49 protein-coding genes and 2 pseudogenes are annotated in these 57,671 nt (G+C 71.7%); 33 read left to right on the top strand and 18 right to left on the bottom strand.

Annotated elements, in window-relative coordinates:
- Window positions 1-354: 354 nt before the first annotated feature.
- Both ABEA87_RS35000 and ABEA87_RS34995 read left to right on the top strand, forming a co-directional pair.
- Entirely contained in the window at window positions 355-2,145 is a 1,791-nt protein-coding gene (locus ABEA87_RS35000; protein ID WP_345637103.1) for a glycerol-3-phosphate dehydrogenase/oxidase, read from the top strand.
- A 158-nt stretch (window positions 2,146-2,303) separates the two neighbouring features.
- On the top strand, window positions 2,304-3,050 hold the full coding sequence (locus tag ABEA87_RS34995; protein ID WP_345637101.1) for a hypothetical protein: 747 nt from the start codon (window positions 2,304-2,306) through the stop codon (window positions 3,048-3,050).
- 23 nt (window positions 3,051-3,073) lie between these two features.
- Here ABEA87_RS34995 and ABEA87_RS34990 read toward each other — a convergent pair whose 3' ends face one another.
- Window positions 3,074-4,717: a DNA repair helicase XPB gene (locus tag ABEA87_RS34990; RefSeq protein ID WP_345637099.1), complete on the bottom strand. Its 1,644-nt coding sequence runs from the start codon at window positions 4,715-4,717 to the stop codon at window positions 3,074-3,076.
- Window positions 4,718-5,143: 426 nt separating this feature from the next.
- Window positions 5,144-7,606 carry a helicase-associated domain-containing protein gene (locus ABEA87_RS34985; RefSeq protein WP_345637097.1) on the bottom strand — a complete coding sequence of 821 codons (2,463 nt, stop codon included), beginning with the start codon at window positions 7,604-7,606 and terminating at the stop codon, window positions 5,144-5,146.
- 111 nt (window positions 7,607-7,717) lie between these two features.
- Here ABEA87_RS34985 and ABEA87_RS34980 point away from each other — a divergent pair, with 111 nt between their 5' ends.
- The 3 genes from ABEA87_RS34980 to ABEA87_RS34970 all read left to right on the top strand — a co-directional run bounded on the left by ABEA87_RS34980 (window position 7,718) and on the right by ABEA87_RS34970 (window position 9,145).
- The gene (locus ABEA87_RS34980) at window positions 7,718-7,954 is read left to right on the top strand and encodes a hypothetical protein (protein ID WP_345637095.1); all 237 of its coding nucleotides are present in this window, start codon (window positions 7,718-7,720) and stop codon (window positions 7,952-7,954) included.
- A gap of 111 nt (window positions 7,955-8,065) precedes the next feature.
- Window positions 8,066-8,695: an HAD family hydrolase gene (locus ABEA87_RS34975; protein WP_345637093.1), complete on the top strand. Its 630-nt coding sequence runs from the start codon at window positions 8,066-8,068 to the stop codon at window positions 8,693-8,695.
- A gap of 63 nt (window positions 8,696-8,758) precedes the next feature.
- On the top strand, window positions 8,759-9,145 hold the full coding sequence (locus ABEA87_RS34970; RefSeq protein WP_345637091.1) for a cold-shock protein: 387 nt from the start codon (window positions 8,759-8,761) through the stop codon (window positions 9,143-9,145).
- Between the two features lie 5 nt (window positions 9,146-9,150).
- Here the strand turns inward: ABEA87_RS34970 and ABEA87_RS34965 are convergent, their stop codons facing one another.
- From ABEA87_RS34965 to ABEA87_RS34955, 3 genes and pseudogenes are all read right to left on the bottom strand, one after another.
- Window positions 9,151-9,954: a 1,4-dihydroxy-6-naphthoate synthase gene (locus ABEA87_RS34965; protein WP_345637089.1), complete on the bottom strand. Its 804-nt coding sequence runs from the start codon at window positions 9,952-9,954 to the stop codon at window positions 9,151-9,153.
- A complete protein-coding gene (locus tag ABEA87_RS34960) occupies window positions 9,951-10,592 on the bottom strand; it encodes a futalosine hydrolase (RefSeq protein WP_345637087.1) in 642 nt (213 codons plus the stop codon). Before ABEA87_RS34960 ends, ABEA87_RS34965 begins: the two co-directional genes overlap by 4 nt.
- Before the next feature lie 425 nt (window positions 10,593-11,017).
- Window positions 11,018-12,511 (bottom strand): annotated as a pseudogene (locus tag ABEA87_RS34955) (MFS transporter); the annotation flags it as partial.
- A gap of 62 nt (window positions 12,512-12,573) precedes the next feature.
- On the opposite strand from ABEA87_RS34955, the gene ABEA87_RS34950 reads away from it, so the two are divergent.
- Window positions 12,574-13,434 (top strand): DUF3027 domain-containing protein, encoded by an 861-nt coding sequence (locus ABEA87_RS34950; RefSeq protein WP_345637085.1) that lies wholly within the window; start codon window positions 12,574-12,576, stop codon window positions 13,432-13,434.
- A 15-nt stretch (window positions 13,435-13,449) separates the two neighbouring features.
- Here ABEA87_RS34950 and ABEA87_RS34945 read toward each other — a convergent pair whose 3' ends face one another.
- Window positions 13,450-13,665, bottom strand: coding sequence for a DUF2530 domain-containing protein (locus ABEA87_RS34945; RefSeq protein WP_345637197.1), 216 nt, complete (start codon window positions 13,663-13,665; stop codon window positions 13,450-13,452).
- A 279-nt stretch (window positions 13,666-13,944) separates the two neighbouring features.
- Between ABEA87_RS34945 and ABEA87_RS34940 the strand changes: the two genes are divergently transcribed.
- From ABEA87_RS34940 to thpR, 5 genes are all read left to right on the top strand, one after another.
- Window positions 13,945-14,403 carry a MarR family transcriptional regulator gene (locus ABEA87_RS34940; RefSeq protein WP_345637083.1) on the top strand — a complete coding sequence of 153 codons (459 nt, stop codon included), beginning with the start codon at window positions 13,945-13,947 and terminating at the stop codon, window positions 14,401-14,403.
- A 54-nt stretch (window positions 14,404-14,457) separates the two neighbouring features.
- The gene (locus tag ABEA87_RS34935; protein ID WP_425571011.1) at window positions 14,458-15,873 is read left to right on the top strand and encodes an MFS transporter; all 1,416 of its coding nucleotides are present in this window, start codon (window positions 14,458-14,460) and stop codon (window positions 15,871-15,873) included.
- Window positions 15,758-16,507 (top strand): maleylpyruvate isomerase family mycothiol-dependent enzyme, encoded by a 750-nt coding sequence (locus tag ABEA87_RS34930; RefSeq protein ID WP_425571010.1) that lies wholly within the window; start codon window positions 15,758-15,760, stop codon window positions 16,505-16,507. The genes ABEA87_RS34935 and ABEA87_RS34930 overlap by 116 nt, the downstream gene beginning before the upstream one ends.
- A 67-nt stretch (window positions 16,508-16,574) precedes the next feature.
- The gene (locus ABEA87_RS34925; protein WP_345637079.1) at window positions 16,575-17,066 is read left to right on the top strand and encodes a hypothetical protein; all 492 of its coding nucleotides are present in this window, start codon (window positions 16,575-16,577) and stop codon (window positions 17,064-17,066) included.
- Entirely contained in the window at window positions 17,063-17,656 is a 594-nt protein-coding gene (gene thpR, locus ABEA87_RS34920; RefSeq protein WP_345637077.1) for an RNA 2',3'-cyclic phosphodiesterase, read from the top strand. Before ABEA87_RS34925 ends, thpR begins: the two co-directional genes overlap by 4 nt.
- 57 nt (window positions 17,657-17,713) lie before the next feature.
- Here the strand turns inward: thpR and ABEA87_RS34915 are convergent, their stop codons facing one another.
- The 4 genes from ABEA87_RS34915 to ABEA87_RS34900 all read right to left on the bottom strand — a co-directional run bounded on the left by ABEA87_RS34915 (window position 17,714) and on the right by ABEA87_RS34900 (window position 22,257).
- Window positions 17,714-18,700 (bottom strand): aldo/keto reductase, encoded by a 987-nt coding sequence (locus ABEA87_RS34915; protein ID WP_345637075.1) that lies wholly within the window; start codon window positions 18,698-18,700, stop codon window positions 17,714-17,716.
- 44 nt (window positions 18,701-18,744) lie between these two features.
- On the bottom strand, window positions 18,745-19,836 hold the full coding sequence (gene sepH / locus ABEA87_RS34910; protein WP_345637073.1) for a septation protein SepH: 1,092 nt from the start codon (window positions 19,834-19,836) through the stop codon (window positions 18,745-18,747).
- A gap of 96 nt (window positions 19,837-19,932) precedes the next feature.
- Entirely contained in the window at window positions 19,933-21,057 is a 1,125-nt protein-coding gene (serC, locus tag ABEA87_RS34905; protein WP_345637071.1) for a phosphoserine transaminase, read from the bottom strand.
- A gap of 93 nt (window positions 21,058-21,150) precedes the next feature.
- Window positions 21,151-22,257 carry a citrate synthase 2 gene (locus ABEA87_RS34900; protein WP_345637069.1) on the bottom strand — a complete coding sequence of 369 codons (1,107 nt, stop codon included), beginning with the start codon at window positions 22,255-22,257 and terminating at the stop codon, window positions 21,151-21,153.
- A 322-nt stretch (window positions 22,258-22,579) separates the two neighbouring features.
- On the opposite strand from ABEA87_RS34900, the gene pdxH reads away from it, so the two are divergent.
- The 10 genes from pdxH (at window position 22,580) to ABEA87_RS34850 (ending at window position 32,675) form a co-directional block, all read left to right on the top strand.
- Window positions 22,580-23,227 carry a pyridoxamine 5'-phosphate oxidase gene (gene pdxH, locus ABEA87_RS34895; protein ID WP_345637067.1) on the top strand — a complete coding sequence of 216 codons (648 nt, stop codon included), beginning with the start codon at window positions 22,580-22,582 and terminating at the stop codon, window positions 23,225-23,227.
- A 130-nt stretch (window positions 23,228-23,357) separates the two neighbouring features.
- Window positions 23,358-24,566 (top strand): MFS transporter, encoded by a 1,209-nt coding sequence (locus ABEA87_RS34890; RefSeq protein WP_345637195.1) that lies wholly within the window; start codon window positions 23,358-23,360, stop codon window positions 24,564-24,566.
- Window positions 24,567-24,581: 15 nt separating this feature from the next.
- A complete protein-coding gene (locus tag ABEA87_RS34885) occupies window positions 24,582-25,502 on the top strand; it encodes an aldose 1-epimerase family protein (protein ID WP_345637065.1) in 921 nt (306 codons plus the stop codon).
- A 5-nt stretch (window positions 25,503-25,507) separates the two neighbouring features.
- Entirely contained in the window at window positions 25,508-26,128 is a 621-nt protein-coding gene (locus tag ABEA87_RS34880) for a nitroreductase family protein (protein ID WP_345637063.1), read from the top strand.
- Window positions 26,129-26,201: 73 nt separating this feature from the next.
- Window positions 26,202-26,501 (top strand): type II toxin-antitoxin system VapB family antitoxin, encoded by a 300-nt coding sequence (locus ABEA87_RS34875; protein WP_345637061.1) that lies wholly within the window; start codon window positions 26,202-26,204, stop codon window positions 26,499-26,501.
- Window positions 26,502-26,516: 15 nt separating this feature from the next.
- A complete protein-coding gene (locus ABEA87_RS34870) occupies window positions 26,517-27,695 on the top strand; it encodes an acyl-CoA dehydrogenase family protein (RefSeq protein WP_345637059.1) in 1,179 nt (392 codons plus the stop codon).
- A gap of 128 nt (window positions 27,696-27,823) precedes the next feature.
- Window positions 27,824-28,639 (top strand): DUF4230 domain-containing protein, encoded by an 816-nt coding sequence (locus tag ABEA87_RS34865; RefSeq protein WP_345637057.1) that lies wholly within the window; start codon window positions 27,824-27,826, stop codon window positions 28,637-28,639.
- Window positions 28,640-28,822: 183 nt separating this feature from the next.
- On the top strand, window positions 28,823-30,184 hold the full coding sequence (locus ABEA87_RS34860) for an L-serine ammonia-lyase (RefSeq protein ID WP_345637055.1): 1,362 nt from the start codon (window positions 28,823-28,825) through the stop codon (window positions 30,182-30,184).
- Window positions 30,185-30,324: 140 nt separating this feature from the next.
- Window positions 30,325-31,662 carry an ABC transporter ATP-binding protein gene (locus tag ABEA87_RS34855; protein WP_345637053.1) on the top strand — a complete coding sequence of 446 codons (1,338 nt, stop codon included), beginning with the start codon at window positions 30,325-30,327 and terminating at the stop codon, window positions 31,660-31,662.
- Window positions 31,663-31,709: 47 nt separating this feature from the next.
- Window positions 31,710-32,675, top strand: coding sequence for an acyl-CoA dehydrogenase family protein (locus tag ABEA87_RS34850; RefSeq protein WP_345637051.1), 966 nt, complete (start codon window positions 31,710-31,712; stop codon window positions 32,673-32,675).
- 7 nt (window positions 32,676-32,682) lie between these two features.
- On the opposite strand, the gene ABEA87_RS34845 is transcribed toward ABEA87_RS34850, so the two are convergent.
- A complete protein-coding gene (locus tag ABEA87_RS34845; RefSeq protein ID WP_345637049.1) occupies window positions 32,683-33,429 on the bottom strand; it encodes a CAP domain-containing protein in 747 nt (248 codons plus the stop codon).
- A 179-nt stretch (window positions 33,430-33,608) separates the two neighbouring features.
- On the opposite strand from ABEA87_RS34845, the gene ABEA87_RS34840 reads away from it, so the two are divergent.
- From ABEA87_RS34840 to surE, 5 genes are all read left to right on the top strand, one after another.
- Complete coding sequence (locus ABEA87_RS34840) at window positions 33,609-34,580, top strand: magnesium transporter CorA family protein (RefSeq protein WP_345637047.1); 972 nt, start codon at window positions 33,609-33,611, stop codon at window positions 34,578-34,580.
- Window positions 34,581-35,586: 1,006 nt separating this feature from the next.
- A complete protein-coding gene (locus ABEA87_RS34835) occupies window positions 35,587-37,686 on the top strand; it encodes a transglycosylase domain-containing protein (protein WP_345637045.1) in 2,100 nt (699 codons plus the stop codon).
- A gap of 187 nt (window positions 37,687-37,873) precedes the next feature.
- Entirely contained in the window at window positions 37,874-38,596 is a 723-nt protein-coding gene (locus ABEA87_RS34830; RefSeq protein ID WP_345637043.1) for a methyltransferase domain-containing protein, read from the top strand.
- A gap of 263 nt (window positions 38,597-38,859) precedes the next feature.
- A complete protein-coding gene (locus ABEA87_RS34825) occupies window positions 38,860-39,852 on the top strand; it encodes a PfkB family carbohydrate kinase (protein WP_345637040.1) in 993 nt (330 codons plus the stop codon).
- An 82-nt stretch (window positions 39,853-39,934) separates the two neighbouring features.
- A complete protein-coding gene (gene surE / locus ABEA87_RS34820; RefSeq protein WP_345637038.1) occupies window positions 39,935-40,693 on the top strand; it encodes a 5'/3'-nucleotidase SurE in 759 nt (252 codons plus the stop codon).
- A 138-nt stretch (window positions 40,694-40,831) separates the two neighbouring features.
- Here the strand turns inward: surE and ABEA87_RS34815 are convergent, their stop codons facing one another.
- The 4 genes from ABEA87_RS34815 to ABEA87_RS34800 form a co-directional block, all read right to left on the bottom strand.
- On the bottom strand, window positions 40,832-43,252 hold the full coding sequence (locus tag ABEA87_RS34815) for a glycoside hydrolase family 65 protein (RefSeq protein ID WP_345637037.1): 2,421 nt from the start codon (window positions 43,250-43,252) through the stop codon (window positions 40,832-40,834).
- Window positions 43,249-43,989, bottom strand: coding sequence for a beta-phosphoglucomutase family hydrolase (locus ABEA87_RS34810; RefSeq protein WP_345637034.1), 741 nt, complete (start codon window positions 43,987-43,989; stop codon window positions 43,249-43,251). The genes ABEA87_RS34815 and ABEA87_RS34810 overlap by 4 nt, the downstream gene beginning before the upstream one ends.
- A 207-nt stretch (window positions 43,990-44,196) precedes the next feature.
- Window positions 44,197-44,460, bottom strand: a complete 264-nt coding sequence (locus tag ABEA87_RS34805; protein WP_345637032.1) for a hypothetical protein — start codon at window positions 44,458-44,460, stop codon at window positions 44,197-44,199.
- A gap of 18 nt (window positions 44,461-44,478) precedes the next feature.
- A complete protein-coding gene (locus tag ABEA87_RS34800) occupies window positions 44,479-45,501 on the bottom strand; it encodes a GGDEF domain-containing protein (protein ID WP_345637030.1) in 1,023 nt (340 codons plus the stop codon).
- 321 nt (window positions 45,502-45,822) lie between these two features.
- Between ABEA87_RS34800 and ABEA87_RS34795 the strand changes: the two genes are divergently transcribed.
- From ABEA87_RS34795 to ABEA87_RS34770, 6 genes are all read left to right on the top strand, one after another.
- Window positions 45,823-46,059, top strand: coding sequence for a DUF397 domain-containing protein (locus tag ABEA87_RS34795; protein ID WP_345637028.1), 237 nt, complete (start codon window positions 45,823-45,825; stop codon window positions 46,057-46,059).
- Window positions 46,060-46,276: 217 nt separating this feature from the next.
- Window positions 46,277-47,107: a helix-turn-helix domain-containing protein gene (locus tag ABEA87_RS34790; RefSeq protein ID WP_345637193.1), complete on the top strand. Its 831-nt coding sequence runs from the start codon at window positions 46,277-46,279 to the stop codon at window positions 47,105-47,107.
- A gap of 57 nt (window positions 47,108-47,164) precedes the next feature.
- Complete coding sequence (locus tag ABEA87_RS34785) at window positions 47,165-48,607, top strand: magnesium chelatase (RefSeq protein ID WP_345637026.1); 1,443 nt, start codon at window positions 47,165-47,167, stop codon at window positions 48,605-48,607.
- Window positions 48,608-48,661: 54 nt separating this feature from the next.
- Complete coding sequence (locus ABEA87_RS34780; RefSeq protein ID WP_345637024.1) at window positions 48,662-50,635, top strand: vWA domain-containing protein; 1,974 nt, start codon at window positions 48,662-48,664, stop codon at window positions 50,633-50,635.
- A 160-nt stretch (window positions 50,636-50,795) separates the two neighbouring features.
- Entirely contained in the window at window positions 50,796-51,173 is a 378-nt protein-coding gene (locus ABEA87_RS34775; RefSeq protein ID WP_345637022.1) for a DUF2267 domain-containing protein, read from the top strand.
- 158 nt (window positions 51,174-51,331) lie between these two features.
- Window positions 51,332-52,339: a DUF4349 domain-containing protein gene (locus tag ABEA87_RS34770; RefSeq protein WP_345637020.1), complete on the top strand. Its 1,008-nt coding sequence runs from the start codon at window positions 51,332-51,334 to the stop codon at window positions 52,337-52,339.
- 12 nt (window positions 52,340-52,351) lie between these two features.
- Here ABEA87_RS34770 and ABEA87_RS34765 read toward each other — a convergent pair whose 3' ends face one another.
- Entirely contained in the window at window positions 52,352-53,731 is a 1,380-nt protein-coding gene (locus tag ABEA87_RS34765) for an outer membrane protein assembly factor BamB family protein (protein ID WP_345637017.1), read from the bottom strand.
- Between the two features lie 326 nt (window positions 53,732-54,057).
- On the opposite strand from ABEA87_RS34765, the gene ABEA87_RS34760 reads away from it, so the two are divergent.
- Window positions 54,058-56,895 carry a PKD domain-containing protein gene (locus ABEA87_RS34760; RefSeq protein WP_345637015.1) on the top strand — a complete coding sequence of 946 codons (2,838 nt, stop codon included), beginning with the start codon at window positions 54,058-54,060 and terminating at the stop codon, window positions 56,893-56,895.
- A 32-nt stretch (window positions 56,896-56,927) separates the two neighbouring features.
- Here ABEA87_RS34760 and ABEA87_RS34755 read toward each other — a convergent pair whose 3' ends face one another.
- Complete coding sequence (locus ABEA87_RS34755) at window positions 56,928-57,470, bottom strand: SDR family oxidoreductase (RefSeq protein WP_345637013.1); 543 nt, start codon at window positions 57,468-57,470, stop codon at window positions 56,928-56,930.
- Window positions 57,467-57,671 (bottom strand): annotated as a pseudogene (locus tag ABEA87_RS34750) (hypothetical protein); the annotation flags it as partial. The pseudogene ABEA87_RS34750 and the gene ABEA87_RS34755, both read right to left, overlap by 4 nt.

The following is a 57,671-nucleotide window of genomic DNA, read 5'->3' as shown; positions in this document are numbered from 1 at the left end:
GTCCGAGCCGCCGAGCGAACCCCGCGCGCCCGGCCCCCCGGGCCCGCCCGGCCCGCCCGGCCCGCCCGGCCCCCCAGGTCCGCCGGGGCCCCCGAACCCGCCGGCGATGCCGGGTCCGTCGGGGCCACCCGGCACGCCCGGAACGCCCGGCCAACCGGGCCAACCGGGGCCGCCCGGTGCGCCGGGGAAGCCGGGCGCGCCCGGTCCGCTGGGAAGGCCAGGCCCGCCCGGCGTCGCCGACCCGCCCGATGCGGGCGGGAAGCCCGGCTTGTCCTGTCCGTTAGGTCCGGCTCCGCCGGGTCCTGCGAACTGACTCACACCCGCACGGTACGGGCTTCTGGTTACCGTTGACGCATGCGCCGTGATCCGATGATCTCCCGGTTCGCCGCGGGCCAGCTCTCGCCTGCCCGCCGCGCCAGCGACCTCGACCGACTGCGTGGTCGGCGGTATGACGTTCTGATCATCGGCGGGGGCGTCACCGGTGTTGGCGCGGCGCTCGACGCCGCCTCGCGCGGCCTGTCCGTCGCCCTGGTCGAGGCCCGCGACCTCGCCTCCGGGACCTCCAGCCGGTCCAGCAAGCTCATCCATGGCGGCCTGCGCTACCTCGAGCAGTTCGAGTTCGGCCTGGTGCACGAGGCGCTGCGGGAACGAGGGCTGCTGACCACGCGGCTGGCTCCGCACCTGGTCCGCCCGCTGCCCATCCTGGTGCCCCTGACCGCCTCACCGGGCGTTCTCTCGCCGGCCGAGCGGGCCTGGCACCGCGCGTACTACGGTGCCGGCGTCGCGCTCTACGACGCGTTCGCCGGGCTCACGGGTGGCTCCGCCGCGCGCGGCATGCCTCCGCACCGGCACCTGTCCAAGACCGGCGCCCGCCGGCTGTTTCCGTCGCTGCGCGAGGACGTGCTGACCGGGGCCGTCCGCTACTACGACGGCCAGGTCGACGACGCCCGGTACGTGACCACCATGGCCCGCACCGCGGCCAGCCTCGGTGCCGCGATAGTGCCGAGCGTGCGCGTGGTCGACCTGGTACGGGACGCCCGCGAGGTGACCGGCGTGCGGGCCCGCGACGAGGAGTCCGGCACCGAATTCGAGATCGCCGCGCGCACCGTGGTGGCCGCCACCGGCGTGTGGAGCGACGACATCTCCGCCCTGATCGGCGACGCGCGCCCCGGACTGCGGGTACGCGCCTCCAAGGGTGTGCATCTGGTGGTGCCCCGCTCCGCGATCTCCGGCGATGCCGGCCTGATCCTGCGCACCCCCACCTCGGTGCTGTTCGTCCTGCCCTGGGGCGGCCACTGGATAGTCGGTACGACCGACACCGACTGGCAGCTCGACCGGGCCCACCCGGCCGCCTCGGCCCGGGACATCGCCTACCTGCTCGACCAGGTCAACCACTGGCTCGACCGGCCACTGTCCACATCGGACATCGAGGGCGTCTACGCCGGGCTGCGCCCGCTGCTGTCCGGGGAGGACGACCAGACCTCGAAGCTGTCCCGGGAGCACGCGGTCGTCGAGCCGATGCTCGGCCTGATGCTGGTGGCCGGCGGCAAGTACACCACCTACCGGGTGATGGCCGCCGACGTGATCGACCGGGCCGCCCGGCGCATCGGCCCGGACGTGCCGGCCTCGCACACTGATCAGCTGCCGCTGCTCGGCGCCGACGGGTACGGTCCACTGTGGACTCGCCGGGCCGATGTCGCGCGGCGCCACGGGCTGTCCGTGGGCGCGGTGGAGCACCTGCTGGAGCGGTACGGGTCGCTCGCGCTGGAGTTGCTGGCGCTGATCGACGCCGACCCGGTGCTGGGCCAGCCGGTACACGGTGCCCCCGAGTACCTGGCCGTCGAGATCATGTACGCCGCGTCACACGAGGGCGCCATGCACCTGGAGGACGTGCTGACCCGGCGCACCCGGATCTCCATCGAGACCACCCATCGAGGGGTCGACAGCGCGGCGCACGCGGCCCGGCTGATGGGCACGGTCCTGGGCTGGGACGAGGCGACCATCGACCGGGAAGTGGAGAACTACCTGGCCCGGGTGGCGGCCGAGCGGGAGTCGCAGCGGATGCCGGACGACCTGACCGCCGATGCCGCCCGGCTCGGTGCTCCCGAGGTGCGCGGCGGCCTGGCCACGGTACCCGGGGTCTGATCCGGGCCTGGTCGGCTGGGTACAGCTGGCCACCTACCGTCGCCTATGCTTCGCACATGCCTGCGCCCCGATCGCGTCGCTGGCCCATTCGCCCAATCTCAGCCGTTCTCGCGGCGCTCGCCGCACTGACCGTCGCGGCCTGTGGCACCCCCGAAAGCGTGGGAACCCCGACCAACAATCAATGGATCTTCCAGCAGCAGATCATCAGCAGCCGCGGCGCGCTGTTCACCGCGGCGATCTACAGCAGCATTCCGGGCACCACCCGGACCGGCCAGCAGATCGATGTGAGCGTGGAGGTGTGCGGACCCGAAAGCCGATGCCCGGCGGGCCAGGCCGCGCCCGCGCCCGCGACGGGGACGGGCGTGCCAGCGACGGGGACGGGAGCGCCAGCCCCCGGGGCGTCCGCCGCCGGTGAGATGCAGGCTGGAGCGTTGATCGACGCGCGGTTGACCGCCGATCCACCCGGCCACGTCGACAGCACAGCGGTGGTCACCCAGCCCGTGATCGCGAAGACCGATTACGCCGACTGGCAGTGGACCGTGCACGCCGACCGTCCCGGCTCGTTCCGGCTGCGCATCTCCCTGACCCCCGTCCAGGCAGCCACCAGCACGCCGTTGATGCCGGCGACCGTGGTCAGCCAGACGATCACCGTCACCAACCCCGGCAAGAGCTCCGGGCAGGGCACCCTGGACCGCCTCAAGAGCGCGTGGCGCGGAGTGGCCGCGATCGTCGGCGGCGTCGCCGCGCTCGCCGGGGCGGTCGGTGCGGTCATCGCTGTACTGGTCGGGATCCGTTCGCTCCGCTCGCCCCAACGGCCCGAGGATGCCAACGCAGACGAGGGCACCGAACCCCGGCGGAGGGACCGGCGCAAAGCCGGGGAGAAGTCCGGCCGAGGGTCCGGGTAACCGTCACCGAGCCGAACGCACCACTATGCCGAGGCCACGTCGTCCGCGTCGACGATCGTGTACGCGTAGCCCTGCTCGGCCAGGAACCGCTGGCGGTGCGCCGCGTACTCGGTGTCGATCGTGTCCCGGGCCACCACCGTGTAGAAGTGCGCCTGCCGGCCGTCCGCCTTCGGCCGCAGCACCCGGCCCAGCCGCTGCGCCTCCTCCTGCCGCGAGCCGAACGTGCCCGACACCTGCACCGCCACCGCCGCCTCGGGCAGGTCGATGGAGAAGTTGCCGACCCGGGAGATGACCAGTGTGGCGATCTCGCCGGCCCGGAACGCGTCGAACAGCCGCTCCCGCTCCTTCGTCGTGGTCGAGCCCTGGACCACCGGCGCGTCCAGGTACTCCGACAGCGCGTGCAGTTGGTCGATGTACCCGCCGATCACCAGCACCTGGTCGTCCTTGTGCCGGTCGATGAGGGCCCGCACGACGGGAAGCTTGGTGCGGGCCGTGGCCGCCACCCGGTAGCGCTCCTCGGGCTCCGCCGTCGCGTACGCCATCCGCTCCTCGTCGGTGAGCGTCACCCGCACCTCGGTACAGGTGGCCGGCGCGATCCAGCCCTGCGACTCGATGTCCTTCCATGGCGCGTCGTAGCGCTTGGGGCCGATCAGGGAGAACACGTCGCCCTCGCGGCCGTCCTCGCGCACCAGCGTCGCCGTCAGGCCGAGCCGCCGGCGCGCCTGCAGGTCGGCGGTGAACCGGAAGATCGGGGCGGGCAGCAGGTGCACCTCGTCGTAGACGACCAGGCCCCAGTCGCGGGCGCCGAACACGTCGAGGTGCGGGAATGCCCCGCCGCGGCGGGTGGTGAGCACCTGGTACGTGGCGATGGTGACCGGCCGGATCTCCTTGCGCTCGCCCGAGTACTCGCCGATCTCCTCCTCGGTCAGCGAGGTGCGCGCGATCAGCTCCCGCTTCCACTGCCGGCCCGCCACCGTGTTGGTGACCAGGATCAGCGTGGTTGCCGACGCCTCCGCCATCGCGGCGGCGCCGACCAGGGTCTTGCCCGCGCCACAGGGCAGCACCACAACGCCGGAGCCGCCGGCCCAGAACTGCTGGACCGCCTCGCGCTGGTAGGAGCGCAGGGTCCAGCCATCCTCGCGCAGCGAGATCGGGTGCGCCTCGCCGTTCACGTACCCGGCCAGATCCTCGGCCGGCCAGCCCAGCTTGAGCAGGGCCTGCTTGAGTCGGCCGCGTTCCGAGGGGTGCACCGCGATGGTGTCGTCATCCAGCTTCGCGCCCAGCATGCCGGCGAGCTTCTTGGACTTGGCGACCTCGATCAGCACCGTGCGGTCCAGCGCGCGCAGCACCAGCCCGTGCGCGGGATCGTTGGCCAGTTGCAGCCGCCCGTACCGGTCCATGGTCTCGGCGACGTCGACCAGCAGCGCGTGCGGCACCGGGTACCGCGAGAAGCGCAGCAGCGCGTCGACGACCGCCTCGGCGTCGTGGCCGGCGGCCCGGGCGTTCCACAGTCCGAGCGGGGTGAGCCGGTAGGTGTGCACGTGCTCGGGCGAGCGCTCGAGCTCGGCGAAGGGTGCGATCGCCATCCGGCAGGCGAGCGCGTCCGGGTGGTCGACCTCCAACAGGAGCGTCTTGTCGGACTGCACGATCAACGGGCCGGCGGACACGGCGGGAGCACCTCCAACACGGCGGGGCACGGGAACCTCCAGTCTCCCACGCGGAAGCGGCGGGACGCTGGTCAGTGGCGTTGCTCACGAGCCGGCGTGTGAAGAAAATTCGGCTGGACGTGCAACCAATGGTTGGCCGCGAACGTCTATCTGGTGGGCCGGCAATGGCAGCCGGTCCGGTTGCGCCGGGGCGGCTGCGTCCGGGCCGCGGCGGTCCCGGGCGGGCGGAAGCCGTCCGTCAAATCGCGGCAACGGGGGCGGGCGCGTCGCCCAGGCGGTTCGTGCGGCATCGGGTTCGCCGCGATCGATCGGTTGACCGGTCGACCGCGGCGCCTGATCCCGCAGGCGCGACTGCCGGCGCCGCCACGGGCACGCGGTCGGCTGGTCGATCGATGGGGCACCGGGCGCCAGGCGCCCGGACGCCGACTACTCCTCGACAACCGCCGCGGTGATCCGGTGCAGGGCGAAGGTGTGCAGCGTCTCGGTGCGGTCGTCCTCCGCCCGCAGGTAGCCGGCGCCGACCGAAACCGGCCGCACCAGCCGGGCGGCGGTACCGCCGTGGGCGTCCACGTACCCCACCCAGACGCGCTGCTTGTCCCGAACCGCCTGTTGTAGCACCGCCATCGCCTGGATGTGCGCCTGTGCCGGAGTGGCGGTGCCGGTCCGCTCGGCGCGCAGGCCCGCCGGTGGCCGGCGGGCGGTGCGCACGGCCGTGTCGGCCCGGCGCAGTTGCTCCACGATGCTGGCCAGCCGGGGTTGGGTCAGCCGGACCTGGCCGTCGCCGAGGGACCGGATCGCCGCCGGCGCGCGGCGGGCCGGTGCGCGCGGGGACTTGGGCCGGGCCAGCACGGCGGCCCCGCTGGCGTCCTCGGCGACCGGGGAGTAGCCGGCCTCCCGCAGCCCGCCCAGCAGCCGGGTGGAGGCGTACGGCGTGATCAGCACCGTCGGCGCCAGCCGGCGCAGCTGGAGGTGGGACAGCCGCCGGTCGGCCAGCAGCTCGACCAGCAGCGCCTCGTCGTCGCTGCGCAGGTACCCGCCGGCCGAGCCGACCCGCAGCCCGCCGTGGCGGCGCGCCACGTCGTCGATGAGGTACGTAAGGCCCTGCGGTACGGGGGTGCGCGACCGGCGGGCGAACAGCGCGTGCAGCTCCGCCGCCGTGTACCCGGCGTCCAGCGCCCGGCGCAGCGATTCCGCGGTGATCCGCAGGACGTTGGTCGACTCCGGCTCACCGATCAGGGCCAGTTCGGCGGCCAGCTCCGGTTCGGCCGGGCCGGGCAGCACGGCGGTCAGGTCGGCCTGCAGCAGCACGTGATCCACCGGCGCGGGCAGCAGCCCGTCGAGCGCGGCGATGGCGGCGGAGCCGGGCGCCTGCGTACCGGCCAGGCCGAGGGGATCTTCGTCCGGGTCACGTCCGGCCGCCCCGGAAAGCTCGGTGAGCAGCAGTCGCCCGTACCCGGTCAGCGCGCCCATCCCGGTCAACCCGAGCAGCGCGGCCTCGGTCAGCGCCCAGCCGACGCCATCGCGGGTGGGGGAGGGTGTCGGGGTGGCCGGCCGGCGTTCGTCCCCGCCGATCGGGCCGGCCGGCCGGGCCGGGGTGGCGGTGCCGAACCGGCGGGGCGACCGCCAGGCGAGCACGTCGAGCACCTGATCCGGGTTCAGGGCGGCGCCGGGGTCGGCGTCGGACAGCACGTTCAGCGCGGCGGTGCGCAGGGCGGGCGCCCCGATGCGCTCCAGCTCGGGCGCGAGCACGCCGAGCAGCCGGTCCCGCTCGTCACGCCGGCCGGCCAGCCCGGGCTGCCTGGTCATGGCCAGCCACGACCGGATCAGATGGACCCAGCGCGACGCGATCGGCAGGTTGCGCCAGTGGTCGTAGCCCGGGGTGGGCAGGAATCTCGGCTCCGCGCCGGAGTCCGGGTCGGTCTCGCCGACCAGGCCGGCCGCGGCGGCCGTCTCGATCAGCGTGGCCGTGGCCGACTCGTCGACCCCGACGGTCTTCGCGAGGCGGCGTACGTCGCGGATGCCCAGGCCGCCCGATTTCAGCACCGGGGTCGGTTCGGCGGCGATCGCGTCGAGCAGGTCCTCGACGTTGCGCACCGCCGCCATCACCTGACCGGCGCCGGCCGAGTCAACGATCTTCATGGACTGGCCGGTCGCCTCCGGGGCGGGCGGCTGGGGATGCAGCGGGCCGAGGGGACCGATGTCCCGGCGCAGCAGCAGGCCGATCTCCCGGGGCAGTTCGACCGATCCGCCGGAGCCGGGCACCCCGCCCGCCCCGGTGACCGGGACCAGCAGGTGCCGGGATACCAGCCAGCCGACGGGGCTGTCCGGGTCCTCGACCGCGGCGGCCGACGTGGCACCCAGGGGTGGCCCGACCGACAGCCGATCGAGGACCGCGCGGGCGGCGGGCGGCGCGGCGAGCACGGTGCGGCGCAGGCCGGACGGGTCGGCGCACAGGGCGTCGGCCTCGGCGTCCAGGTCCGCCGCCGGCCGGCCCAGCCCCGCCGGGTACGGCGACGTGACCTCGTCCACGCCGGCCGCCACGCGGAGCGCCTGCGGCGAGCCGTACACCAGGAACAGGGCCCGCAGCCGGTCGATCGCGGCGCGCACCCGGTCGGGTTCGGGCGGGGTGCGACCGCCGGTGACCAGGGGCAGCACGGCGTCGACGCTGGTCACGTCGTCCGTACGGGTCAGCCGCAGGGCATCGAGGATCTCCAGGGTGAACCGGTCCAACGGGTCCAGAGCACGCGTCACGGACACCCGGGACTGCGCCCGGAGGGCCAGCGCGGACAGGTCCGACGGCACGGGTACCACCAGGTCTGGGCGCAGCCTGAGCAGCGCCGCCACCCCGTCGTCGGGTAGCGCGCGCAGGTGGTCGGCGAGTGTGGCCATCGTGTTACCACGCTACCCAAGGCGGAGCCGGACCGGCTCATCCCGGCCGCCGGCCCGTACGGATGGTTGTGGGACACTGATCGGGAAGCCAGTTGATCAGGAGGATCACCGATGGCCGAGCCGTTGTACAAGTCGAACCGCATCGCGGGGGACGTTGAGGACCGGGCGGAGAAGATGCCCAGTATGCCCCCTATCGTCGCGTACGGTCGGCTGCCGGTCAGCGAGTTCGCCTACGACCGCCCGGGTGCCGCGTCCCCCTTCGGGGACGACCAGCGCCTGCCGCTGCCGCATGAGCGGATCACATATGTGCACCCGAGCGAGGACGACGACACTCAGGTCCACCTGTGATCGCGGCCGGCCGGCGCGCCGGTCAGCGATGATCGCTCCCGACCCCTCGACCGGCGGCCGGGCCACGGCCCTGCTCGCCGCCGGCCGTCGCGGTTGCGACCGCACACCGAGGTGACGTCCTTCACGGTCGGGTTTGACCTGGACATGACCTTGATCGACTCCCGGCCAGGGATCGCGGCCACCTATCGGGCACTGTCCGAGGCCACGGGCGTACCGGTGGACGTCGACCTCGTCGTCAGCCGGCTGGGGCCGCCCCTGGAGCAGGAACTGCTCCACTGGTTCCCCGCCGCGCAGGTGACCGGGGCCGTGACGCGGTACCGGGCCCTGTACCCGCGGTACGCCATCGAGCCGTCCCGCCTGCTGCCGGGCGCCGCCGAGGCGGTCGCCGCGGTCAAAAAGGCCGGTGGGCGTGTGATCGTCATCACAGCCAAACGCGGCGACCTGGCGCGGCTACACCTTGATCACGTCGGTCTGGCGGTCGACGACGTAGAGGGCCTCGCCTGGGCAGACGGCAAGGCTCGGGCGCTACGGGCAGCGGATGCGGTCGGCTACGTTGGCGACCACATCGCGGACATGGGGGCCGCCGTGGCGGCCGGGATACCGGGCATCGGGGTCAGCACGGGGCCGTGCTCGGCGGCGGAGCTCACCGCGGCCGGGGCGAGCAGGGTTTTGTCGGACCTGACCCTGTTCGCGAATTGTCTGCCCGAGATTCGGGTTGGGCCACAAGTTTCGGATAGCTAGCCTGGTGTACGGACCGCGCGACCACCGCGGTACGAGACAAGCGTGAAGGATGAGGTTGCTGCGGTGCCGACGGGTCGAGTCAAGTGGTACGACACGGAAAAGGGATTCGGCTTCCTGACCCGTGATGACGGCGGCGACGTCTTCGTACACAAGGCAGCGCTGCCCGAGGGGGTGGCCGACCTCAAGCCGGGCCAGCGGGTCGATTTCGGGGTGGTGGAGAGCCGTAAGGGCAACCAGGCCCTGGCGGTCAAGCTGCTCGACGCGCCGCCCTCGGTCTCCGAACTGCGCCGCCGGCCGGCGGAGGAGCTGCACGGCCTGATCGAGGACATGATCAAGGTCCTCGAGGTGAAGGTGCTGCCTGACCTGCGCCGCGGCCGGTACCCGGACAAGCGCAACGCGAAGCCGATCGCCGAGGCGATCCACGCGGTGGCCCGCGAGCTGGAGATCTGACCGGGTCAGAACTCCACCCGGGGCACCAACCCCTCGTCGGCCGCCCGGCGCAGCAGGCTGCGGACCGCCTTGTACCCGTCCTCGCCGAGGTCCTCGGTGAACGCGTTGACGTAGAGCCCGATGTGCTGCGCCACCACGTCGGGCTCCATCTCCTGCGCGTGGGAGAGCACGTAGTCATGGCTGGCCGCCGGGTACGCCCAGGCGTGCCGCACCGAGTCGCGGACCCACCCGGTCGCCTGGGCGGCATCCACACTGCCCCGCTTGGCGAGGATCGCGCCGAGCGGGATCGGCAGGCCGGTGTCGCCCTCCCACCACTCGCCGAGGTCGGCCAGGCAGGTCAGGCCGTACCGCTGGTAGGTGAAGCGTGCCTCGTGGATCACCAGTCCGGCGTCGAAGCGGCCCTCGGCGACGCCCGGCATGATCTCGTGGAACGGCACCACCTCGATCCGCGCCGGCGGCCGCTGCGCGCTCCACAGCCGGAACAGCAGGTACGCGGTGGTCCGCTCGCCCGGTACGGCGACCGTCGCGCCCGCCACGTCCGTGCGCCCGTTGGACAGCACCAGGGGCCCGCAGCCCCGGCCGAGCGCGCCGCCACACGGCAGCAGCTCGTACTTGTCCAGCAGCCAGGGCAGCGCCGCGTAGCTCACCTTGACGATGTCGTACTCGCCCCGCTCGGCGGCGGTGTTCGTGACGTCCACGTCGGCGTAGGTCACGTCGACCGGTGGTGCTCCCTCGATGAGACCGTGCACCAGGGCGTGGAAGACAAAGGTGTCATTCGGGCATGGGGAGAAGGCGAGGCTAAGCGTCACGCCTCCAACTTACCCAGCACCCTTCCGGCGTCGGCCAGCACGGCCAGGGCTTCGCGGATACGCCAGCCCGCCCGGTCGCGCGGGCCCACCACGTTGGAGATGCTCCGCAGCTCACCGAACGGAACGCCGGCCTGCGCGGCGGCGGTGGCCACGCCGAAGCCCTCCATCCCCTCGGCGACCGCGTCCGGGTGCCGGCCGCGCAGCGCCGCCGTGCCGGCCGCGCTGCCGGTGGTGGTCGAGACGGTCAGCACCGGCCCGACGACCGCCTCGGGCAGGGCGGGGCCCAGCAGGTCCACCAGGCCGGCGTCCGCCTCGTACCGGGCCGTGCCGAACCCCAGCTCGTCCAGGGGCAGGAAGCGATCCGGAGCCTCGGCGCCCAAATCGGCGGCGATGCTGCTGCTGGCCAGTGCGAGGCCACCGACCTCGACCAGGCCGGCGAACCCACCGCCGATGCCGGCCGAGATCACCGCCCGGTACGGCGTGCTGGCCGTGGCGAGCAGCCGGGCGGTGGCGGCGGCGGCCGACGCCGGACCCACTCCGACCACGGCGATGTCGAAGCGCTCCTCGGCCTCGGCGGCCAGCGCGTCGCGCTCGGCGTCGACCGCGGTCACCACGAGCAGCCGACCCCGCCCGTCCATCAGTCGTCCTCCCCGGTGGGTGGCAGGCCGGATGGCCGGTACAGGTGGTACCCGGGCTCCAGCTCGTCGTCCATCAACCGGGTCGAGTGTGGCAGTTCGACGGTGCGGCCCTCGGGACCGGGTTGGGATGCCGGGCCGGCGCCGGGCCCGGGAGACTTGACGGTCGGGTCGGCGGCCGGGCCGGCCCTGCGGGTCTGTTCGGTCGCGGCGGCCCGTTCCCGGGCCTGGCGCACCCGCTCCGCCTTTGCCGAGCGCATTCGGCGCCACCGCGGCCGGTCCGGTGGGGCCGGCATGGTCTGAGTCCGCGCGTCCAGGTCGACGGTCGCGTCGGCGTCCCGTCCCGGCCGCCCGTCGAGGCCACCCACGCCATAGCCACTCATGCCGTGGCCACTCGTGCCGTGGCCACCCACGCCGTAACCACTCATGCCGGGGCCACTCATGCCGGGGCCACTCATGCCGTGGCCACTCATGCCGTGGCCTCCCACGCTCTGACCATTCAGGCCGGGACCGGTCGGGCCGGGGCCGCCCTCGGCGTCGGGCCGCGAGCCGGCGTCCCGTGCCGATTCGTCCTGGATCGATTCGGCCTGGGTCGATCCGCCGTGCAGCTTCTCCCCGCGCAGCGAGCCGGCCTTCATCACGGCCCGTGCGGCGGCCAGCGCGATGGCGACGGCGGCGATGCCGGCGCCCAGCCGCCCGCCAAGCGGGATCAGGCCGAACCCGCCGCCGATCACCCACGCGATCATGAAGGCGGTCTCGGACCGGGCGAACGCGGTCGCCCGGACCCCCTCGGGGACCCGCTCCTGGATGGTCGCGTCGACGGCCAGCTTGGCCAGGCCGGTGGCGGCGGACGCGACGAGCCCGAACAGCGTGATGGTGAGCAGGCTGTAATCGATCACCGCGTACAGCCCGGCCGCCGTGGTGAGCACCGTCACCAGGGCCTGCAGCAGCACCGGGCGGCGGATGCGCAGCCGGGTGCCGATGGCGGTGGCCAGGAACGAGCCCACGCCCAGCCCACCGGCGACCACGCCCAGCGCGGCCGCACCGGCGAGCTGGTGGCCCAGCAGCACGGCCGGTAGGTGATGGGTGCGCACCGCGAAGGCCAGGAACAGGGTGAGGAAGCCGAACAGTGCCCGCAGCATCGCGCCGCCGGTGACCAGCGTGACGATCAGCTTGCCGGTCAGCACCTTGGTGCCCCGGTGGAAGATGGCCGGCACCGTCTCCGGCGGGTCGGAGTCGGCCCGCGGCGGCAGCTTGAGCGCGAACACCGCGCCGATGATGAAGATCACCGATGACACCCGCAGCGGCCACTGCGGCCCGAACCAGAAGGCGGCCGCACCGAGCGGGGCGACCACCGCGCCGGCGATCGTGCCGAACATCGACGCCCGCGCGCCGGCCTCGGACAGCCCCAGCGAGGGCGGCAGCAGCCGGGGCACCGCCGCGCTGCGGGCCACCCCGTAGGCCCGGGAGAGCAGCAGCACGCCGATCGCGGCGGGGTAGAGGCCCAGCCCATGGATGTAGTCGGAGATCATCCAGGCGAGGAACGCCCGGCCGAGCATGGTCGCGGCCAGCGCGTACCGCCGGCCGTGCCGAAACCGGTCCAGCACCGGACCGACCACCGGCGCGACCAGCGCGAACGGCAGCATCGTGACGAACAGGTACAGGGCGACGTTGGTGCGCGCGGCGCCGCTGGCCGCGCTGAAGAACACGGTGCCGGCCAGGCCCATGGTGATCAGGGTGTCGCCGGCGCAGGACGCGGCGTGGAGATCGAGCAGTCTGATCATGCCGATCTCGCCGCCGCCGCCGCTGTGCCTGATCACCTGGACCCGGCGATTGACCCAGCGCCCCATGCGGGTGGCGCCACGCGCGGAACTGCGGGCGCCACGCACCCCGTACCCGACGGTCTTCCCCAGCGACGGCATGTGACCATGGTGACCTATACGAGCGACCTTTGCCCCCTCCCCTCGACCATTGCTCGCCGAGCATGAGCAAGAATGTTGATGTGACCTCGAGTACCAGGAGCAGAGTCGACCAGGTTCTCGCCGACGCCATCGACGCGGCGCGCGCGGCCGCGGTCGAGGCCGCCGTCGAGGAGGGCGGGCTGCCGCTGGCGGGCGCCGACGGCGACGCCGACGCGGTCGGCGAGCATCTTCAGGTGGTGCCCGAGGGTGAGAGGCTCGTCACTCACTTCTTCGCCGCCAACCTGGCCGGCTACCGCGGCTGGCGCTGGGCGGTGACGATCACCCGGGTGCCGCGCAGCCGGCAGGTGACGATCTGCGAGATCGTCCTGCTGCCGGGGCCGGACGCGATGATCGCGCCGCAGTGGGTGCCGTGGGAGGAGCGGGTACGCCCGGGCGACCTGGGCGTCGGCGACCTGATGCCCACTCCTTCGGACGACGACCGGCTGATCCCCGGATACCTGATGTCCGACGACCCCGCGGTCGAGGAGGTCGCCTGGGAGCTGGGGCTGGGCCGGACCCGCGTGATGTCCCGGGAGGGCCGGTCCGACGCCGCCCAGCGCTGGTACGACGGCGACCACGGGCCGGAGGCCCCCATCGCGACCGCGGCGCCGCGCACCGCCCGGTGCGTGTCGTGCGGCTTCTACCTGCCGCTGGCCGGGTCCTTGCGGCAGGCGTTCGGCGTGTGCGGCAACCTGTTCGCCCCGGACGACGGCCGCGCGGTCAGCTGGGACCACGGCTGCGGGGCGCACTCGGAGGTGCTGGCCGAGCCGGCGCCCGAGGTGGACGAGTTGCCCACCGTGTACGACGACGGCGAGCTGGACCCGGTGACGGCCGGCGGGCCGGTGCCGACCGGCCTGGACGCCGAGCGCCTCGACGTTTCCTGAGGTCCCCGGGGCGCGCTAGCCCCGGTCGACGCCCTCCCGTAGCCGCCTCGCCCGGCGGTGCCGGTCGTGCCGGACCATCAGGTACAGGCCGGGCAGGCCGAACAGCACGCCGGCCACGCAGGTCCACAGCCAGTTGGTGTGGCCGTGGTCGCTCAGCCAGCCGCGGAAGGGCAGCAGCACCAGCGCGAGCACGGCCCAGATCCCCATGCCGATAAGGGCGAATGGCACCATCGGCGGATCCAGCGGCTGCACGTTCGGCTTGTCCACGACAGCAGCGTACGTCCCGCGGCGGCCCCGCCGCCCACCGACTCGCGCCCGCCTCCGGTCCGCCGGCGCTCCGGTCCGCCCGCCCTCCGGCCCGGCGGCCCCCGGCCTTCGCCGCCGGATGCGGCGGTGTCTTCGCGTTCGCGGGCCCGCCGCCACCCACCGCGGATACCGTCTAGGCGGGTGCGTGTGACCGCACCCATAATCACATGTCGTTAGCCATGCTTATTAGCTAAGCTAATTATCGTGACGGAACGGATGGCGGTCGTGTCGAAGCGAATGACTCCCGCGGCCCTGGCAGCGATGCTGGGCGACGCCATCACCCGGCTCGGCCGTCGGCAGCGCCAGGCGCGGCCGGTGGGCGAGCTGACTCAGAACCAGATCTCCGTGCTGGCCGGTCTCGAACTGGCCGGTGCCCTGACCCCGCGAGAACTCGCTGACGCCGAGCGCGTCCAGCCGCCGACCATGACGAAGATCCTGGCCAGGCTGGAGGAGCGCGGACTGATCCAGCGGTCCCCGCACCCGACCGACGGGCGGCAGGTGCTCGTGTCCGCGACGCCGGCCGGCCGCCACGTGGTCGTCGAACAGCGCCGGGCCAAGGACGAGTGGCTCACCCGGATGCTGGCCGATCTGACCGCGGATGAGCGGCAGATCCTGGGTCAGGCCGCCGAGATCCTGCGCCGCATCGCCCGTGAGGGCGACTGACATCCCGACCGTCCACATCGAGACCGATAGCTACCAGGAGGGCGAACTCACAGAGTGCGCGTGCGTTTGAGCACCACGTTTCAATCCCTGAAAGTCCGTAACTACCGACTCTTCGCGACCGGCCAACTGATCTCTCTGATCTTCGGCTGGATGCAGATCACCGCGCAGGACTGGCTGGTCCTGCAGCTGTCACACAACTCGGCCTCCGCGCTCGGTGTGGTGACGGCCTTCCAGTTCACCCCGATCCTGCTGCTCACCCTGTACGCGGGCAAGCTTGCCGACCGGTTCGACAAGCGGAAGATGCTGCTGATCGCGAACTCGACCTGGCTGGTCCTGGCCGGCCTCATGGGCGCCCTGGTGACCAGCGGCTCGATCCAGCTGTGGTGCGTGTTCGTGTTCGCCGTGCTCTGGGGCACGGTCAGCGCGGTCGAGACCCCCACCCGGCAGGCGTTCGCCTCCGAGCTCGTCGGGCGGCCGTTGCTGCCCAACGCCCTGGCCCTGTCGGCCGCGACCTTCAACTCCGCCCGGGTCGTCGGCCCCGCGCTCGGCGGCGTGGCCATCGCCGTGCTGGGTACCGGGTCGGCCTTCGTGATCAATGCGTTGTCGTACATCGGCCCGCTGGTGATGCTGAGCATGATGCGGCCGTCCGAGCTGTTCCGCGACGGGCTGGCCAAGGGTCGGCCCTCCGCGCAGGAGGCCCGGGTCATCGACGGGCTGCGCTATGTGCGGCGCCGGCCCGACCTGATCCTGCCGCTGGCTCTGATGCTGGTGATCGGCATGGCCGGGTTCAACTTCCAGCTCACCCTCGCCGTTCTGGCGAAGAATGTGTTTCACACCGGCGCGGCGTCCTTCGGGCTGTTCACCACCGCCATCGCGGTCGGGGCGCTGGGCGGCGCGCTGACCGGCTCCAGCCGGCGCGGCCGACCCTCGGTGTGGGTGGTGCTGGCCGGCGCGATCGCCTTCGGGGTGCTGGAGACGGCGGCCGGGCTGATGCCGGGTTACTTCATCACCGCGGCGGTCCTGGTTCCCACCGGATTCGCGATGATCTACCTGTCCCAGGCGGCGAACCAGCGGATCCAGCTGGGCGTGGACGCCGAGATGCGGGGCCGGGTCATGGCGCTGTACGTGCTGGTATTCATGGGTACCAACCCGATCGGCGCCCCGCTGGTCGGTTGGATCGCGCAGACCTTCGGCGCCCGGGTCAGCATCTGGCTGGGCGGCGTCATCTCGCTGGTGGTCGGCGGCGTGGCGCTGGCGGTCCGGCTGAAGATGAGCGGTGGCCGGATCCGGATGCGGCTGACACCCCTACCCAAGCTCTACCTTGATGTCCCTTCGACATGGCAGGGTGAGGAGCATGGATTACCCGCAACTGCTGGAGTGTCTGGCCGCAGATTCCACCCAGTTAAGGCGGCTCGCCAGCCGAGACCGGAGCGCACCGGTACCGAGTTGTCCACAATGGACCGTCGATGACCTGGTCAGGCACGTCGGTGAGGTGTATCTACACAAGACCGAGTGCATGCGCCAGCAACGATTCCCCGAGCCGTGGCCGCCGGACATCGCCGGCGAGGATTCGCTGGAGCTGCTCGACCGGGCCTACCAGGGACTGACGGAGGAGTTCGCCGCCCGCGCCCCCGGGGCGCCGGCGGTGACCTGGTACGAGCCGGAGCAGACGGTCGGCTTCTGGATCCGCCGGATGGCGCAGGAGACCGTGATGCACCGGGTCGACGCCGAGCTGGCCGTGGCCGGTGAGGTCTCCGAGATCCCGGAGGAACTGGCCGTCGACGGGATCGACGAGGTGCTCGAGCGCTTCCTCGTGTACGGCTCGCACCGCTGGACCGAGGACTTCGCGCCCGTGCTGCCCGAACGCGACCAGCCGCCCGTACTCGTCGCCACCGACGGGTACGGGTGGCTGGTGCGCGCCACCCCGGACGGCGCCACCATCGACATCGCCACCCCGCGTACCACCGCCCCGGCGAGCGTGTGCGGCGATCCTGTGCCGCTGCTGCTGTGGTTGTGGCGGCGCGCCGACGACGGGGTCGAGGTCGAGGGCGACCAGGGGATCATCGACGAACTTCGCGCGCTCCTGTGCGCCGCGACGCAATGAGGTCGTTACCGACCGTGGTGTGAAAATCGCTGGCGGTCGTTACCTCGGGGGCCTAGCCTCAGACACTGTGGCGGTCCTGCGCGACCTCATGATCGTGCTGGCGCTGGTTGCGCTGGCCTGCCTGCCATGCCTGCTGGCCCTCATGGTGACCGCCGACCTCGCGGCGGAGACCGTCTCCCGGGCCGTGAGGCGCGGGATCCGAGCCCTGTTCGGCTGGCTCTCCCGACGGCGGCTGGCGCGCGCGATCGGCATGGCGGACCGGCCGGTCACCATCGAGCCGGCCGGGCCGCCGATCGAACAGCTCGCGGCCGACCTGCGCCGGCTCGGCCAGCAGCGGATCGGGGTGGCGACCCGGTCGACGGTGTGGTTCGCGGCGGTCCAGCGCGCGTACGACGACCGGCTCGGCCTGGCCTGCCAGGAGTTGGGCATCGTCGAGCACCTGGGCGAACTGGGCGGCATCGATCTGGAGATCGAACGGGTGCGGGTCGAGGGCGAGTTGCACGGCGCCGGGCTGGTGCTCGTCAGCGGCGACGCGGAGCGCCGCCAGGACCAGCGTTGACGCTGTCGCCCACCCGGCCGGCGGTGGCCCGCCTGTTCATCGCGATCGAGCCGCCGCCGCGGGTGCTGGACCATCTCGCCGAGTTCGCGGCGGGGTTGGGCACGGTGCGGGCCGGGGTACGGGTGACCGCCCGCCGGCTGTGGCACGTGACGCTCGCGTTCATCGGCGAGGTACCCGAGACCGTGCTACCGGCCGCCGTCGCGGCGCTCGATCTCGCGGTCGCCACGGTGCGCCTGCCGGCCGGTCCGCCCGAACCTCGGCTGGCGGGCGGGGGACGGTTCGGCCGGGGCCGGTTCACCATCCTGTGGACCGGGATCGAGGGCGAGCTGACACCGCTGCGCCGCGCCACCACCCGGGCGCTCCGGCGGGGTCGGCTGCCGTACGACGCCAAGCCGTACCGCCCGCACCTGACGCTGGCCCGGCCGGGCGAACGGGTACCGGCCGAGGTGGTCGGCGCCGACCTCGCCGCGCTGGCCGGGTACCGGGGTCCGTCGTGGACGGTCGGCGGCCTGGTGCTGTACCGCAGCCACCTCGGCCCGAACCCGGTCTACGAGCCGCTGCACGCGGCCGCCCTGCCCACCGCCGGCTGACGATCGACAGAGGCTGCCGGCGGAATCCCGCCGGCAGCCTCGATGCGGTCGCGGGACCTACCAGGCCCACGCCTCGGGGCCGGGGCCGCCGTTGCCGATCGGCGGGAACAGCTCGTCCAGCCGGGCCAGCGCCGCGTCGTCCAGCGTGATCGACAGCGCGTCAAGGGCGCCGTCGAGCTGGGCCATGGTGCGCGGGCCGATGATCGGCGCCGTCACGCCGGGCCGGGACAGCAGCCAGGCCAGCGCGATGTTCGCCGGGTCCTGCCCGAGTTCGGCCGACAGCTTCTCGTACGCCTCGATGGTGTCGCGGTGCTTGTCCAGCCCGTCGCTGGAGCGGCCCTCGGTCGACCGCGCCCCGGTGCCCTCACGCTGCTTGCGCAGTGCGCCGGAGAGCAGCCCGCCGTGCAGCGGCGACCACGGGATGATGCCGATGCCGTACTCGATCGCGGCCGGGATCAGCTCCAACTCGACGTGCCGGGTCATCAGGTTGTAGATGCACTGCTCGGAGACGAGCCCGAGGAAGTGCCGGGACGCCGCCGCGGCCTGCGCCTGGGCGAGGTGCCAGCCGGCGAAGTTGGACGAACCGACGTAGCGCACCTTGCCCTGCGCGACCAGGGTCTCCATCGCCTGCCAGATCTCGTCCCACGGGGTGGACCGGTCGACGTGGTGCATCTGGTAGAGGTCGATCCAGTCGGTCTGCAGCCGTTGCAGCGACGCGTCCGCCGCCTTGATGATGTTCCGGGCGGACAGCCCCTGGTCGTTGGGCCAGTCCGACATCCTGCCGTACACCTTGGTGGCGAGCACCACCTTGTCGCGCCGGCCGCCGCCCTGCGCGAACCAGCGGCCGACGATCTGCTCGGTGTAGCCCTCTCCGGGACGTCCACCGTAAACGTTCGCGGTATCGAAGAAGTTGATCCCGTGCTCCAGCGCGCGATCCATGATCGCGAAGCTGTCCTCCTCCGAGGTCTTGGGCCCGAAGTTCATCGTGCCAAGGCACAGCGGACTGACCTTCAGTCCGGTACGACCAAGGTTGGTGTAATCCATTGTCAAACTCTGTCACTTCGAGCGCGCTCGAAGGCAAGAGGGGTTCAGCTACTCTCCCGCGCCGGAGCCGAGCCGAACAGCACGTCGTCCCAACTGGGCAGCCGCTTGCGGGGCTGGTCACCGGAGCCGGACTGGGCCTGGTCGCCACCGGCCGAGCTGGCCCGCCGCGGCCGAAGCACGGCCAGCGAAGGCACCGCCGGCACCTCCTTGGCCAGATCCGGGTCCTCGTCGAACGCGCTGCCCGAAGCGCCGCCGAGCAGCGCCGCCGCGCCGCCGCTGACCGACCGTCCACGAGGGACGTCTGGCGACAGGCCGCTGGGCTCGGCCGGGGACAGCGGCCGATCGAGCGAGGCGAGCAGGGCATCCCGGCCGGCACGGATCGGGTCGCCGGACCGCGATGGCTCGCCCAGCCCTCGACCCGGGCGCGACTCACGGCGCGCGGTGTCCGCGGACGGCCGCATCGGCTCGTGGCCGCCCCGGCCGCCGCCCTCGCCGCGCAGCGGGGGAGCCAGCCCCCGGCCGGCGCGCTCGATCTGCGGGTCCTGGCCGAGGATGGGCGTGGGCCGATCGGCGCACAGATATTGCGCCATGTCGTCGTGCGGGGTGACCTGCGTGCGGGTCTTGTCCAGCTCCCAGATCGCCTGCGCGGTCGCCTTGCCGCTGGGCCAGGTCGCCACGATCCGCCAGGTGCCGTCCTCGCGCCGGTACGCGTCCCAGGCGATCTTGTCGCCGTCGACGCCGTGCTGGGCCAGCCGGCCGTCCACCACCTCGGCGAGCGAGGCACCCTTGTCCGAGGTCTTCAGCCGGGTCCGGCGGGCGTGCTGGGCGAGCATGGCCCGCTCCTGCAGCACCGGTCCGGCGTAACGCAGCACGCGGTCCACCGGCACGCCGGCCACCCGCGCCACGTCGTCCGCGGACTCGCCGGCCCGGATGCGGGCCTGGATGTCTCGCGGTGAGAGCGTGATCACCTGGTCGGTCATGGTGGCGGTGGCCTGCGGAGATCCCGGATGACCGGGTACCCGCATGGCGGACTGCATCCGCTCATCATTGGGCAACGCGAGGAGGCGCCCTACCTCATCGGCGAGCACAAAGGCATTACCGTCCTCGGAGAGGGCGACGAAGCGTACCGGCCGCATCGCTTTCCTCCGTCCGTACTCGCGAGGCGTCGACTTATCACGCCACCGTACGCGCCTCGCGCTCGGGATGTGCGCAAGCCACGCCGAGGGCACCGCTCAAAGTCGTTCCACGACGTAATCGATGCTGGCGGTCAGCCGCTCGACGTCGGTCGGCTCGATCGACGGGAACAGCGCCACCCGCAGCTGGTTGCGGCCCAGCTTGCGGTAGGACTCGGTGTCCACCACGCCGTTGGCGCGCAGCACCTTCGCGATGGCCGACGCGTCCACTCCGTCGGCGAAGTCGATGGTCGCGATCACGTTCGACCGCAGCGTCGGGTCGGTCACGAACGGGCTGGCCACGGCCGATCGCTCGGCCCAGCCGTAGATGATCGAGGCGCTCTCGGCGGTGCGCTTCGCGGCCCAGGCCAGCCCGCCCTGCGCGAGCATCCAGTCGGTCTGCTCGGCCGCCAGGAAGATGGTGGCCAGCGCCGGGGTGTTGTAGGTCTGCTCGAGCCGGGAATTCTCCACGGCGCCCACCAGGTCCAGAAAAGCCGGAATGTACCGACCCGACTCCTTGATCTCGGTGGCCCGGGCCAGCGCGTCCGGCGACATCAGGGCGATCCAGATCCCACCGTCCGAGCCGAAGCACTTCTGCGGTGCGAAGTAGTACACATCGGCCTGGGCCGGGTCGACGTCCAGCCCTCCGGCGCCGGAGGTGCCGTCGACCAGCATCAACGCGCCTTCGTCCGCGCCGGCGATCCGGCGCACGGGCACCGCCACGCCGGTCGAGGTCTCGTTGTGCGGCGTGCAGTAGGCGTCCACGCCGGCCTCGGCGACCAGGGCCGGCGCGCGGCCCGGCTCGGAGGCGCGCACGGTCGGCTCGCCGAGGAAGGGTGCCGCCTTGGCGGCGGCGGCGAACTTGGCGCCGAACTCGCCGAAGCTGGCGAACTGCGCCCGGTCACGGATCAGGCCGAAGGCGGCGACCTCCCAGAACGCGGTGGAGCCGCCGTTGCCGAGGACCACCTCGTACCCGTCGGGCAGGCCGAAAAACTCGCCGATGCCCCGGCGCAGCCGGGCCACCTGGTCCCGAACCGTCTTCTGCCGGTGTGAGGTGCCCAGATAGGAGCCGGCGACCTCGGCGAGGGCGGCTACCGCGGCGGGGCGCACCTTGCTGGGCCCGGCGCCGAAGCGGCCGTCGAGGGGCCTGATCTCATCGGGTATCCGGACGTCCACCCCGGCCATCCTTCCTGCCTGAAAACCGCGAACACCTGTCTGTAAACGAAACATCGGTGCGGTGCCGACCCGGGGGCCGGTACCGCACCGATTATGAGCGGCTCAGACGCCGTGCGGCGTCTTGTCCCATCCCTCGACATCCTCGGGCTTGCGCGGCCCCGGCCCGACGTACCGGGCCGACGGGCGGACCAGCCGGTTGAGCTGCTTCTGCTCCAGGACGTGCGCACTCCACCCGGCCACCCGGGCGCAGGTGAACATCGAGGTGAACATGTGGGCCGGTACCTCGGCGAAGTCCAGCACCACGGCGGACCAGAACTCGACGTTGGTCGCCAGCACCCGGTCGGGCCGGCGGGCGTGCAGCTCCTCCAGCGCGGCCTTCTCCAGCGCCTCGGCGATCTCGAACCGGGGCGCGCCCAGCTCACGGGCGGTGCGCCGCAGGGCGCGGGCGCGCGGGTCCTCGGCCCGGTACACCCGGTGACCGAAGCCCATGAGCCGCTCGCCGCGGTCCAGCACGCCCTTGACGTACCCCTCGGCGTCGCCGCTCTTCTCGACGGCCTCGATCATGTGCAGTACCCGGGACGGGGCGCCGCCGTGCAGCGGCCCGGACAGGGCGCCGATGCCCGACGAGATGCAGGCGGCCACGTCGGCGCCGGTGGAGGCGACCACCCGGGTGGTGAAGGTGGAGGCGTTCATGCCGTGCTCGGCGGCCGACATGAAGTAGGCGTCAACGGCCTTGACGTGCCGGGGGTCCGGCTCGCCCCGCCAGCGCTTCATGAACCGCTCGACGATGGTGGAGGCCTTGTCGATCTCCTTCTGCGGCACCGCCGGCAGGCCCAGGCCGCGGGCGGACTGTGCGACGAACGACAGCGCGGTCACCGATACCCGGGCCAGGTCCTCACGGGCCTGCTCCTTGGAGATGTCCAGCAGCTGCCCCAGCCCCCAGTACGGGGCGAGCATGGCGACCGCGGACTGCACGTCGACCCGGATGTCACCGGAGTGCACCGGCACCGGGAACGGCTCGGCCGGCGGCAGGCCCGGACCGAACTTGCCGTCGACCAACAGCGCCCACACGTTGCCGAAGGACACCTTGCCGATCAGATCCTCGATGTCGACACCGCGATATCGCAGCGCCCCACCTTCTTTGTCAGGTTCGGCGATCTCAGTCTCGAAGGCGATCACGCCCTCCAGACCCGGCTTGAAATCGGACATCTTGCTCTCCTGGATCTTGTGTCCTCGCTGACGGAGCCTCCGCCGATCGGTTGGACCGGCATAGACACTCGCGCGATCCCGGTATGACTGTCGTGCGTTCTTTTCATCTTGCCCGCCGAACAAGCCGGTGGGCGAGACAGTCATCGTGTGCTACGGGCAACATCTTTCCCGCAATATGGGTGCCGATCGGGGCCGTGCCGGCCGAATGTGTTCCGGGCGACAGTTGTTCGCGCAGGTAGGCGCGGAATGGCAACATGATCTAATAGCCCTGGGTGGCGTCCGTCCACGTGGCGTCGCACGCGGCCGGACGAGGGAGAGGGCGATGGTGTCCGGAACGTTCGATGAGCTGCGTCGGGAGTACTCCGGCGGACAGTTGGACGAATCGGACCTGGCCCCCGATTGGCCGACCCAGTTCGGCCGATGGCTGGCCGAGACGATCACCGCGGGGCTGCCCGAGCCCAACGCCATGGTGCTGGCCACCGCCGACGGATCCGGCCAGCCCAGCAGCCGCACCGTCCTGTTGAAGGACTACGACGAGCGGGGCTTCGTCTTCTTCACCAACTACCAGTCCCGCAAGGGCACGGACCTGACCGCCAACCCGTACGCCAGCCTGGTCTTCCCGTGGTTCCCGATCTTCCGACAGGTGATCGTGATGGGCCCGGTCGAGCGGACCAGCCGCGCGGAGACCGAGGCATACTTCGCCACCCGGCCGCGCGGCGCCCAGGTTGGCGCCTGGGCCAGCCCGCAGTCCCACCCGCTGCCCGGCCGCCCGGCCCTGGAGGAGGCCTGGCAGGCCACCCAGGAGCGGTTCGGGGCGGACGAGGTGCCGGCGCCCCCGCACTGGGGCGGGTACCGGGTGCTGCCCATCAGCGTCGAATTCTGGCAGGGCCGGGTGAGCCGGTTGCACGACCGGCTCCGCTACCGGCGAGACGAGAACGGCCAATGGCTGGTGGAGAGGTTGGCGCCGTGACGGGAACCACCGGGTGACCGAGACAGACGCGAGAGAGATCGTCGGACCGGGCGGGGACGAGACAGACCCCGGCGGCAACCCGCAGGTTCAGGCTCCATCGGACGTCAACGCCGGCTGGCGGCGCTTCGCCATCGATATCAGGCCGCTGCGGCACCCCGCGTACCGCCGGGTGTTCATCGGCAACGCGACCTCTTTCTTCGGTACCCAGTTCACCGCGGTCGCCGTGCCCGTGCAGATGTACGCGCTGACCAAGTCGACGCTGTGGGTCGGGTACCTGGGGCTGGCCGGGCTGATCCCGCTGTTGATCTTCGCGCTGTGGGGTGGCGCGCTGGCCGACGCGGTGGACCGGCGCCGGCTGCTGTTCGTCAGCTCGGTCCTGATGTGGATATGCACCCTGGGCCTGCTGGTCCAGGCGGTACTGGGCGTCGGCAGCGGGACCCTGCTGCTGGTCCTGGTCGCGGCCCAGTCGGCGGCGGTGGCGGTGAGCTCGCCCACCCGCTCGGCGATCATTCCCCGGATCGTCGACAAGGACGAGGTGCCGCAGGCCAACACGCTCAACTACACGGCCAGCACCGCGGCCTCGGTCGCCGGGCCGCTGGTCGCGGCGGTCCTGATCGAGTACAACGTGGCCTGGGCGTACGGGGTGGACGCGCTGACGTTCACAGTGGCCCTGTGGGCGGCGTTCCGGCTGCCGACGCTCGCGCCGACCGAAGATGGGGGCGTCGTGTCGCGGGGCCGGCTGTCCGACGTCATGTTCGGGCTGCGGTATCTGGCCAAGACCCCGGTGCTGCTGATGTCCTTCGCGGTGGACATCGTGGCCATGGTGCTGGCGCAGCCGCGCGCGCTGTTCCCGGCGATCTCGGCGCAGCGGTTTCACGGTGGCGGCATCGGCTGGCTGTACGCCTCGATCGCGCTCGGCTCGGTGATCGCCGGGCTGACCTCGGGCTGGGTCGCCCGGGTCCGCCGGCAGGGCATCGCACTGGTCTTCGCGGTGGTGGTCTGGGGGCTGGCGGTGGCCGCCGCCGGCCTGGCCCACTCGCTGTGGCTGTGCGTGCTGCTGCTCGCGGTCGGCGGCGCGGCCGACCTGGTCAGCGCGATCTACCGGCAGACCATGCTGCAGACCTACGCGCCGGACCAACTGCGCGGCCGGATGCAGGGGGTGTTCACGGCGGTGGTCGTGGGCGGGCCGCGGCTGGGCGACCTGCGGGCCGGCGCGACGGCCGTGCCGCTCGGGCTGGGCGCCGCCTGGGTCGGTGGCGGCCTGGCGTGCTCGGTGGTGGCCATCGTTCTCGCCGTGGTTTTCCCCTCTTTGCTGCGCTATGTTGCGGGCCGTCCCTGAGCTAGGGTCGCCGTCATGCAGACAAGCGCCGTCTCACCCTCGGGCACGCAGTGGATGATCAAATCGGGCGACCACGAGGCCGTGGTGGTCGAGGTGGGCGGTGGGCTGCGGACCTATCGATCGTCCGGGCGTGACGTGGTCGACGGGTACGAGGAGTCCGAGCTGTGCCCGAGCGGTGCCGGCCAGGTACTGGCGCCGTGGCCGAACCGGATCCGGGACGGGCGCTACACCTTCGGCGGCCAGGCCCAGCAGTTGGCCCTGTCCGAGCCGATCCACCACAACGCGGTCCATGGGCTGGTCCGGTGGGCCCCATGGCGGGCGACCGAGGTGTCCGACTCGTCGGTGACGCTGGAGTACCGGCTCCCGGCCCAGACCGGGTACCCGTGGACGCTGCAACTGACGACCACCTGGACCCTGGACGGCGAGGGCCTGCGCGCCGACCACACGGCGACCAACCTGTCCGGCCGCCCGGCGCCGTTCGGCCTGGGCGCCCACCCGTACCTGGCCGTGCCCGGCTCGGTGGACGACGTGGTGCTGTCCGTTCCGGCCCGCAGCCGGCTGCTGATGGACGGCCGGGCCCTGCCGATCGGCGCGGCCCGGGTGGCCGGCAGCGAGTACGACTTCACCAGCCCGCGCCCGATCGGTGCCAGCCCACTCAACACGGCCTTCGGCGAGGTGCCGGCCGGCGGGACCCGGGTGGAATTGTCCACTGTGGATGGTGGACCGCTGGTCACGGTGTGGGCCGATGGGGCGTTCGGCTGGTGGCAGATGTACACCGCCGACACCGCCCCCGCCCCCCGGACCCGCCGCTCGGTGGCGGTCGAGCCGATGACCTGCCCGCCGGACGCATTCAACTCGGGGCGGGACGTGATCACCCTGGAGCCGGGCCAGACCTGGCAGGGATCGTGGGGGATCACACCGGCGCCGGGCCGGTGACGTCGATGGAGTTCGACGCGGTCGTGCGCCGCCGCCGCATGGTGCGCAACTACGACCCGGACCGGCCGGTACCGGCCGAGGTGACCGACCGGCTGCTGGAGTACGCCATCCGGGCGCCCTCCGCCGGCTTCTCCCAGGGCTGGGGCTTCCTGGTGCTCGAGGACGCGGCCGACCGGGAGCGCTTCTGGGCCGCCACGACCCCGGCCCCGGCCACCCCCGGCGAGCCGGAGAACTCCTGGCTGTCCGGCATGCGACGGGCGCCGCTGATCGTCGTGCCGCACTCCAACCGGGAGATCTACCTGGACCGGTACGCGGCACCGGACAAGGGCTGGACCGACCGGGACGAGGCCCGCTGGCCGGTGCCGTACTGGCACATCGACGCGGGAATGGCCAGCCTGCTCATGCTGCTCGGGGCGGTGGACGCCGGGCTCGCCGCGTGTTTTTTTGGAATTCCCCCCGAGACGATGGCAACCTTTCGGGAGAGTTTCGACGTTCCACCGGAATACACCCCTATTGGAGCCATCACGGTGGGCTATCCTGCCCCGGACCGTCGGTCACCTTCGCTGCGGCGGGGCCGGCGAGGCGTCACCGACGTCGTTCACCGGGGTCGTTGGGGGGCGTCGTGATGCCCGCCCCTGGTCGCTACGCTGGCTGGCAGCGACGAGCGGACGAGCGGACTGGAAGGGGGAGGCGGCCGGCGTGATCTTCAAGGCGGTCCGGGACGGTCGTCCGTATCCGGAACACGAACTGACGATGAAGGAGTGGGCCGAGATCCCGCCCCGCCCGGTGCGCCTCGACCAGCTGGTCACCACCAAGCGCGAGCTCGCCCTCGACCGGCTGCTGGCCGAGGACTCCACGTTCTACGGCGACCTGTTCCCGCACGTCGTGCAGTGGGAGGGTGGGCTGTACCTGGAAGACGGCCTGCACCGCGCGCTGCGGGCCGCGTTGCAGCAGCGCACCACGATTCACGCCCGGGTGCTCGCCCTGCCCCGGGGATGAGCTCAGGAAGTGCCGATGACATCTCTGGACCGCCTCGCCGCCCTCGACCTGCTCAACCTCGATGCCCTGCACTCCGACGAGGAGATGCAGATCCGGGACGTGGTGCGCCGGATGACCGGCGAGCGGGTCCGGCCGTTCGTGGCCGACTGGTACGAACAGGGCCGGGCGCCGGTCCGGGAGCTGATGAAGGAGTTCGGCACGCTGGGGCTGCTCGGCATGCACCTGTCCGGGTACGGCTGCCCCGGCGCCTCCGCCGTGGCGTACGGCCTGGCCTGTCTGGAACTGGAGGCCGCCGATTCCGGGGTGCGCAGCATGGTCAGCGTGCAGGGCTCGCTGGCCATGTACGCGATCTGGCGGTACGGCAGCGAGGAGCAGAAGCGCGAGTGGTTGCCCTCGATGGCGGCCGGTGAGTCGGTTGGCTGCTTCGGGCTGACCGAGCCCGATCACGGCTCGGACCCGGCGTCGATGGTGACCCGCGCCCGTCCGGACGGCGACGACTGGGTGCTCTCCGGCGGCAAGATGTGGATCACGAACGCGCCGGTCGCCGACGTGGCGGTGATCTGGGCGCGTGGCCCCGAGGGCGTCCTCGGGTTCGTGGTGCCCACCGGCACGCCGGGTTTCACCGCGCGGGAGATCGGGCACAAGATGTCCCTGCGCGCGTCGTCGACCGGCGAGATAGTGCTCGACGAGGTGCGGCTGCCGGCCTCCGCCCGGCTGCCCGAGGCGCGCGGTCTGCGCGCGCCGCTGTCCTGCCTGACCCAGGCGCGGTACGGCATCGTGTGGGGCGCGCTGGGCGCGGCCCGTGACTGCCTGTCCGTGGCGCTGGACTACGCGCTGAGCCGGGAGCAGTTCGGCCGGCCGCTCGCCGGGTTCCAGCTGACCCAGGAGAAGCTCGCCGACATGGCGCTCGAGCTGCAGAAGGGGTACCTGCTCGCGCTGCACCTCGGCCGCCGGGCCGACGCCGGGTCGATGACGCCGGAGCAGGTCAGCGTCGGCAAGCTCAACAACGTGCGGGAGGCGATCGCGATCGCCCGGCAGTGCCGCACCATCCTCGGCGCGAACGGGATCAGCGGCGAGTACCCGATCCTGCGCCACGCGAACAACCTGGAGAGCGTGCTCACCTACGAGGGCACCTCGGAGATCCATCAGCTGGTCATCGGCCAGAAGCTGACTGGTTTGTCGGCCTTCGCGTAGTCTCCGGTCGCGACTGTCGCACCGTCCCCTTACCCTGTGGTCATAACTCGATCAGGACGGGAGAGCTGGCCATGGGATCGGACCCGTCGTATGAGCCCGGTCGGGCGGGGTTGCCCGATGAGCCGACCGTGCGGCAACCTGCCTCAGGCATCGAACCGCACCCCACCTCGGCGCTGCCGGAGATCGACACCGGCACCGGGTGGCCTGACAGCGCCCAGGGACGAGAGCCGGTCCGCACGCTGACCCGGCCCGAACCCGGGGCGGGCGACGATGACGGCTACCCGGGCGAGCCGGTCGCGCGCCGCCGACCGGGTGGCTGCCTGTTCTGGCTCGCCGGGGTGCTGGCGGTGGTCATCGTCCTGGGCCTCGGGCTGAAGGCGACCGGGCTGCTGCCCAGCTTCCACAACCCGTTCGCCAGCAAGAAGACCGACCGCAGCCAGCCCACCCTGCTGTTGTCCATCCAGGACCTGGCCAGGTTCGACGCCGCCAGCGGCAACTTCCAAGAGGTCATCGACGTCCAGCAGGACAAGAAGTTCATCCCGGACATCATCTTCAACGACCGCAGCCTGTTCGTCTGCGTCGGCTCGGTCGACGCGTACGTCGACTTCAGCAACATCGGCCAGGGCGACATCACCGACTCCCCGGATCACAAGACCGCGACCGTGAAGCTGCCCGCCGCCCAGCTCGGCAAGGCCAACATCGACAACAGCAAGAGCTACGTGTTCGCCACCCAGAAGGGCCTGGTCAACCGGGTCGGCGACTTCTTCGGCGGCGACCAGAACAAGCAGCAGGAGCTGTACCAGCTCGGTGAGCAGAGGATCGAGCAGTCCGCCAAGGACAGCGGGCTGGCGCAGCGGGCGGAGGACAACACCAAGCAGATGCTGGAGCAGCTGCTGCGGTCGCTGGGCTATACCAGCATCACCGTGACCTTCGCGGCGCCGTAGCGCCCGAGCCCGGCCCGGCTGCCCTGGGGCATGGCGGCCCGGGGCCGTGGGTGATCGGTAGCCCGGACCCGTGGCCGGCACCGGTGGCCGGACCCGTGGTCCGGGCCGGGACGGAGATCGGCGGGTAGGCTCGCGTCCGTCCGGCGACAACGGCGTCGCCGGCGCGGCGAAGAGGGACCAGCGGTGATCAGTGTCTTCGATCTTTTCAAGGTCGGCATAGGCCCATCCAGCTCGCACACCGTCGGGCCCATGCGGGCGGCCCGTACCTTCGCCGCCGCGCTGAAGGCCGAGGGAATCCTGTCGCACGTCGACCGGGTACGGGCGGAGCTGTTCGGGTCGCTCGGCGCGACCGGGCACGGCCACGGCAGCGACCGGGCGGTGATTCTGGGGCTGGCCGGCGAGGACCCCGAGACCGTGGACACCGACGCGGTCGCCGCCCGGGTCGCCGCCGTCCGTGCCGAGGGCCGGCTGTCGCTGCTGAACGCGCACGAGTTGGTGTTCGACGCCGATCGCGACCTGACCCTGCACCGGCGCCGTACGCTGCCGTTCCACCCCAACGGGATGGTGTTCACCGCACTGGACGCCGCCGGTGGCGTGCTGGCCGAGCGGACGTACTACTCGGTCGGCGGGGGCTTCGTGGTCGACGAGGCGACGGGCGCCCTGCGCCCCGACGACACCCCCGTCGCGTACCCGTTCCGGACCAGCGCCGAACTGCTCGACCAGGCCCGGTCGTCGGGGCGTTCGATCGGCGAGGTGATGCTCGCCAACGAGCTGTCCTGGCGGGGCGAGGCGGAGGTGCGGTCCGGGCTGCGCCACATCTGGCGGGTGATGCAGGACTGCGTGGAGCGTGGCTGCCGGGCGGACGGCGCGCTGCCGGGCGGGCTGAAGGTCCGGCGCCGGGCCGCGGAGTTGCGCCGCACGCTGGAGTCCGAGCACTTCGCCACCGACCCGCTGCGGGTGATGGACTGGGTGACCCTGTTCGCCCTCGCGGTCAACGAGGAAAATGCCGCGGGCGGGCGGGTGGTGACCGCCCCGACCAACGGCGCCGCCGGCATCATCCCGGCGGTGCTGCACTACTACACCAGGTTCGTGCCGGGCGCGGACGAGGACGGGGTGGTGCGGTTCCTGCTGGCCGCCGGCGCGATCGGCGTGCTCTTCAAGGAGAACGCCTCGATCTCCGGTGCCGAGGTCGGCTGCCAGGGCGAGGTCGGTTCGGCCTGCTCGATGGCCGCGGCGGGGCTGACCGAGGTGTTGGGTGGGTCCCCGGGTCAGGTGGAGAACGCGGCCGAGATAGCGATGGAGCACAATCTCGGGCTGACCTGCGATCCGGTCGGCGGTCTCGTGCAGATCCCGTGCATCGAGCGCAATGCGGTCGCGAGCATCAAGGCGATTACCGCGTCAAGAATGGCTCTCCGTGGTGACGGCGAACACTATGTGTCACTCGACAAGGTAATCAAGACGATGCGCGAAACCGGCGCCGACATGAAGGTGAAGTACAAGGAGACCGCACGTGGCGGACTCGCGGTAAACGTGATTGAGTGCTAAACGGGCCCGGTTACCGGACGATTACGAACTCAAGATGGCACGTTTACCCGATGGCCAAACTCAACACTCTTCGTAACAGTACATGACTCGGGGTGGGTTGCTGGCCTGCTGACTCTTTTAGCGCCCGGGAGGTGACGGGGGTGGCGACCGTCGCGCTCAAAGACGTGACAAAGGTGTTCCCGGACGGCACTATCGCGGTTGACAACGTGAGTCTCGACGTTGGCGACGGTGAATTCATGGTGCTGTTGGGACCCTCCGGCTGTGGCAAGTCGACGGTCCTGCGGATGGTGGCCGGTCTGGAGGATCCGAGCTCCGGCGCGGTCGTGCTCAACGGTGAGCTCGCCAACGACCTGGCGCCGCGCGACCGCAAGATAGCCATGGTCTTCCAGGACTTCGCCCTCTATCCGCACATGACGGTGGGCGACAACATCGGCTTTCCGCTGCGACTGTCCGGAGTGGACCCGGAGCCACGCTCGGAGCGGGTGGCCGACGTGGCCAGCGCGCTGGGCATCGGCGACGTGCTGGCCCGCCGGCCGTCGCAGTTGTCCGGCGGCCAGCGGCAGCGGGTGGCGATGGGGCGGGCCATCGTGCGCCGGCCCGGCCTGTTCCTCATGGACGAGCCACTGTCCAATCTGGACAGTGGACTACGGGCCGAGCTGCGCGCCGAGATCTCCGGGCTGACCCGTGAGCTCGGCGTCACGACGCTCTACGTCACCCACGACCAGGCCGAGGCGCTGACCATGGCCGACCGGGTCGCCATCATGCGGCGCGGCGTGCTGCAGGACGTCGGTACCCCGACCCAGGTGTACGGCCGCCCGGCCACCCTGTACGTCGCGGCCTTCCTCGGCGCCCCGCGGATGAACCTGCTGGAGGCGCAGGTCTACGTGCACCTCGACCGGCACATCGCGCTGCACATGGGTGAGCAGACGCTGTACCTGCCGTGGAACGACATCCGGGCCAGGGCGGTGGCGCACTATCACGGCGAGCGGATAGTGGTGGGGATGCGGGCCGAGGCGCTGGTGCCGGTACCGATCGACACCCAGGGGGATGTGCTGCGCGGGCGCATCCGCTACCTCGAACACCACGGCCACGAGTCGCTGGCGTTCCTGGACATCGGCGCGTACGCGGTGGTCGTCGACGACATCGGCGGTACCCCTCCGGAAGTCACCGGCCCGCGCGGCCTGCGCCGGTTCGGCAATCTGGTGCGCCGGGTGGCCGGTCGGGGCGGCGAGGAGGAGCTGGTCGGCGCCGGCGTGGGTGGCCACGCTCCAGCCGGCAAGCCGGCGCCGGGCGGGCGCAACTTCGAGGGGGTGTTCAGCGACCCCGGCCGGCACCACCGGCGTCCGGCGGAGCTGGCGGTGCGGCTCGCGCCGTACCCGGCCGTGGGCAACGGGCACCCGCTGGCGGTGTCGGTGCGCATGGAGGCGCTGCACTTCTTCGACGAGCGGGGCCAGCGCATCGACGTCGGCTGGCGCTGACCGCCCTCGCCGGGCCGGCCGCCGGGCGGCGGCCCTATCGTGGTGGCGTGCAACCGACGATCACGCGCCGGGCTCGTGAGCTGGCCGAGGACGTGCTCTGGCCGGCCGCCGCCGAGGTGGATCGGGCCGACCGGATCCCGCCGAGCCAGCTCGACCTGCTGGCCGCCGAGGGCTTCTACGGGCTGGCCGCCGAGGCGAGCCCGGAACAGCTCGCCCGAGTGGTCGAGGTGCTGGCCAGCGGCTGCCTGGCCACGGCGTTCGTGTGGCTTCAGCACCACGGCGCGGTGCGGGCGGTGGCCGCGAGCGCCCGCCCGGGGCTGCGCGAGGAGTGGCTGCCCGCGCTGCGCGAGGGGCGCCGGCGGGCCGGCGTCGCGCAGGCCGGTGTGCTGCCCGGACCGGCGCGGCTGCGGGCCCGGCGGGTGGCCGGCGGATACCTGCTGACCGGCGAGGCGCCGTGGGTCACCGGCTGGGACATGATCAATGTGCTGCACACCGCGGCCAGGGATGACGAGACGGTGATTTGGGCACTGCTGGACCCGGTGACCGGGCCGACCCTGCGCGTGGAGCCGCTGGATCTGGTGGCGGTGGCGGCGAGCCGGACGGTACTGGTGCGGCTCGCCGACCACTTCGTACCCGATGAGCGGGTGACCATGACGGTGCCGTTCGCCGACTGGCCGGCGCGGGACGCGGCCGGGCTGCGCGGCAACGGTTCGCTCGCGCTCGGCGTGGTGGACCGCTGCGTGCGGCTGACCGGCTCGGAGGCCCTGGGGCGGGATCTGGAGCAGTGCCGTGCCGCGCTGGACACCGGCTCGCCCGAGGTCATGCCGCAGCGGCGGGCCGCCGCCTCGGCGCTGGCGATCCGGGCGACCGCCGCGCTGGCCGTGACCACCGGCTCCGGCGCGGTGCTGCGCGGCAGCCACCCGGAGCGGCTGGCCCGGGAGGCGCTGTTCCTCCAGGTGTTCGGCTCCCGGCCGGCGATCCGTTCGGCCCTGCTGAGCGGCTACGCCGGCTGAGCGGGTCCTATTGCGGCGTGCCGAAGTCCTGGGTCCAGTACGGCGTGTGGCTGGAGTTGTAGGCCAGCCCGACGCCGAGGTTGCGCAGGGCGCAGTTGAGGATGTTCGCCTTGTGGGGCGGGCTGTTCATCCAGGCGTCCATGACCGAGGCCGGGGTGGCCTGGCCCTCGGCGATGTTCTCCGCGGCCTGCGAGTAGTGGTAGCCGGCGTCGGTGATCCGGGTCCAGGGGGTGACACCGTCGGGGGTGTTGTGGTCGAAGTAGTTGCGGGTGGCCATGTCCTGGGAGTGTCCCCGGGCGGCCGTGGTCAGCCGGGAGTCGACCGTCAGGGCCGGGCAGCCGGCCGTTGCCCGGGCCTGATTGACCAGGGTGACCACCTGGCTCTCGTAGCTGGCGTTGCCGGATGGGGGCTTGGCGGTGGTGTGCGCGGGCGCCGGAGCGTGGGTCGCCGCGCGGGTAGGAGCGTGCGTGGGTGCGTGTGTCGGCGGCGCGGACCGGGAGGCCGGTGCGCTCGGCGAGGGTGAGGGCGACGGTGACGCCGAGGCCGAGGGGCTCGGGCTCGCCGTGGCGGAGGCGACCGCCTGAGGGTCGGCGACCGGGTCGATGGACTGCCGGGAGGCCCCCCTGATCAGGGTCGTGAACAGCGCGAGAACCACCAGGGTGAGCACGGCCGCGCCGCCGATGGCCAGCCGCTGAACCAGCCGCTGGTGCCGGGCTCCGTCGTCGGAGTCGATGTGTCGTGAGGATCTGGCCATCGGTGCCTCCGCGAGCCTGGCGAACACGTACCGCAATTCACCAACAACTAACCGCAACGCGAGGATTACGCGCGAACCCGTAGAGACTAACGGCTCGCCGCCCCGCCCGGAGGGTCTGCGGCACTTCTTTCGCCTCGTACCCGGGTTGCCGGCCGCCGGCCCGTCATATCGTGGCATCTATGGCGCGAACGCGGCTTTACCGCGACGGTGAGCTCGTGCGGGAGGATTTTCCGGTCGAGGACGTCTCCGAGTACATCGTGGAGCCGGATGCGACCGTCTGGTTCGACCTGTGCTCGCCTAGCCCGGAGCAGCTCCAGACGATCAGCGAGGAGCTGGGGCTGCACCCGCTGGCCGTTGAGGACGCGCTGCACAGCCACCAGCGGGCCAAGCTGGACCGCTACTCCAGCCACCTGTTCATCACCGTGTACAGCTCCAGCCTGTCGCTGGAATCCGGCGAGCTGACCGGCCACGAGGTGAACGCGTTCGTCACCCGTAACGCGCTGGTCACCGTGCGGAAGGACGCGGGCTTCGACATCGAGGATGTGATGTCCCGGTGGGATGACGGGCGGGACCTGGCCTCCTCCGGTGTCTCCTTCCTGCTGCACGGCCTGCTGGACTACGTGGTGGACACCCATTTCGAGGCTGTACAGACGCTGGATACCGAGATTGAGTCGCTGGAGGACCGGCTGTTCGAGGACCGGCCGCAGGACCGGGGCATCCAGCTGCGCACGTTCGAGCTGCGCAAGTCGCTGGTCAACCTCCGCCGGGTGGTGCTTCCGATGCGGGAGGTGGTCAACTCGGTGATGCGCCGGGACCTGCAGATCGTCGATGACGCGATGACACCGTACTTCCAGGATGTCTACGATCACGTGCTGCGCGCGTCGGAGTGGACGGAGTCCCTCCGCGACCTGATCAGCAACGTTCTGGAGACCCACCTCACCCTGCGGGGCAATCGGGTCAACACGATCATGAAGCAGGTCACCAGCTGGGCGGCGATCATCGCGGTGCCGACCGCGGTCACCGGCTTCTACGGGGAGAACGTGCCCTACCCCGGGTTCGGCCACGTGTCGGGCGTCATCTCGTCGCTCGTGATCATCCTGGTACTCGCGGCCACGCTGTTCGTCGTCTTCAAGCGGCGCGGCTGGCTCTGAGCGCCGTGGTCGGTGCGCGAACCGGCGGTGTGCGCGGGAACTTCACCGGCCGTAGCCGCGCTTGTCGAATTGCGCTCGGGCGAATACCGCGGAATCGAGGGCGGGTTTGTCGGCCAGGTGACTAAGTGTTTGTCCGTCATCCGAATGTGGCCCGGTGGGCCCGCTGCGGTCCGCGCCAGCGGGTCCGGAGCCCCCGTGGCGGGTCGGATTTACGGCGTTTCCCCGCGTTCGTCTGGCGCCTCGCCGCCGGCCGAACCCGCCCGGCCGGCGCTGTGCCGCCGAGAAATGTTCGGTCCGATTCGCAACACCGCCGGCCCTGACTAAAGCCATTGACACCGTTGCGCGGCTGCTGCGTATGATCACGTCCGGTTGGGCCAAACGTCGGAGCATCCAATGCCGCATGCGATGGCCGGAAGTCCGCCGAGAACTCGCGGTGGTCATCTACGGGGGAAGACGCGCCGGATTTGATTGCCGGGTCGGCTTGTCGGTTAACCGCTCCGCACGGCCGCCAGGGGAGTGGTCACCGGAGGCCGGGCCGGGAGTAGCGCTCCAGGCGCGTCTTTGATGGCGGACCATCGTGGGTGGACCCGGTTCCACGGCGGCGACTCAGCTGCGGGGCGTATGCCGCGCGACCCGTCGCACTCGGGTGCGACCCCGCTGCGGAGCCCCGTCGTTGGACCGGGGCGATCGGTGGCCGAGGGCGCCGATGCTGGTGGTGCGGCCGAGCGCACGGGGGGACGCCGGCCGCACCAGAGGATATGATACATGTCGATCTTTCCCTGCACCCCTTTTCCGCGAATCTCTCTCCCGGAATCGACCGGGCGCCGTTGATGCCCGCGCGGTGACGAGTGCGCCCCCGGGCTTGGCGTGCCGGGTGATCCGATCACTTCCGCCGCCGGCTCGCCCGGTCCCCGCTGAGACCGTCCAATGTGGACAGCTACGCCGGCGCAAAGTCACCTCGTGCAGGTGACCCGGGTTCACCCGGGTCCCGTGAACGATCTTTTGCGTGTTCGATCGTTTTTTCAGCGGCAAGCTGTCTCGTCTGGCCGTTTCCGGCATACTCTCCGGCGCCGCGCTGGCGGTAGCCGCGTTTCCGGCGGTGGGGCTCGGCGGTCTGATCGTCAACCGAGTCACCTATATCTACAATCATCCACCCGATGATCTGCATATCCCGCAGAACGCCCAGATCACCCGGGTCTACGCCAACGACGGCAAAACGCTGATCACGAACTTTTACGATGAACGGCGCAGCGATGTCTCCCTGAGCGCTATCTCCCCATGGATGCAGAAGGCGATCGTCGCGTCCGAGGACACCCGGTTCTACCAGCACGGCGGCGTGGACCTGCGCAGCGTTATCCGGGCGTTCGTGTCCAACGGCCAGGGCGGCAACGCGCAGCAGGGCGCCTCGACGCTGACCATGCAGTACGTGCGCAACGTGCTCAAGGAGGATCCGAACCTGTCGCCACAGCGGCGGGTGGACGCCACGGCCAACAACGCGGGCCGCAAGATAACCGAGATGCGGTACGCGATCTCCCTGGACAAGAAGTTCTCCAAACAGGAGATTCTGCGCCGGTACCTGAACATCGCATACTTCGGCAACGGCGCGTACGGCATCGACGCGGCCAGCCGGTCCTACTTCAGCAAGGCGCCGGGCCAGCTCACCCTGCCGGAGGCCGCCCTGCTGGCTGGGATCGTGCAGTCTCCGGACGTGGACAACCCGGCGTTCGGCGACCGCAACGCGGCGCTGGCCCGCCGCACGTACGTGCTCGGCGCGATGGCCAAGATGAAGGTGATCACGCCCGCGCAGGCGGCGGCCGCGGACAAGGCTCCGGTCGACATCAAGGTCAGCGTGCTGCCGAACAACTGCACGGCGGTGCCGAAGCAGCACAACGACTGGGGCTACTTCTGCGACTACCTGACCCAGTGGTGGGCCAACCAGCCGGAGTTCGGCCAGACGGTGCAGGACCGGGAGGACGCGCTCAAGGAAGGCGGGTACACCATCGTCACGTCGATGGACCCGAAGACCCAGGCGAGCGCGCTGAGTAACTCGCTGTCGGTCTACGGGTACGGCAGCCCGATGGCGCTACCGCTGGCCGTGGTGCAGCCCGGTACCGGTCGGATCGCGGCGATGGCGGTCAACCGGCACTACTCGCTCGATCCGAACCCGGGCGGCGTCAGCTATCCCAACAGCACCGCGCAGTTCATCGGCGGCGACGGCGGCATCCAGGGCTATCCGTCCGGGTCGACGTTCAAGATGTTCACCATGCTGGCGGCGTTGGAGAGCGGCAAGACGCTGTCGACCGAGTTCAACTCGCCGGCCAAGCTGCAGACCAAGTGGTATGCGAACGGTTCGAGCAGCTGCAATGGGTACTGGTGCCCGGGTAACGACAACCCGTCGTGGATGGATGGGCCGCGGACCATGTGGAACGGGTTCGGGCGCTCGGTCAACACGTACTTCGTCTGGCTGGAGGAGCAGATCGGGCCGGAGCAGGCGGTGGCCATGGCGCAGCGGCTGGGCATCACCTTCCGGGCGCCGGCGGACGCCGAACTGGCCGGGGTCAAGGCCATCAACTGGGGCTCCTTCACCCTCGGCGTGGCCGACACGACCCCGCTGGACCTCGCCAACGCCTACGCCGCGGTCGGGGCGGACGGCCGGTACTGCGATCCGTTGCCGGTGCTGTCCATCAAGGACGCGGGTGGCGCCTCGATGGCCGCGGCCAATCCGAACTGCCGGCCGGCGGTCGCTCCGGACATCGCCCGGGCGGCGCTGGACGCCGCCCGCTGCCCGGTCGGCGAGCAGTCGGCGTTCGGCCGCTGCGACGGCGGCACGGCGCCGGAGGTGGGATCGATCATGGGCGGCCGGCCCATCGCCGGGAAGACGGGCAGCACCGAGAACAACGCGACCGAAACCTTCGTCGGGGTGACGCCGCAGTTGGCGGCGGCGGCGATCGCGGCGGACCCGGACAACCCCAGCGATCTTGCTGGTGAGGGGGTGTCGTCCAGCGTGAACAGCGCCGTCGCGCACACGCTGAACACGGCGTTGACCGGGCAACCAGTGGTCAACTTCCAGCCACCGTCGGCCGCGATCGCGGGGGCCGCGGGGTAGCCGGGCGCCGCCCCGGCACCAGTCTCGGCCTCCGTCCCGATCGGGAAGGGGGCCGAGACTCCGCATCGCGGTCGCGGGCTCAGAGCGGGGCGAGATTTCCCGGCGTGGCGCGCGGGCGGCGCGCCGTGGTCCCGGTGTGAAGCCCGCGCGCCGGGGTAACGCGCCTGCCGACTGGGAGGTGCCGGCAGTGGTGGTGACAGAGCACACGGCAGTGTCGACCGGCCGGTGGGCGCTGCTCGACCGGTACCTGACGGAGGCGGCACTGGACCTCTTCGGCCACGACGACCGGCTGCGCGGCGTCTCCGTGCAGGTGCGCTTCGACCGGGGCGTGGCGCACCTGACCGGCGACGTGCCCGACGACCGCCTGCTGCGCCTGGTGCGAGACCTGGTGGGCCGCATCGACGGGGTGTACGGGGTCTGGTCGCGGGTACGGGTGTCCGGCCGCGAGCCGAGCATCCTCGATCTGGGCTGCGGCCGGACCAAGCAGTACCCGAGCAACATCGGGGTGGACCGTTACCCGACGCCGGCCGTGGACATCGTGTCGGATCTGCGCGAGGGCGTACCGGCGGCCGACCATTCGGTCGACGCGGTGTTCACCGTCCACGTACTGGAGCACCTCATCGACTTCCTGTCCCTCATCGACGATGTTCATCGGGTGCTGCGGCCGGGCGGCATGCTGCACGTGATCAGCCCGTGGTGGCGGTTCGTCAACGCGGTGGCGGACCCGACCCACGTGCGGTACCTGGACGTGCAGACCATCAAGGGGATCTGCGACCGGCATGACGGGTCACCGCGCTGGTACCCGCTGCACGCGGCGTGCGACGGCGCGAGCGTGTTCGCCGACCTCACCCCGCTGGCCGACGGCGAGCCGGGGCCGCAGTCCTCGCATCTCGCCCGGTTCTTCGACTGACCCCCGGCGACGTAACCGCCGCTCGTCCAGCCGCGTCCTTTGTGGACAGCAATGGTGCCGGCCGGGCCGCGGACCCGCCGTCGGGCATCTCGCCCCGAGTCGCCGCCCCCGGTCGGCATCGGACACGCATGCCATTTCGGGCCGGCCGTCGCCGAAACGGGCAGGGATGGCTTCCGCGCGGTGGGAAGGGGCGAAACCCCCGGCGGCGCCGGATGGTGGCGAAGGGTCAGGTTAGGAGGGCGGCGCCAGGGAAAGGTCAGGGAGTGAGCGGTTCCGTCATGGTCTTCGCGCCAGCGCCGCAACTCACGGTAACTATCGAGCGGCGTGGCGAGGGGCAGGAGATCCACCTACACCCGGGCGGCCAGGGCGTGTGGCAGGCCCGGATGATCGCCGCCCTCGGCGTGCCGGTCGTCCTGTGCGCGGCCTTCGGTGGCGAGGTGGGGCGGGTGCTCGAACCGCTGATCGCGTCGGAGGGGATCACCGTCCGGGCGGTCTACGGGCACTCGCGCAATGGGGCTTACGTGCACGACCGGCGCAGCGGCTCCCGGGTGGACGTCGCCGAGGTGGCCGGCGAGCCACTGTCCCGGCACGAACTCGACGAGTTGTACGGCAGGACGCTGGCCGAGGGGCTGGCGGCAGATCTGTGCGTGCTCAGCGGTGCGGCGCACCCCACCGTGGTGCCGCCCGACACGTTCCGGCGGCTGGCCATCGACCTGGGTCAGAACGGGCGGCGGGTGGTGGCGGACCTGTCCGGGGAGCACCTGGACGCGGTGCTGGCGGGGCAGCCGTACATGGTGCGGGTGAGCCACGAGGACCTCGGCGTCGGCACCGACATCGACTCCCTGATGACGTCGGTCTGCCGGCTGCGGGCGGCGGGGGCCAAGACGGTGGTGGTGACCCGCGCGCAGCGGCCGGCCGTGGCGCTCATCGGCGACGTCATCTACGAGGTGATCACGCCCAGCCTGGAGGCGGCCGACGCGCGTGGCGCCGGGGATTCGCTGACCGCCGGCCTGGCGGCGGCGCTCGCCTCGGGGGAGACCGGCATTGAGGCGGTGCGCTGCGGCGCGGCGGCCGGCGCGCTGAACGTGACCCGGCACGGCCTGGGTACCGGCGAGCGGTCCGCGGTGCGGCAGCTGCGTGAACGGGTCAGGCTGGTGCCGATCGGCAACGCCGCCGACCAGGTCCGTGGCGCCTCGGAGCGGCCAGAAATCCGAACCAGCACCCAGGATCTGGCCGAGCGGATCGAGCTGCCGTGACGGCCGGACTGGGCGAGCCCGGGGGCGCAGCGAGCCGGAGTCGCGCCGGCCGGCGGGAATACCGGCCGCCCCGGGGGTGGCGATGCGCGCCCTGATCACCAACGACGACGGGATAGCCGCCGAAGGGGTGCGCCAGCTCGCGATCGCCGCACGGAACGCGGGGCTGGACGTGGTGGTCGCCGCCCCGATGTCGGAGTCCAGCGGCAGCAGCGCGTCGATCGCCATCATGGAACGGGACGGCAAGGTACCGGTGGCACCGCGCGAACTGGACGGTCTGGCCGAGGTACCCGTCTTCGCGGTCGACGCGCCACCCGCGTTCATCGTCCTCAGCGCCACCCGCGGCGCCTTCGGGCCGCCGCCCGATGTGGTGCTCGCCGGCATCAACCGGGGCTCCAACACCGGGCGGTCGGTGCTGCACTCGGGTACCGTCGGCGCCGCGCTGACCGGCGCCGCGCACGGCCGGGCGGCGCTGGCCGTATCGCTGGACCTGGCCGGCGGGCCCGGCGAGCGGGCGTACTGGGAGACCGCCGCACGGCTGGCCGGCCGGCTGCTGCCGCTGCTGTCCGACCAGTTCGCGATGAACCTCAACGTGCCCAACCTGCCCCGCGAACAGGTGCGGGGGTTGCGCGAGGCGCGGCTGGCCTCGTTCGGCGCGGTGCAGACGCGCATCACCGAGGAGGGCGTGGGCGAGGTCGAGGCGGCCGTCGGCGAGGCCGGCGAGGCACCCGATCCGGACACGGACACCGCGCTGTTGGCGGCCGGATTCGCCGTAGTGACCGCGCTTACCCCGCCGCGCGAGGCGGACGTGGCGCCGCTGCGGCTACCGTCCTATCAGGACTGATGCGGCCCCGGCGCAAAGGCTCATCGCGTCCGGCGTGATGACCCGGGCGGACCCGCCGGACGCCGAGTTCGACTTCGGCCTGGAGCGCATCCTCGACGGCATGGCGGCACTTATCGAATCGCGTGGCCCGGACCGGGTTTAACTGTCCTCATCGGACAGCGCGTCGGTCTTGCTCGACTGCTTGCTCGGGTCGCCGCCGTTGCGCCGGCGCGGGGCCCGCCCGGCCGGCTGACGGGGCGCCGGCCCGACCGGCGGCATCTCCGGAATCGGCCGGGTGACCGGCGAGCCGACCTCGATGATGACCTGCTCGCCGTAGTGCAACAGCTCGATCTGGGCGCCCTCCGGGGAGTCCCCGTCGCGTACCTCGTAGGTCACCTCCTCCGGCCCCACGCTGACCCACAGCCGCAACCCGCGCCATAGCAGGGCGAAGTCGAGCCGCTCGATCTGGTGCGGCAGCCGGGGCGCGAAGCACAGTTGCCCGTCGTGGTCGCGCATGCCGCCGAAGCCGGCCACCAGGGTCAGCCAGGCGCCGGCCAGCGAGGCGATGTGGATGCCGTCCTCGGTGTTGTGATTGAGGTCGCGCAGGTCCATCAGGGCGACCTCGCCCAGGTAGTCGTAGGCCAGGTCCAGGTGGCCCACCTCGGCCGCCATCACCGCCTGAGTGGAGGCCGACAGCGACGAGTCCCGCACCGTGCGTTCCTCGTAGTAGGCGAAGTTGCGGGCCTTGTCCTCTGCGCTGAACGCGTCACCGCGCCAGTGCATGGCCAGCACCACGTCGGCCTGCTTGATGACCTGGGTCCGGTACAGGTCGAAGTACGGGTAGTGCAGCAGCAGCGGGTACTTCTCCTGCGGCGTCGCCTCGAAGTCCCACTCCGGGTGCCGGGTGAACCGCTCGGACTGCTGGTGCACGCCGAGTTCCTCGTCGTAGGACAGGTGCATGGCCTTGGCCGCGTCCCGCCAGGACGCCGCCTCCTCCTGGCCGACGCCGAGGGTGCGGGCCACCTGCGGGTACCGGATGACCGCGTCGGCCGCCGCGTTGAAGTTCCGCTGCGCCATGAGGTTGGTGTACACGTTGTCGTCGATGACGCCCGTGTACTCATCCGGTCCGGTGATGCCGTCGATGTGGTACCGGCCGTGCCGGTCGTGATGCCCCAGCGAGCGCCACAGCCGGGCGGTCTCCACCAGCAGGGCCACCCCGAAGTCCCGCTCGAAGTCATGGTCCCCGGTCGCGTGCACGTACCGCAGGCAGGCGTCGGCGATGTCGGCGTTGATGTGGAACGCGGCGGTGCCGGCCGGCCAGTACGCGGAGCACTCCTGGCCCCGGATCGTACGCCAGGGGAACGCGGCGCCGGCCAGTCCCAGCGTGGCGGCCCGATCCCGGGCGGCGTCCAGCGTGTCGTGCCGCCAGCGCAGCGGCCCCACCGCGGCCTCCGGATGGGTGTACGTGAGGACGGGGAGCACGAAGGTCTCGGTGTCCCAGAACGCGTGCCCGTCGTAGCCCGGTCCGGTCAGCCCCTTGGCGGCGATCATCCGGTTTTCCGCCCGCGCCCCGGCCTGGAGCACCTCGAACAGCGCGAACCGGATCGCCTGCTGCACCTCGGGGTCGCCGTCGACCCGGATGTCGGCGCCGCGCCAGAACAAGTCCAGGTACTCGCGCTGGCCGGCCAACAGCCCGTCCCAGCCGGTGAGCCGCGCCCCGGCCAGGGCGGCACCCGCCTCGTCGCGCAGCGCGGGCAGCGAACGGCGACCGGACCACGAGTACGCGATCAGCTTGATGACCCGCAACTGCTGCCCGGGCTCCAGTACGCAGGCGACACTGGTCCGGGCCCAGTCCGGGAACGCCTCGGTGTCCACCAGGGTGTCGTCCGGCCCGTACACGAGGTGGTCCATGGCGGCGGCCACCCGCAGCCCGCTGGCCTTGGTGCTGTGGATGAGCAGGCCACCCGCGTCCCGGGCCAGGTGCTCCTCGGCGGCCAGCGGCGCGTGCAGCACCTCGGCCACCCGGGGGTCCTTCTTGCGCGGCGGCATGGCCTCGTTGGCCACCAGTTCGGACTGGAGGATGAACCGGGCCGCCTGGTTGAGCGGCTCGACCTCGTAGCAGATCGCGGCCACCGCCCGGTGGGTGAACGAGACCAGCCGGGTGGACCGGACCCGCACCTCGCGGCCGGCCGGGGAGACCCATTCGACGGCCCGCTCCAGAGTCCCGGCGCGCAGGTCCAGGGTGCGCTCGTGGGAGCGCAGTTCGCCGTGGCGCACGTCGAACGGTTCGTCGTCCACGAGCAGCCGCATCAGCTTGCCGTTCGTGACGTTGATGATGGTCTCGCCGGACTCGGGGAAGCCGTACCCCGCCTCCGCGTACGGCAGCGGCCTCAGCTCGCAGAACGAGTTCAGGTAGGTGCCCGGCAGCCCGTGCGGCTCGCCCTCATCCAGGTTGCCGCGTAGCCCGATGTGTCCATTGGACAGCGCGAAAATCGACTCCGAATGGGCCAGCCGATCCAGGTCGAGCCGCGTCTCGCGAACCAGCCACGGCTCGATCGGATAGGTGCTGTGGTCCGTCATTGCTTCTCCAACAGATCGACGGGATCCTCCACGACCACGTCCGCGCCGTTGCGGCGCAGATCCTCGGCGTGCCCGACACGGTCCACGCCGACGACAAAGCCGAATCCACCGGCCCGCCCGGCCGCCACACCGGCCACCGCGTCCTCGAATACCACCGCCGCGCGGGGCTCCACCCCGAGCCGCTTCGCGCAGGCGAGGAAGGTGTCGGGTTCGGGCTTGCCGCGCAGCTTCTCTTCCTTCGCGACCACGCCGTCCACGATCACCTCGAAGAGGTCCGTCAGGCCGGTGACGCGCAGCACCTCGCGGGTGTTCTGGCTGGCGGAGACGACGGCGCGGCGCAGCCCGGCACGTTCGACGGCGCGCAGGTACTCGACCGCGCCGTCGAACACCTGGACCCCGTCCTCGCGGATGCGGCGCAGCACTATTTGGTTCTTGCGGCCGCCGATGCCGTACACAGTGTCCCGGTCGGGGGGATCGTCAGGCTCGCCCTCGGGAACCGTGATGCCCCGGGACGCGAAGAACGATCGGACCCCGTCGGCGCGGGGTCGGCCGTCCACATAGTCGTTATAGTCAGCGGCGGGATCGAAAGGCGCCAACGGCTCACTCTCTGGCTCCCACCGTCTCAGGCAGTCGTTGAAGGTTTCCTGCCATGCCGCCCGGTGTACCGAGGCGGTTTGAGTGAGCACACCATCGAGATCGAACAGGCATGCCGTGACGTCTCCTGGGAGACCGAGCACGGCTTCACGCTATCCGGGCTGGGGTTGGGTTCCCGGGCGGTAGCCGCCAGATACACCCGAAAGTTGGAAGGCGGCGCCACCGGGTTTCGGCGCCCTCATCAGGGGGCATAATGTGCGGCCGGCCTCCCCGGCAGCCACCCTGCCCGCGCCGCCTCGATGATCATTTTCGGGGAAGGGGTGGGTCCGGGGCCTCGTCCCCCCGGAAGCTCAGCTTTCCTGCGTGCGATCCAGCGTCGGGTCGGCCTCGGCCCGGGCCAGCAGGTACCGGGCGGTCAGCGTGTCCACCCCGGTGCCGCGCGACCCGGCCGGCCGGTAGGTCACCGTCGCGGCCCGCGAGGACGCGCTCTCGACGATCCCGGAGCGCCACATCCCGCCCCGGTAGATCCAGACCGGGTCGGCTGGCCGGTAGCTGTCCGTGGGCGCGACCTCGGCCGCGTTGCGATGGTCGGGGTCGATGTTTGGTGCTGCCATTGGGCAGGGTCCTCCTACTTACTCTGGTGTGTGAACGGTCACGTCGACCAGGGGGCGTGCCGAGTGCGGCGACGCCGGTAGGGGCCTTTCGGCCAGCGAGGACTGCGCCGGGCGGGGCCGCCGGTCGCCGGGGGCGCTGGGCGGGGTGGCGCCGGGCGGGAGGGCGCGGGGCTGCGCGACCCTCGCCAGGGCGGGGACCGCGCTGGGCGCGGTGATGGCCGCCGGGGCGGGGCTCACCGGCGCGGCGCTGAGCTGGGCGCCGCCGGACGCGATGAGGGTCAGCGCCGGCGTGGCGTGGTTGGCGGCCGGCGCGGAGCCGGTGCCGTTGGCTCCGCCGCCGGTCCCGCCCACCGCAGTGCCGTTGACTGCGGTGCCGTTGACTACGGTGCCGTTGATGGCGGCACCGGAGGCGGTCTCGCTCCAGGTGGGCACGCGGCCGGCGCTGCGGGCGTGGCGCTTGGCCCGGTACATCGCGTCGTCGGCGTCGCGCAGCGCCCCGGCGAGGTCGGCGTAGCCGATCAGCGGCACCACACCGACCGAGGCCGTGACGGTCAGGGTCCGCCCCGCGATCGGCATCGGCGCGGACAGCGCCTCGGCCAGCCGCTGACCCGTCGGGTACGGGCCGGAGCCGCCCGCGACGGAGTTGGCGAACAGCCCGGCGAACTCGTCGCCGCCGATCCGGGCCACGAGATTGTCGCCGGCGTACGCCGCGAGGCGCCGGGCGATGGTGACCAGTACCTCATCGCCCACGGCGTGCCCGAACTCGTCGTTGACGAGCTTGAAGTCGTCCAGGTCGAGCAGGACCACGGCCAGGGGCCGGTGCGCCGGATCGGCGACGATCGCCGCCCCGCGCTGGTAGAAGGTGCGCCGGTTGGGAAGGCCGGTCAACGGGTCGTGCCGGGCCGCGTGCCGTTCGGCGCGCAGCTCGCCGCGTAGCAGGGTGGCCTCCGCCTCGGCTCGGCTGGCTCGGCCATACCAGTGCCAGCCCGCGCCGATCGCCGATACCGCGGCCGCTCCGGCCACGAGCGCCAGGGGATCCATCAACGGTCTCGTCCCTTACCGTGGGTGACTACTCGTTGGCTGATTCCGTCGTGTGCGCAAGTCCTTGACCGGGCGATTAGCGCTGCGCGGGGCCCCAACTTGCGTCAGCGATCCGCCGCCTGACCACCCAGCGTAAACGGACAAGTACGGATGCACATGAGATATCATCCTCGTCGTGCCTTGCATGCGCAAGAGCCGATGCACGTGCATCGCGCCCGTGCAGAAGCTTCCGCCACGCGAGGACCGATCTCAATCGGATGGAGCGGGGGAGGCCATTCGGTCGTTCCTCGTACCCTCCCCGGGACCTGGTAGAGGAACTTCATGCACCCGACTTATAACGGCATGCCAGCCGGTGAGCTGCCCGCCGTGATCTGGCAGAAGAGCGGCCGCAGTAACCCGAGCGGAAATTGCGTGGAGCTGGCCGGCCTGCCGGACGGCGGGATCGCGATCCGGAACTCGCGGGATCCGCACGGTCCGGCACTTATCTACACGCAGGCCGAAATCGCCGCGTTCATCGGCGGCGCACGAGATGGCGATTTCGACAACTTCCTCCAATAAGGCATCAACCGTCCTTATGGGCCGGGTCTGTCTCGGCCCATAGGCGAGTTCCGCCGGGATGTCCGGGTCCACGGTTGCTCCATCACCCAGCGTCCATGGCATGCTTACCCGGGCACCGAGGGGGCGGTGCTCGACGGCCGTCATCGGGATCCAGGAGGTCAGCGTGACATCGGCTGGGCACGAAGGTGGCGCGGGCGGCGGCCCGACCGTGCTGCGCATGCTGCTCGGCGCGCACCTTCGCCGGCTGCGGGAGGCCCAGGGGGTCAGCCGCGAGGACGCCGGTTGGGAGATCCGCTCGTCCGAGTCCAAGATCAGCCGGATGGAGCTGGGCCGCGTCAGCTTCAAGGAGCGCGACGTCTCCGACCTGCTCAGGTTGTACGGGCTGGACGACGATGACGAGCGCAACCGGCTGTTGACCCTGGCCCGCGAGGCGAACACGCCGGGCTGGTGGCACCGGTTCGGCGACGTGCTGCCCAGCTGGTTCCAGTCGTACCTCGGCCTCGAGGCGGCGGCCTCGCTGATCCGCACCTACGAGGTGCAGTTCGTTCCGGGCCTGCTGCAGACCGAGGACTACGCCCGGGAGGTGGTCCGGCTCGGTCACGGCAAGGCCAGCGGCGAGGAGATCGACCGCCGGGTCGGCCTGCGGATCAGGCGGCAGCAGCTGCTGAGCCGGTCGAGCCCCGCCCAGCTCTGGGCGGTGGTCGACGAGGCCGTGCTGCGCCGGCCGATCGGCGGCGCGAAGGTGATGCGCGCCCAGATCGAGGCGTTGATCGAGGTCACCAAGATGCCGAACGTGCGTCTGCAGGTGATCGGGTTCCACGTCGGCGGGCACGCCGCGGCCGGTGGCGCCTTCAGCATCCTGCGCTTCCCAGATCCGGAACTGCCCGATGTGGTCTATATCGAGCAGCTCACCAGCGCGCTCTATCTCGACAAACGGGACGACGTAGATCTTTACGCCGAGGCCATGGAGATCCTCTGCGTCGAGGCGGATCCGCCCGGCCGCACCGCGGAGATCCTTACCGGCATATTGCACGACCTGGACGAGTAACCAGCCGTTCCCCGCCTGCCGGTGTCGATGCACCCTTCGCCGCGTTAGCGTCGAGTGGTGACTTCAACGCCGCAGACGATCACCCCGACCCCGCCCGCCGACCTGCCGCGCACGGTTGGCGCCCTCCGCGCGGCCGGCCACCGGTACCGCACGGTCAAGCAGGAGCTGCGCGAGAACCTGCTCGCCAGGATGCGCGAGGACCGACCCCGGTTCCCCGGCATCGTCGGGTACGAGGACACCGTGCTGCCCGAGGTCGAGCGCGCGGTGCTGGCCGGCCACGACATGGTGCTGCTGGGCGAGCGCGGCCAGGGCAAGACCCGGGTCATGCGCTCGCTCGTGAACCTGCTCGACGAGTGGACCCCGGTGATCGCCGGCTCCGAGCTCAACGAGCACCCGTTCCACCCCATCACGCCGGCCGCGCGCCGGCTCGCCGAGGAGGCCGGGGACGACCTGCCGGTGGCCTGGCTGCACCGTTCGTTGCGGTACGGGGAGAAGTTGGCGACCCCGGACACCAGCGTCGGCGACCTGGTGGGCGACGTCGACCCGATCCGGGTGGCGCAGGGCCGGACCCTGGGCGACCCCGAGACCATTCACTTCGGCCTGGTGCCGCGCACCAACCGCGGCATCTTCGGCATCAACGAGCTGCCCGACCTCGCCGAGCGCATCCAGGTGTCGCTGCTCAACGTGCTGGAAGAACGGGACATCCAGGTACGCGGGTACCAGCTGCGGCTGCCGTTGGACCTGCTGCTGGTGGCCAGCGCCAACCCGGAGGACTACACCAACCGGGGACGGATCATCACGCCGCTCAAGGACCGGTTCGGTGCGGAGATCCGTACCCACTACCCGATCGAGCTGGACCTGGAGATCGACCTCATCCGGCAGGAGGCTGAGGTCGTCGCGCAGGTACCGGACCACGTGATCGAGGTGATCGCCCGGTTCACCCGGGAGGTTCGCGAATCGTCGTCGGTCGACTCCCGCTCGGGCGTGTCCGCCCGCTTCGCGATCGCGGCCGCCGAGACCGTCGCCGCGTCCGCGCTGCGCCGCGCCGGCCTGCTCGGCGAGGCGGAGCCGGTGGCCCGGGTTGGCGACACCGCCTCGGTCACCAGCACGCTGCGCGGCAAGGTGGAGTTCGAGAGCGGCGAGGAGGGCCGGGAGATCGAGGTCCTGGGGCACCTGCTGCGCACCGCCACCGCGGAGACGTTCCGGGCCCGGCTGGCCGGGCTGGACCTGTCCGGGTTCACGGAGATCGTCGCCGAAGGCGAGGTCATCGAGACCGGTGAGCTGGTCGCCGCCGACGAGCTGCTCCGCCAGGTCGGCACCGTACCGGGCCTGGCCAAGGTGCTGGAACGGCTCGGCATGGGCGACGCGCCGAGCCGAGGTGAGGCCGCGGCCGGCATCGAGTTCGTACTGGAGGGGCTCTACCTGACCCGCCGGCTGTCCAAGGAGCAACGCGAGGACGGCCGGACCGTGTACGGGCCCGGCGGGCGGCGCTCGTCATGAGCGAGCACCAGTTGGGCGAGCGCGGCGGAGCCGCTCTTCCCGTGAGGATCCGGCATGAGCGGTAACCGGTTCCGGTACGGCGCCTTCCAGGGCGGGCCGGACCCGCTCGCGCCGCCGTACGACGTGCGCGCGGCTGTGGACCAGGTCGGCGCCGAGGTGCTGGCCGGCGGCAGCCTGCGCGAGGCGCTGCGGGATCTGCTGCGCCGGGGCCCGCGCTCCGGCCGTGGCCTGGATGACCTGGCCGCGCGGGCGCGCCGGATGCGCCGGGACGCGATGCGCCGGGGCAACCTGGACGGCGCGGTGACCCGCGCCCAGGCCCTGCTCGACCAGGCACTGGCCACCGAGCGCGATGAGCTGAGCGGACGGGACGACGACGACGCCCGGTTCTCCGAGGCGGTGCTGGACAATCTGCCCCGCTCCACCGCCCAGGCGGTGCAGGAGCTGGAGGGGTACGAGTGGGCCAGCGCCGAGGCCCGTCAGCTGTACCAGCAGATCCTCGACGGGCTGCGCCAGGACGTGCTGGAGCAGCGGTTCTCCGGAATGCGGGACGCGCTTCGCGACGCCGACCCGGCCGCCCGGGCCGAGGCCAACCGCCGGCTGAAGGACATGCTGCACGACCTCAACGGTCTGCTCGACCGGCACGCCCGCGGCGAGGACACCGCCGACGCGTTCGCCGAGTTCATGAGCAAGCACGGCGAGTTCTTTCCGGAGCGGCCGGGCAGCGTCGACGAACTGGTCGAGTCGCTGGCCCGGCGGGCGGCGGAGGGCGAGCGGCTGATGCGTTCGTTGTCCCCGCAGCAGCGCGAGGAGCTGGCCGGGCTGATGGAACAGGCGCTCGGCGACGCCGACCTGGCCGGCGAGATGGCCTCGCTGGACGCGAGCCTGCGCACGCTGCGTCCGGACCTGCCATGGGGCCGGCGGTCCCAGGTTCGGGGCGAGCGGGGGCTCGGGTACGGCGAGGCGGCCGGCGTGCTCGGCGAGCTCTCGGACCTCGACGACCTGCTCGACCAGCTCGGGCAGGAGCATCCGGGCGCGACGCTGGACGACATCGACGTGGAGGCGGTGGAGCGGCTGCTCGGCCGGGAGGCCGGGGCGGACGTGCGCCGGCTGCGCGAGCTGGAGCGGGAGCTGCGCCGGCAGGGCTGGGTCACCCGGGACGCCGAGGGGCTGACGCTGAGCCCCAAGGCGCTGCGGCGGCTCGGCGGTACGGCGCTGCGCGAGGTGTTCGCGGACCTCGAGCGGGGGCCTCGGGGCCAGCACGACCTGCGCGACGCGGGCGCGGCCGGTGAGCTGACCGGGGCGTCGCGCCGCTGGGAGTACGGCGACGAGCAGCAGATCGACGTGGTGCGCACGATCGGCAACGCGGTACGCCGGGTCGCCTCGCACGGTGGTGGCGGCACGCCGGTGCTGCTGGAGGTCGAGGACTTCGAGATCGCGGAGACCGAGCGCCGTTCCTCGGCGGCGGTCGCGCTCTGCGTCGACCTGTCCTTCTCGATGATCTCCGAGGGGCGGTGGGGGCCGATGAAACAGACGGCGTTGGCCCTCTCGCACCTGATCGCGACGCGGTTCCCGCAGGACGCGTTGCAGCTCATCGGCTTCGGCCGGTACGCGCAGCCGCTGTCGCAGCAGGAGTTGGCGGCGGTCGAGCCGGACATGGTGCAGGGCACCAACCTGCAGCACGCGCTGCGGCTGGCTGGCCGGCACCTGCGCCGGCACTCGGACAGTGAGCCGGTCGTACTGGTGGTCACCGACGGCGAGCCGACCGCCCACCTGCTGGACGACGGCGAGGCCGTGTTCGCCTGGCCGCCGGCCCGCGAGACGGTGTGGGCCACGGTGCGCGAGGTGGACGAGCTGACCCGGTACGGCGCCATGCTGAACCTGTTCATGCTGGGCGAGGACGAGGGGCTGCGCCGGTTCGTGGACGCGGTGGCCCGGCGCAGCGGCGGGCGGGTGTTCACCCCCGACGCGGCGGACCTCGGCCGGTACGTGGTGTCGAACTACATCCGGGCCCGGCGGCGCGGCCGCTGAACCAGAGGGTTGACCGGCCCGGCGGGCGATCGTCCCGTCGGGCCGGGCTGTTTCTCGGGATGGGCTGTTCCGCCGGGCCGGTCGGCGGGGCGGGTTGGGCCGGGGGCGTTTGGCCGGGCGGACGACGGGTAGTCGCGTCGTGGTTCGAAGGGAATGCGACGTGGACTATGACGAGTTCATCCAGGCCGTCGCGGTACGGATGGGGGCCTCCCGGAACGAGGCCAACGCCATGAGCCGCGCGACACTGGTCACCCTGTCCGAACGGATCAGCGGGGGAGAGGCCAGCGACCTGGCCGAGCAGCTTCCGCCGCGGCTGCGCGACTGGATGCTGCCGACCGCGGAGAACGCGGAACGCTTCGGGCTGGCCGAGTTCATGCGCCGGGTCGGGGTGCACGCCGAACTGCCGCCGGACCGGGCGCAGCCGGGCGTCGCGGCGGTACTCGCGACGCTGCGCGAGGCGGTGGACGGCAAGGACTTCGCCGACACCCTCACCCAGTTGCCAAAGGAGTACTGGACGGTCGTCGAGCCCACGCCGTGAGGCCGGGCAGCCCCGCCCGGCCGCGGGTGAGTCGGCCGGCCCGTCGGGCGGCGGTGGGTCGGTCCCGCCGGGCGCGTGGCCATCCGTCGATCCGATCGTGACCTACCCGTGGCTCCGCCCCGGGGAACCGCGACCGGGGTGGCGGTCGTCACACCGGCATGAGACAGCCTTTCCGCCGGTGGTGCGCAACCACCGCTCTCATCATCACGGGGCTGGCGATGGCCGCCGGCTCGACCGCCTGCTCGGGCGGTGCCAGCAGCTCCAGCGGCGCGGCGAGGGCGGGCGGCGCCGCCAAGGCTCCCGCACAGGCCGCTCCAGCACAGGGCGGCGGATCCGGCCAGGACAACGGTTCGGGTCAGGCCGGCTCGGGTCAGGCCGGCTCGGGTCAGGGGGCGAACGCCAAGGCCGGCGCCGGTGCCAACGCGCAGACCGTTCCGGGCTCGTTGACCGGGCAGGTGGACGGCATCCAGCGCAGCATCATCTACACCGGCTCGATCACCGTGCGGGTCGACAGCGTCGATGCCGCCGCCGCGCAGCTCACCACGATGGCCGCCGCGGCCGGCGGTTTCGTGGGCGGGGACACCCGGAACCTCGACGCCGGGCACTCCACGGCGACGTTGGTGCTGCGGATTCCGGCGGCGAAGTTCGGCGGCGTCCTCGACGACATCGGCGACCGGCTCGACGGCCATGAGGTGTCCCGCAAGGTGACCAGCGACGACGTCACCGAGACTGTGATCGACCTGGATGCCCGGATCCAGAGCCAGCAGGCGAGCGTGGATCGGGTACGGGCGTTGCTGGCCAAGGCCCAGTCGCTGAGCGACATCACCTCCATCGAGAGCCAGCTCACCCAGCGCGAATCCGACCTGGAGTCGCTCGAGGCCAGGAAGCGCGACCTCGCCGATCTGACCACGCTGTCCACCGTCACGGTGAGCCTGCTCGGCCCCGAGGCGGCCGTCGCGAAGCCGGAGCCGAAGCCCGAGGGCGGCTTCTGGGCCGGGCTCACGGGCGGCTGGCACGCGTTCGCCGGGGCCCTGCGGGTACTGCTGCTGATCCTCGGTGCGGTGCTGCCGTTCGCCGTCGTGCTCGGGATACCCGCGCTGGTGGTGCTGTGGCTGCGCCGTCGGCGCAGGGTACCGCCGGCCGCGCCAGATGCCCCGGTGGCCTGACACCGGGGGGTGTCATTGTGGCGAGCGTCGGTCGACCCACACGTCGACCGGCCCGTCATACGTGATGCAGGCCAGGTAGACGGTGGAGCGAGGCCGAGCCGGGTTGCCTGGCGGGTCGGCGCCTCCGGCAACTCCCTCGGCGCCGGGGCGGTCGGTGGCGCAACCATCCGCGATAGCGTCGGGCAGGAACGCCTCCGGCTGGACACCGGTGCCGTCGCTCCGCAGGGCACCGATCCAGAGCCCGGGCGGCCCGCGCCGGTTGGTGGTGAGCACCATCGACTCGTCGGGGGCCGTCGGCTGGATCGGGTCCCAGTCTCGCAGGTCCAGCTGGGTCCGTCCGGTCGCCGGGTCCAGGAGGGCGAAGCGGTCGCGGACCTCCGGCAGGTCCTTGGCCACCAGGGCGCCGGGTTGCGTACCAACCATCGTCCAGTGCGGGGCGGTCCACCGGATCGCTCCGCGCGCCGGGTCGACCGCGGTCGTGCCGCGCTCGCCGATGACGCACAGCAGCGCTCCGCACGGGGAGAGGGAGAGCACCAGGTCGTCGACGTCGAGGTGCCAGCGCCGGTCCAATGTGGACAGGTCATAGGCGGTCACCCTTGTCGCGCCCCGGCTGGTATACGTGGCGAGCAGCTGGCCGTCGATCGCGTAGAGGCCGGTGGTGAAGCCGACCGGCAGCGGCACGCCGGTCGACGCCGGGTCGGTGTCCAGCCGCCCGGTCACGAGCGTCGCTCCGGTCCGTTCGTCGATTACCTCGGCCGTGCCACCCAGGGAGCGCAGCGCCAGCCGCCCGGCGCCCACCACCGTGGCCACCGTGCCGGCCGTGAGCGTCCGCGCCCAGACCGTGGCGCCGGTACGCGCGTCCACCAGGCGCAGCTCGCTGGTACCGGCCGCCAGCCCGACGGACAGCAGCACCCGTGCCGCGCCGGGCGGGGAAGGGTCGAGCGGCGCGGCGCCGGCCAGCTGCCACAGCACTCGACCGGTCGCGGCGTCCAGCGCGGCGAGCCGGTCGGTGTCCGAGGCGGTGCCGAGCTGGGCCAGCACCACGCCGGGCGGGGTGGGGTTCGGGATCAGGTCCGCCCGGACGGATAGCGCGGTCTGCCACAGCCGCCGCCCGTCCGGCAGGCTGTAGGCCTCGATCCTGGTGTGGTTCGCGGTGCCCTGTCTGGTGACGAACAGCCGCCCGGTGGAGAGCAGGTAGCCGTCGGCGGGTGCCATCGGTATCGAGGTGGCCAGGCGCCAGGCCGACGCGGTCGGGGCCGCCCCGGCCAGGGTGGACACCAGCAGCAGGCAGACCAGCAGGACGGCGGTGGACCTGGGCCGGCGGCGGGCCGGCCCGCGCGGCGGGGACTCGGGCTCGCGCGGCTCCCAGTCGGTACCCAGGTCAATGACCATCGCTATGCCCGTAACTCCATTGATCCACGATAGGGCACGGTGGTCTGGCAAGATCCATTTGAGTGGGCGGAAGATCGTTCATTCACGCGTCGAGCTGACCGCGTACCGGGACGGCACCGGCCCGGCGGCTCAGCTCACCACCGAGCCGAACGTGAGGTTGATGCCCGTTCCGTCTCCGACGATCGGGCCCGTGGCTTGCCGATACGACCGTCTTGCCCGAGCGGGCATCCGACCGCGGCGCGCGCTACGTATGATCTTCGCGCCGGCGGACCGGGCAGGCATACAGGGGTGACCGCCGGATGTCCGCCGCCGATCGAGGAGGCATAGTGCGTCCGTTCCGTCGTCTACTCACCTTCGCCCCGGTGCTGGTGGTGGCCGCGGCCACCGTGGCATGGGCCTCACCGGCGGCGGCCGATCCGCCGACCACGCTGTACGTCAACGCTTCGCAGCAGTGCAACGACTCCGGCGCCGGTACCCAGGCGCTGCCGTTCTGCTCGATCGGGGCGGCGGACGCCGTGGCGGCGCCCGGCGACACCGTCGCGATCGGCGGTGGCCTGACGTTCTACGGGTCAACGACGATCACTCACTCGGGTACGCCCGCGGCGCCCATCACGTTCGCCAGGTACGGCTCTTTCACGCCGCAGGTGCACGGCACGCTGACGCTCTCCGGCGTGCACGACGTCGCATTCACCTACCTGTCTGTCGTGACGAACACTGACGTGACATCAATTCAGATCAACGGTTCGACGGATGTGACGTTCGACCGGATCCAGGTCCAACAGAGCACGCCGGTCTCCGCTCGGGCCAGCGCCATCTCCATCGACGGCGGCTCTTCGAGGGTGACGCTGTCGAGGCTTTACATGTACCCCGGACGTGGCCCGTTCATCGATGCCGCTCCGGGCGCCGCGCACATTACGATCACGACCAGCGAGTTCATGGCCAGTGGCGCGAATGCCATCTCGCTCAGCGGCGTGGCGGATGCCGCCGTCACCAGCAACAACCTGACGGACTGCGGGAACGGCATCGTTATCGACGGCGCCTCGACGGCGGTGGTGGAGAACAACGTCATCAGTGTCGGCGGCGATACCTGCGTCGGCGAGAACTACGGCGCGGGACTGCTGGTCAGCGCCGACTCGCTGAGTGGGGTGCGCAGTGACTACAACGCGTACTACGTCCGCGATTGGGGGGCGGAGGATTCCTGGGGCGGCACGCGCTATCAGACGGGGGCGGCCTTCCACGCCGGTACGGGGCAGGGGGCGCACGACATCGAGATCCCCGGGTACGGCGCCACCACACCCGCGGAGCACTCGCCGCTGCTCGACTCGGCCGACGCGAACGCTCCGGGCGAGCTGACCACGGACTTCACCGGCAGCCCGCGCGTCGACGACCCGATGGTGGCCGACACCGGCGTCGGGACGCCGACTCCGGACCGCGGCATCTATGAGCGCCAGGACACGCTGACCCTGTCCGACACCATCGACTCGGCGCAGGGAGTGGCGCCCCTGACGACGAGCATCACGATTGGGTCGGACACGGGTAGCTGGCCCGCGCCCATCACGTACACGGTGAATTTCGGTGACGGCGGCGGTGCGGTGCCGGTGGCCGCGGGCGGCACGATGACGCACACGTACTCCACGCCCGGTATCTACACCGAGACGACGACCATGACCGGGGCCAATGGCAGGTATACCACCGCGACGCACACGGTGACGGCCGGAACGGTCGCGCCGCCGCAGCTCGATGTGGCAACCGGACCGACCATCGTCTCCGATTCGCTCGGACACCCCGCCATCGTGCCGGGTGACGTTCGCGTCACGGCCGTGCCCGCGACGGACCCATGGGAAATAACAGGGGCCGAACGTGATATCGACTGGGGCGACGGCAGCCCCGTCGGCGGGTCCGACGCTCACGAGTACGCGCACCCTGGGACCTATCCCGTGCGGGTGACGATGCCGGACCGGCTCGGTCGGGCCGTGACCCAGACCGGTAGTGCGACCGTAGGGGACGGACTCCTCATCGACAGCGACCCGCTGCGCATCTATGACAGCCGCAGCGGCGGCGGGACCGACAAGGTTCCGGCGGGCGGCGTGGTGAGGCTGTTCCTCGGCCAGCCGAATCCGTACGAGTCTAGGGCCGACGGAGCGCTGGTCAATGTGACAGTAACCAATGCGAAGTCCTCCGGGTTCATCGCGGTGTATCCGGACGGTACCCCGGCGCCGGCCACGTCCAATGTGGACTATGCGGCGGGGCAGACTGTGGCCAACCACGCCGTAGCCATGGCGGGTAGCAACGGGTATGTGGATTTCTACAATCACAGCACCGGCCCGGTCGACCTCATCGTCGACAGGTATGGGTTCCAGAAGCGCGGAACCAGCGCGATTAACAATCTGCCCGACGCGGACACCTACCAGCCCGCCGGTCCGTTTCGGCTGTTGGACACCCGCAGCGGCGTGGGCGCGCCGGCCGGTGCGGTCGCCTCGAAGGGCACGGTGACCTTCCAGGTGGCCGGCGTCAACGGGGTGCCGGCCGATGCCGCCGCGGTGGTGATGAACCTGACCGCCACCGACACCAAGTCGGCCGGTTACATCACCGCGTACAGCCATGGCGCCGATCGGCCGGGCATTTCCAACGCCGACTGGGCCGCCGGCCAGACCGCCTGCTCCTTGGTGGTGGTGCCGCTGACCGACGGCAAGGTGACGCTGTACAACTCCGGGCCAGGCACGGCCGACTTCCTCGCTGACTTGATGGGCTACTACAACCAGCATGGCACGGCCGCGGTGTTCCTGCCGTCGGCGCCGACCCGGCTGATGGACACCCGGTCCGGCTTGGGGACCAATGGCCACATCGCGAAACTGCAACCGGGTCAGACCCTTACCCTGCCGGTGGCCTCGCACATCGACGCCCCGGCGGCCGGGGTGTCGGCCGTCGAGGTGAACCTGACCGCCACCAACCCCAGCTCCACCGGGTACATCACCGTGTACCCGCACGGCGCGGCCCGACCGACCACGTCCAGTGTGGACTTCGCGGGCGGGCAGACGGCGGCGAACATGACCATCACCCCGGTCGGTACGGACGGGTCAATCGACCTCTACAACGGCGGCGGGTCAACGGTCGACCTGCTTGTCGACCTGTACGGCGGCTACTACCAGTACCCGTCGAGCTGACCGCGCACCGGGACGGCCATCGAACGAGCGGCTCAGCTCACCACCGAGCCGCAGGTGAGGTTGATGGCCGTCCCGGTCATCGCGGCGGCCAGGTCGGAGGCGGCGAAGACGGCCACGTTGCCCACGTCCGCCAGCGTCGCCGCGCGGCCCAGCATCGTCTTGGCCTCGAGGGTGGCGGCGATGTCCGCGCCGCCCTCGAAGTCGGGCGGGATCGCCTCGGGAATCCCGCCGGTCTGCAGGGTCAGCACCCGGATGCCGTGCGGGCCGAGCTCGCAGGCCAGCGCCCGGCGCAGCGCCTCGACGGCGCCGAACGCTACCTGAAGCCCTCCGACGCCGGGCACCGGGTCGCCGTACCCACCGAACGTGAGAATCACCCCGGACCGCTGTTTCAGCATGTGCCGGGCGGCGGCCCGGGCGGTCAGGAACATCATGCGCACCGCGGTCAGCACCGGCTGCTCGACGTCGGCTGGCGCCATCTGAGCGAGCCGTGTGCCCTGGATGTCTCTGATATCGACGAGATTGAAGGAGATGTCGATGCCGCCCGCGCGGGCCGCCAGCGTGCGTCGGTGATTCACGCCGAGGCGAACTGGGAGCGCAGCGTGCGGCCGTTGACCAGTGCCACGACGCCGAGCAGCAGTAGTCCGCAGGCGCCCTGTTCGAGTTTCATCCAGAGGGGGAAGGTGCCGGGCAGGGTGATGATGACGGTGATCGCGGCGACCATGACGCCGGAGATGATGCGGAGCCTGCGGTAGGCGGGGTGGGAGCCGTGGGCGGCG

Source organism: Rugosimonospora acidiphila, from assembly GCF_039543385.1.
Classification (GTDB): domain Bacteria; phylum Actinomycetota; class Actinomycetes; order Mycobacteriales; family Micromonosporaceae; genus Rugosimonospora; species Rugosimonospora acidiphila.
The sequence above is the reverse complement of the archived record's forward strand: the minus strand, read 5'-3'. Positions and strand labels throughout refer to the sequence as shown.

Excerpts from the sequence above, each read along its gene's own strand:
- ABEA87_RS35000 (WP_345637103.1), top strand. The coding sequence starts at position 355 with ATGCGCCGTGATCCGATGATCTCCCGGTTCGCCGCGGGCCAGCTCTCG.
- ABEA87_RS34985 (WP_345637097.1), bottom strand. The coding sequence starts at position 7,606 with ATGGCCACACTCGCCGACCACCTGCGCGCGCTACCCGACGACGGGGTG.
- ABEA87_RS34980 (WP_345637095.1), top strand. The coding sequence starts at position 7,718 with ATGGCCGAGCCGTTGTACAAGTCGAACCGCATCGCGGGGGACGTTGAG.
- ABEA87_RS34960 (WP_345637087.1), bottom strand. The coding sequence starts at position 10,592 with ATGGACGGGCGGGGTCGGCTGCTCGTGGTGACCGCGGTCGACGCCGAG.
- ABEA87_RS34950 (WP_345637085.1), top strand. The coding sequence starts at position 12,574 with ATGAGCAAGAATGTTGATGTGACCTCGAGTACCAGGAGCAGAGTCGAC.
- ABEA87_RS34945 (WP_345637197.1), bottom strand. The coding sequence starts at position 13,665 with ATGGTGCCATTCGCCCTTATCGGCATGGGGATCTGGGCCGTGCTCGCG.
- ABEA87_RS34930 (WP_425571010.1), top strand. The coding sequence starts at position 15,758 with ATGGATTACCCGCAACTGCTGGAGTGTCTGGCCGCAGATTCCACCCAG.
- ABEA87_RS34915 (WP_345637075.1), bottom strand. The coding sequence starts at position 18,700 with ATGGATTACACCAACCTTGGTCGTACCGGACTGAAGGTCAGTCCGCTG.
- sepH (WP_345637073.1), bottom strand. The coding sequence starts at position 19,836 with ATGCGGCCGGTACGCTTCGTCGCCCTCTCCGAGGACGGTAATGCCTTT.
- serC (WP_345637071.1), bottom strand. The coding sequence starts at position 21,057 with ATGGCCGGGGTGGACGTCCGGATACCCGATGAGATCAGGCCCCTCGAC.
- ABEA87_RS34900 (WP_345637069.1), bottom strand. The coding sequence starts at position 22,257 with ATGTCCGATTTCAAGCCGGGTCTGGAGGGCGTGATCGCCTTCGAGACT.
- pdxH (WP_345637067.1), top strand. The coding sequence starts at position 22,580 with ATGGTGTCCGGAACGTTCGATGAGCTGCGTCGGGAGTACTCCGGCGGA.
- ABEA87_RS34885 (WP_345637065.1), top strand. The coding sequence starts at position 24,582 with ATGCAGACAAGCGCCGTCTCACCCTCGGGCACGCAGTGGATGATCAAA.
- ABEA87_RS34880 (WP_345637063.1), top strand. The coding sequence starts at position 25,508 with ATGGAGTTCGACGCGGTCGTGCGCCGCCGCCGCATGGTGCGCAACTAC.
- ABEA87_RS34870 (WP_345637059.1), top strand. The coding sequence starts at position 26,517 with ATGACATCTCTGGACCGCCTCGCCGCCCTCGACCTGCTCAACCTCGAT.
- ABEA87_RS34845 (WP_345637049.1), bottom strand. The coding sequence starts at position 33,429 with ATGGCCAGATCCTCACGACACATCGACTCCGACGACGGAGCCCGGCAC.
- ABEA87_RS34840 (WP_345637047.1), top strand. The coding sequence starts at position 33,609 with ATGGCGCGAACGCGGCTTTACCGCGACGGTGAGCTCGTGCGGGAGGAT.
- surE (WP_345637038.1), top strand. The coding sequence starts at position 39,935 with ATGCGCGCCCTGATCACCAACGACGACGGGATAGCCGCCGAAGGGGTG.
- ABEA87_RS34815 (WP_345637037.1), bottom strand. The coding sequence starts at position 43,252 with ATGACGGACCACAGCACCTATCCGATCGAGCCGTGGCTGGTTCGCGAG.
- ABEA87_RS34805 (WP_345637032.1), bottom strand. The coding sequence starts at position 44,460 with ATGGCAGCACCAAACATCGACCCCGACCATCGCAACGCGGCCGAGGTC.
- ABEA87_RS34800 (WP_345637030.1), bottom strand. The coding sequence starts at position 45,501 with ATGGATCCCCTGGCGCTCGTGGCCGGAGCGGCCGCGGTATCGGCGATC.
- ABEA87_RS34795 (WP_345637028.1), top strand. The coding sequence starts at position 45,823 with ATGCACCCGACTTATAACGGCATGCCAGCCGGTGAGCTGCCCGCCGTG.
- ABEA87_RS34790 (WP_345637193.1), top strand. The coding sequence starts at position 46,277 with ATGCTGCTCGGCGCGCACCTTCGCCGGCTGCGGGAGGCCCAGGGGGTC.
- ABEA87_RS34780 (WP_345637024.1), top strand. The coding sequence starts at position 48,662 with ATGAGCGGTAACCGGTTCCGGTACGGCGCCTTCCAGGGCGGGCCGGAC.
- ABEA87_RS34770 (WP_345637020.1), top strand. The coding sequence starts at position 51,332 with ATGAGACAGCCTTTCCGCCGGTGGTGCGCAACCACCGCTCTCATCATC.
- ABEA87_RS34765 (WP_345637017.1), bottom strand. The coding sequence starts at position 53,731 with ATGGTCATTGACCTGGGTACCGACTGGGAGCCGCGCGAGCCCGAGTCC.